This is a genomic window from Roseibium sp. RKSG952, from assembly GCF_009711355.1.
The window spans coordinates 1-57,671 of the sequence record NZ_SMMF01000940.1 but is presented as its reverse complement, the minus strand read 5'-3'; the positions used below and the strand labels follow the sequence as shown (position 1 = coordinate 57,671).

Genomic DNA, 57,671 nt, shown 5'->3' with positions numbered 1-57,671 from the left:
CCGGAAGAAGACATCTACTGGGGCTCGGAAACCGAGTGGCTGGCAACCAGCGACAAGGCCAACAGCCGCTACACCGGCGACCGTGATCTGGAAAACCCGCTCGCGGCAGTCCAGATGGGCCTCATCTATGTGAACCCGGAAGGCCCGGACGGAAATCCGGACCCGCTCGCCTCCGGCCGCGATGTGCGGGAAACCTTCGCCCGCATGGCAATGAACGACGAGGAAACCGTCGCTCTGGTTGCCGGTGGCCACACGTTCGGCAAGACCCACGGCGCCGGAGATCCGTCGCATGTTGGACCCGACCCGGAAGCGGCCCCCATGGAAGACATGGGGCTTGGCTGGATCAGCAGCTATGGCAGCGGCAAGGGGCGCGATGCCATCACCTCCGGCCTGGAAGGGGCCTGGACCCCGACTCCGACCACGTGGGACATGAGCTATTTCGATGTTCTGTTCGGATGTGAGTGGGAACTGGTCAAGAGCCCGGCCGGTGCATGGCAGTGGACACCGAAGAACCCGACCGAAGACCAGATGGCACCGGATCCGGAAGATCCGGCCAAAAAGGTGCCGATCATGATGACCACGGCCGACATGGCCATGCGGATGGACCCGGCCTACGAAAAGATCTCCCGCCGCTTCCATGCCAACCCGGAAGAGTTTGCCGACGCCTTCGCCCGCGCCTGGTTCAAGCTCACGCACCGCGACATGGGGCCGAAGGCGCTCTATCTCGGCCCCGAGGTTCCGGCTGAAGACCTGATCTGGCAAGACCCGGTACCGGCCGTCGACCATGAACTGGTGGACGGCAAGGACATTGCGGACCTGAAGGCCAAGCTGATGGCATCGGGACTGAGCCTGCCGGAACTGGTCACCACCGCCTGGGCCTCGGCGTCCTCGTTCCGCGGTTCCGACAAACGCGGCGGTGCCAATGGCGCCCGGATCCGTCTGGCGCCCCAGAAGGACTGGGAGGTCAACAACCCGGCCCAGCTTGCAAAGGTTCTTGCCAAACTCGAAAGCATCCAGAAGGACTTCAATGCGTCCGCTTCCGGCGGCAAAAAGATCTCGCTGGCGGATCTGATCGTTCTCGGCGGATCGGCTGCGGTCGAACAGGCGGCCAAGAATGGCGGCCATGCCATCACGGTTCCGTTCACGCCGGGCCGTACGGATGCAACGGAAGCGCAAACCGATGCCGACTCCTTTGCGCCTCTGGAGCCGGAAGCAGACGGCTTCCGCAACTATCGCCGGGCCGAATACACCACCACGGCAGAAGCCATGCTGGTCGACAAGGCGCAGCTTTTGGGCCTAACCGCACCGGAGATGACGGTTCTGGTCGGCGGCATGCGGATGCTCGGCACCAACCATGACGGCAGCAAGCACGGAGTGTTCACCAGCAAGACAGACACGCTGAGCAACGACTTCTTCGTCAACATTGTTGATATGGGAACGGCGTGGAAGCCCGTTTCCGACAAGGAGGACGTGTTCGAAGGCCGTGACCGCAAGACAGGTGCGGTCAAGTGGACAGGAACCCGGGTCGACCTGATCTTCGGTTCCAATTCCGAACTCCGCGCCCTGTCGGAAGTCTATGCCCAAAACGACAACAAGGAGAAGTTCGTCAAGGACTTCGTTGCCGCCTGGACCAAGGTCATGAATGCTGACCGGTTCGATCTGGCCTAAGCCAGACTCTTAGACGGCAACACAAAACGGCGCTCCTCGCTTCCCCGGAGCGCCGTTTTTTATGTTCCTGGCGCCCGACCCCAACAAGCCTGAATGGCGGACGGCGTAGCGATAAACGAGCCTTCAAGACAATCAGGCAAAATCGTTCAACAGCAGCGCGGCGCGGACGGCTGCTGAGGCGCGGTTTTCGACGCCGAGCTTCACATAGATCTGTTCCAGATGCTTGTTCACGGTTCTGGGGCTCAGTCCGAGAATCTCGCCGATATCCTTGTTGGCCTTGCCCTTGGCAATCCAGAGCAACACGTCCGCTTCCCGAACCGTCAACCCAAAACGCTCCGCCAAGATAGAAGGCGCGTCCGGGCGGGTCTGTGCCGTCAAGCGGAACAGAAACTCATCCGCCCCGACCGCCCCCAAGAAAGTCAATTGCACTTCGTGGCCCGGCGCAATCGTCATGGACAACGGACGGCCGGGCTGCGGGCTGCCCGAGACGGTGTCGGCCTTGACCGCCCGTGCAAGCGGCTTTGCCAATTCGGCAAACGCGGTCTCCGGATCTGTCACGGCGGCGAGAAGCTGGCGGGTTTGCGGCGTTGACCACAAGAACGCACCGGTTACCGAGACAGCGATCAGGTGCCGCCCCGCCGCATCCAGCGCCACTCTTGCGGCCTGCACCGAGCGGGCATTCGCGAGATGCACCCGGATGCGCGCCTGCAGCTCATCGACATCAATCGGTTTTGACAGGAAATCGACCCCGCCGCAGTCCAGCGCGTGAACCACATGTTCGGTTTCGCTCAAACCGGTCATGAACATGACCGGCACATGAGCGAGACCCGGCGTGTCCTTGATCCTCCGGCAGGTCTCAAAACCGTCGAGCCCCGGCATCACCGCATCCATCAACACCACATCCGGTGTGATCCGTCCGCAAATCCTCAGCGCCGCTTCGCCGCTGGTTGCCACCAGGACGCTGACCCCGGCCTGTTCGAGCGCCTGTGTGACGAACCCCAGTGTTTCCGGCGTGTCGTCAACCACCAGCACGACATCCTGAAGGATTTCAGTCATGGGGTTCCAGTTCCGTGAGGGTTTTCCTGTAGGCGTCGAAATCGAACTGACCGAGATGCGCTTTCAGGGTGCGGACAATCTCGCCATTTGCCGAATCCCCTCCCAGAACCTCCAGTTTCCGTTCAATTCCGCGGACATAGCCGATTTCGCCCAGATCCAGCAATTCGTCGATATGCGCACGCGACAAGGCTGCGGGTGCGGCGGCGCCGGACGGTCCGGCTATCGGATCTGCCGCCGCCAGATCGGTCTCGTCAAGCCAGGTGAGCTTGAGGTGCTTTTCCAGTTTGTCGCGCAGCTGCCCAAGGTCGAAGGGCTTGGCCAGGGTGTCATTGTGAAGATCCGGACCGGAGCCCCGCAGGGACAGGTCGCCAATATTGGCCGACAACATGATGATCGGCGCGGTTTCGCCCGACTGGCGGAGTTTTGCTGCCAGTTCCCAACCATTCAGGCCGGGCATCAGAATGTCGAGCAGATAAAGATCCGGCCGGGTCGTCTCGCGCATCCTCAGTGCCGCTTGCGCATCTTCGGCCATGACGACGGCAAACCCGAGCGGCTCGAGAATTTCGCAGACAAGTGCACGGTGGTCCGGGTTGTCCTCGACCACCATGAGGGTGCGCTGCGGACCTGCATAGCCGGCGATCTTGCGTTCCGGGCGGACCTGTACAGGCCGGTCGACCGCCGTCAACATCAACCGGACCTCAAAACAACTCCCCTTGCCCGGTTCCGACGACAGCGCGATGGCGCCGCCCAGTGTTTCGGTCAGCAACCGGGTGATGGTCAGCCCCAGCCCGAGCCCCGGTGTTCGTTGTGACCGGGCTTGCGCACTGCGGCCAAAGGGCTCGAAAATCTTGGCCTGCTCGTCAAGTGCAATCCCCGGACCGGTATCGCTCACGCTGAAACAGGCAACTTGGGACCGGTAGTCCACCTTGAGACAGACATCCCCGGTTTCCGTGAACTTGATTGCATTCGACAACAGGTTGACGAGGATCTGGCGCAGGCGTTTTTCATCCGCCTTGACGAAAACCGGCAAATGGGCGGCGGGCTCGAACCGGAAGGAAAGCCCCTTGGCCTCGGCCTGCATGCGCATCATGCCGACGATCTGGTCGAGAAACTCATGCAGGTTGATCTCGCCAATATGGACCTGAAGCCGCCCGGCCTCAATCCTCGACAGGTCAAGCAGGCCGTCGATCAGGCCGGACAGGTGATCGGCGCTGCGGCGGATCGTGGTCAGTGCCGGTTTGCGCTCCTCCGGCATCCGGGGATCGCGTTCCAGAAGCTGGGCGTAGCCAAGCACCGCATTGAGCGGTGTGCGCAACTCATGACCGAGGCCAATCACATACCGGCTCTTTGCCTGATTGGCGGCCTCGGCATCTTCCTTGGCCTTTTGCAAGGCCGCATCCGTCACCCGATGCGCATCGATTTCCTTTTGAAGCAATGCGTTTTGACGCGCCGATTCTTCTTCGGCGACAACACGCGTGTCATGCACCAGCACCAGAAACCAGACCGCAATGCCTGCAAAGATTGCAAACACGAAAAAGATCAGCGACACGGTCTGGCCGATCAGCCCGGCTTCTGCCGGAAACCGGAGGGCCGCCTGGGCATGGATGATCCAGAGAACCGCACCGATGGCTGAAATCGCGAGAACCGCAGTCAGAACATAGCGGCCGAGCCGGGTGTCGAAGCGTTTCAAGGCATGCGGCGGCAGGACAAGGTCGGCAAGTTCCGAAATCTGCGACCCGATCCGCGCCCTGGGCTTGCACAGATCGTGGCAGCGGGCATCAAGAGAGCAGCAGAGCGAGCAGATCGGCGCCTGATAGGCCGGGCAATAGGCCATGTCCTCCGGCTCGAACGGGTTTTCGCAAATCGAGCAGGTTATGCTGTCAGCCTCCAGCCAACCCTTGCGGGGTTTGCGGGCCAGATAGAAACGCCCCCTGGTCGCCACCGCGATGACAGGCGCTGCAACAAAGGCAATTCCCATGGCGAGAAAAGTTGCAAGTGCCGCCGCAACATCTCCGAACTGGCCGAAATGGGCGGCCAGTGCAACACCTGTTGCCAGCAACATGGCTCCCGTGCCGACCGGGTTGACATCATAAAGATGCGCCCGCTTGAATTCGATCCCCGGCGGCGACAGGCCGATCCGCTTGTTGATGAAGAGATCCGCCGAAATGGCGGACAGCCAGGCCATTGCGATGATCGAAAACACGCCAAGGGTTTCTTCCAGAAGCGTGTAGATGCCGAGTTCCATCAAGAGAAGCGCGATGCCGACATTGAACACCAACCAGACCACCCGGCCCGGATGGCTGTGTGTTAGCCGGGAAAAGAAATTCGACCAGGCGAGCGACCCGGCATAGGCATTCATCACATTGATCTTGAGTTGCGCGACGACCACGAAAGCCGCCATCAAAAGGAGCGCAAACACCTCGCCGGGCAGCATGTAACCGAAGGCAACCGTATACATGCGTGAGGGCTCGTCCGCATGTTCGGCCGGTACGCCATGAGACAAGACCAGCACCGCCAGAAACGATCCGGCCAGCAGCTTTGGCGCGCCGAGGATCACCCAGCCGGGACCAGCCAGAAACAGGGCAAAGCGATGCCGCTTCCGCATCAGGTCGTTTTCCGGCAGGAAGCGCAAGAAATCGACCTGTTCACCGATCTGCGCCATCAGCGCCAGAATGACCGACGCCCCGGCGGCGGCACTGATCAGATTGACCGACGCCCAACCTCCCGGCGCCTGCCCGCCGTCTGGCGCCGCCTGAAGCCCGCCAAATGACAGCCAGGTGCCAACCGCCTGCCAGTCGGTCAGGGCGATAAAGACAAAGGGCAGAATGTTGAGCACGATCCAGAAGGGCTGGGTGATCAACTGAAAGCGGCTGATCAGCGCGATGCCATGGGTAACCAGAGGGATCACCGCAACCGCGCTGATAATATAGCCGATCCAGAGCGGGATCCCGAACGCGAACTCCAGCGCGCTGGACATGATCGAGGCTTCGATCGCAAACAGCAGGAAGGTGAAACTCGCATAGATCAGCGAGGTGATGGTCGAGCCGATATAGCCAAATCCCGCCCCGCGGGTGAGCAGGTCAATATCGACCCCATGCCGCATCGCCGTTCTGGCAATCGGCATGCCCACCAGCAGCAACACAAGACACCCGGCGCCAATCGCCACAAAGGCATTGGCCGTGCCATGTGACAGCGTGATCGCCCCGCCAATCGCTTCCAGAGCCAGAAAGGAGATTGCGCCAATCGCTGTCTGTGAAATGGCGCGGGACGAGAACCGGCGGGCCTTCTTGGCCGTGAACCGGAGCGCGTAGTCTTCGAGGGTCTGGTTGTTGACCCACTGATTGTATTGCCGCCGCACCGGCAAAATGCGTTGACGGGCAGTCACCGGGCAAACCTTGAAGCCAAACAGGGAGCGATGGACCTGTCCTTACAGGACCACCCGTTCAGGTGACTAAAACTCTGGCACGCTGCACATTTCCTTTGCAATTTTTCCGCTTACCCCGCCCTTCGCCCGTGATTTCAACGTTTTTCTGATCGATCTCAACGGACCAAGCAAATGACGCGCCAACAAAGACGGCAGGAAAGAGCAAAACAAGATGACTACAACTAAGGATGTTTAACCACTCGAAATAACTCAATTGTAAATTGTATATTATGCATTAGTGTTCTTTTGATTGCATAATGTATGCAATCCACTTTTGGAGGAAACACAGTGTTTAAGGTTCTGATTGCAACTGCCGCACTGGCCGGTGCGGCCACATTTGCTCATGCCGATACCGTCAAGTTCGATTTTCAGGGAACATCGACCATTACCACCAGCACCAACGGCTTGAGCTGTAACCTCAAAGGCTCTGCAGCCGGTTCGGTGCCTACCGGATGCAACTATGAAATCAGTTTCGACCAGCAACAGGGCACATGGAGTGTCAATCTGACGTCCGGAAACGATGTCTGCACCCAATCGATCTCCTCAACGGACCCCAATGCCGGAGAGGTTTGCAACTTCAAGTAGTTTCTTTGAAAGGAGTTGGCCGGGCGCGCCGTTTGCGGCCGGCCGCTCATTCTGTCTGGTGTCTTCATTCCCCCCTTCCCCATGGTTTACGTCAATTGACGTATGTTGCAGTGCGGCAGTCCTGGCGCACGATCCCTCTTGGACGCGGCTCGTCTTGAAGCCGCCGATGCATCGGCGTGGGACCCGGTGCACCACTTCCAAGAGGGGAACGACAATGAAATCCACATTCAAGAAGCTGGCACTGGCGGGTCTGATGGCCTCCACCATGATCGGCGGCGCAGCTGCACAGGAAGACACGATCAAGGTCGGTATCCTGCACTCCCTGTCCGGCACCATGGCGATTTCGGAAACGACGTTGAAAGACGCCATGCTGATGCTGATCGAGGAGCAGAACAAGAAGGGTGGCATTCTCGGCAAGCAGATCGAGGCAGTCGTGGTCGACCCGGCCTCCGACTGGCCGCTGTTTGCCGAAAAGGCGCGCGAGCTGATCGAGGTGAACGGTGTCGACGCGGTCTTTGGCTGCTGGACGTCCGTGTCGCGCAAATCCGTTCTTCCCGTTTTCGAGGAACTGAACTCCCTGCTGTTTTATCCGGTGCAGTATGAGGGTGAAGAGTCCCAGCGCAACGTCTTTTACACCGGCGCCGCTCCGAACCAGCAGGCGATCCCGGCTGTCGACTACCTGATGAACGAGGAAGGCGTCGAGCGCTGGGTACTGGCCGGAACCGACTATATCTATCCGCGCACCACCAACAAGATCCTTGAGGCCTATCTCAAGGCCAAGGGTGTGGCGGCAGAAGACATCATGATCAACTACACGCCGTTCGGTCATTCCGACTGGCAGACGATTGTGTCCGACATCAAGACCTTCGGCTCGGCAGGCAAGAAGACCGCCGTCGTCTCGACCATCAACGGTGACGCCAATGTTCCCTTCTACAAGGAACTCGGCAATGCCGGTATCGAGGCCGAAGACATTCCGGTGGTCGCCTTCTCTGTCGGCGAAGAAGAACTGGCCGGTCTCGACACCGAACCGCTTGTGGGGCATCTCGCAGCCTGGAACTATTTCCAGTCCGCCGACACGGACGCCAATGCAGAATTCATCGAGACCTGGCACGCATTCACCGGCGATGAGGACCGGGTGACCAACGACCCGATGGAAGCCCATTACATCGGCTTCAACATGTGGGTCGAAGCGGTCGAAAAGGCCGGCACCACCGACCCGGATGCGGTGATCGACGCGATTGTCGGCGTTTCCGTGCCGAACCTGACCGGCGGCTATTCCACCATGATGCCGAACCACCACATCACCAAGCCGGTCCTGATCGGGGAAATCCAGGATGACGGCCAGTTCGAGACCGTCTGGGAAACCTCCGGACTGGTGGTGGGCGATGCCTGGTCGGACTATCTCGAAGGCTCCAAGGACCTGATCGCCGATTGGCGGGCGCCGATGTCCTGCGGCAACTTCAACACCGCCACCGGCAAATGCGGCGGCTCCGGCTCGTAAAAAAGTCCACAAACCATCCGGGGCGGGAAACGCGCCTGCCCCGGATGGAATGCACGGAACCTCTTTTCTGACTTGTGCCCGAGAGTGAGCGCCAACCCCGTGATCCGGTTTCAAGTCATCCCGGCCAAGCGTAGCGCCGAGCCGGGACAGGAGGCCAAATCTCCGAAAACGCAAACCATGTGGTGCAACTTGATCGCCGGTATTTGTAGATGACCCTGATCCGAAATCTCCTGCTTGTCCTTGCCTTGCTGATGCCCGGTGCCGGGATGGCACAGTCTCAGGATCCCGAGACCCTCCGCCCACTCGTCAACGATCTGGCAAAGGGCAAGTTCGCCGAGACTGAAAAACAGATCGGTGTTCTGGCGGCCACCGGCAACCCGGACGTTGTTCCGGCCCTTGAAGCCCTGAGCGGTGGCGACCTGTTTGTCCGCAAATCGGACGCTCAGGTGTTCATCGGAGACCGGGACGGCAAGATCTACCGCCTGATCGATCCGCTGACACTTCAATCCGCAGGCGAAGCGGGCCGCCGCGAAGTTTCGAAAATCAGGGTCAACAACAGCCTGCGCCGGGTGATCCGGTCGGCACTTGGCTCTCTCACCCTGATGGCGGCTGATCCGAAAGTGCGGCTGGACGCGGCCAATGCCATCTTCAAGGCGGAGGACCCGGACGCCATTCCCGCCCTTGATACGGCACTTCTGGCTGAAAGCGATGCCAGGGTGCGAAAAGCCATGGAGCGGGCACGCGCCGCAGCCGTCCTGAACTCGGATCTGCCCGAGCCGGAAATCCTGTCTGCAATTTCGACCCTTGAAAACATGGGCAACCGCGATGCCCTGTCGCTGCTGATCGGATTTCAGGCGAAAGCCAAAGGCGCAGCGCTTCAGGTCACAGAAACTGCCATCACCCGGATCGAGAAGACCCTTGCAGCCTGGGATGCGGCACAAAATGTCTGGTACGGCCTGTCGCTTGGATCTGTTCTCTTGCTGGCTGCCATCGGCCTCGCGATCACCTTCGGCGTCATGGGCGTAATCAACATGGCCCATGGCGAAATGGTGATGATTGGCGCCTATGTCACCTTCGTCGTTCAGGAGCTGATCCGCACGTCCGCCCCCGGATTGTTCGACTATTCGCTGTTCATCGCCCTGCCGCTCGCATTTCTGGCAAGCGGTCTGGTCGGGGTCGGGATCGAACGCGGCATCATTCGCTGGCTCTATGGCAGGCCGCTTGAAACCCTGCTCGCGACATGGGGTGTCTCGCTGATCCTGCAGCAGGCGGTGCGTTCCATCTTCGGCCCGACCAACCGCGAGGTCGGCAATCCGGACTGGATGTCGGGTGCCTTCGAATTGGGCCAGATGACCATCACCTACAACCGTATGTGGATCCTTCTGTTCGCGCTCCTGGTGTTCGCCGGTCTCATGCTGGTGCTCAAGAAAACGCCATTCGGGCTTTACACCCGCGCCGTCACCCAAAACCGGCGCATGGCCGCCTCCATGGGCATTCGCACCCCCTGGATCGACGCCCTCACCTTCGGGCTCGGTTCCGGAATTGCCGGGATCGCAGGTGTTGCGCTGTCCCAGATCGACAATGTCTCGCCCAATCTTGGCCAGAGTTACATCATCGACAGCTTCATGGTGGTCGTTTTCGGTGGCGTCGGCAATCTCTGGGGCACGCTGGTCGGTGCCATGACGCTCGGTGTGGTAAACAAGTTCCTCGAACCCTATGCCGGGGCGGTGCTCGCCAAGATCCTCCTGCTCGTCTTCATCATTCTCTTCATTCAAAAGCGTCCGCGGGGCCTGTTTGCCCTCAAGGGCCGGGCAGTCGACGCATGATGTCTTCCTTTTTGTTCCGCGCCATGGACCGGCGCGCCGGTGTGTTTCTGGCGCTTCTCGGGATGGTGATCATTGCCGTTCCCGCCCTCAATTTGGGCTTGCCGTCAAGCCATCCGCTGCATGTGCCGACCTATGCTGTCACGCTCATGGGCAAGTACCTGACCTATGCGCTGCTTGCCTTGGCGGTTGATCTGGTCTGGGGCTATTGCGGCATTCTTTCGCTTGGCCATGCCGCATTCTTCGCTCTCGGCGGCTATGCCATGGGCATGTATCTGATGCGCCAGATCGGGTCGCGTGGCGTTTACGGCAATCCGGAACTGCCCGATTTCATGGTCTTCCTGAATTGGGACCAGTTGCCATGGTACTGGCAGGGCTTCGACATGTTCTGGTTCGCCGCCCTGATGGTGCTTCTGGTGCCCGGCGCGCTCGCCTTCGTCTTCGGCTGGTTTGCGTTCCGCTCGCGTGTCACCGGTGTCTATCTCTCGATCATCACCCAGGCCCTCACCTATGCCTTGCTGCTGGCCTTTTTCCGCAATGACATGGGCTTTGGCGGCAACAACGGCCTGACCGATTTCAAGGATATACTGGGCTTCGACATTCAGGCCGACACGACCCGCGCCGCCCTGTTCGCTGCTTCCGGCATTGCGCTCGGTATCTGTTTCCTGATCTGCCGGGCGGTCACCCGGTCAAAACTCGGCAAGGTGCTGGTCGCCGTGCGCGATGCGGAAAGCCGGACGCGCTTCCTCGGCTACCGGGTCGAGCACTACAAGCTGTTCGTCTGGACCCTGTCCGCGATGATGGCCGGAATAGCCGGAGCGCTCTACGTGCCGCAGGTCGGCATCATCAATCCGGGTGAGTTCGCCCCCGCCAACTCCATCGAAGCGGTGATCTGGGTCGCGGTCGGCGGCCGGGGAACCCTGTTCGGTCCGGTCATCGGCGCGGTGCTGGTGAATTTCGCCAAGACCTGGTTCACCGGAGCTTTTCCCGAAATCTGGCTGTTTGCGCTCGGCGCCCTGTTTGTTGGTGTCACCCTGTTCCTGCCCAAGGGCATTGTCGGCACCCTCGGCAGCGGCTGGAACGCTCTTGCAAAACGCCGGCAATCGGCACTTGCGGAAAGCGGGGTCGATCCGGAACCCGCAGATGTTCCGCGCTCGCATGCAGCCGCGCGTGCGCCGGACCGGGCAGATCCTCCGCCCAGCCAAGCCCCCTCCCCCCAGCCAGCGGAGTAGCCCGACGATGTCACGTCAATCCAGCCTGCTTTATCTCGATGGCGTCTCCGTGTCCTTCGACGGTTTCAAGGCCCTCAATGCGCTGTCGATGGTCATCGCCCCCGGCGAAATGCGCGCAATCATCGGCCCGAACGGAGCCGGTAAAACCACGATGATGGATGTCATCACCGGCAAGACACGCCCGGACACCGGCGAAGTCTATTTCGACGGGGCAATCGACCTGACCGCCGAAGATGAAGCCGCCATTGCCGAACTCGGTGTCGGCCGGAAATTCCAGAAGCCGACGGTTTTTGAAAGCCACACGGTCTGGGACAATCTGGAGCTTGCGTTGAAAGCGCCGCGCGGACCGTTCAACACCCTGTTTCACCTGATCACCGGAGCCGAGAAGACCCGGATCGAGGCCCTGCTTGATCTGATAAGGCTGGGCGGCAAACGCGGCGAGCTTGCCGCCAATCTCAGCCATGGGCAGAAACAATGGCTTGAAATCGGCATGCTGCTTGCGCAGGACCCGAAGCTTCTGCTGGTTGATGAACCCGCCGCCGGCATGACCGATGCGGAAACGGAAGAAACGGCGGAGCTGCTCAAGGACATTGCTGAAACCCATTCGGTCGTGGTGGTGGAACACGACATGAGCTTCGTGCGCGCGCTCGGCGTCAAGGTAACGGTTCTGCACGAAGGATCCGTGCTCGCCGAAGGCTCGCTCGACCATGTTTCCGCAGACCCGCGCGTCATCGAAGTCTATCTCGGACGGTGAATTTCATGCTTCAAGTCGACAAAATCGATCTTCACTACGGGGCTGCCCAGGCACTCAAGGGCGTATCGCTCGCAGCCGAAACCGGCAAGGTGACCTGCCTCATGGGCCGGAACGGCGTCGGCAAGACCTCGACCTTGCGCGCCATCAGCGGCCAGCATCCGGTAAGCGGCGGCGCTGTTCTCTGGAACGGCGAAAACATCTCCGGTCTCAAGCCGCATGCCCGCGCCAAACGCGGCATCGCGGTTGTTCCGCAGGGGCGCGAGGTGTTTCCGCTTCTGAGTGTAAAGGAAAACCTCGAGACCGGGTTCGCGCCCTTGAAGCGGCGCGACCGGACGATCCCGGACACGATCTTCGATCTGTTTCCCGTGCTCAAGGACATGCTGTCGCGGCGGGGCGGCGATCTGTCGGGCGGCCAGCAGCAGCAGCTCGCCATCGCCCGCGCACTGGTCACCCGGCCGAAGCTGCTCATTCTGGACGAACCGACCGAGGGCATTCAGCCCTCGATCATCAAGGATATTGGCCGGGCCATTGCGTGGCTGCGCGATCAGGGCACCATGGCCATCGTTCTGGTCGAGCAGTATTTCGAATTTGCCCGCGACCTTGCCGACCGGTTTGCCGTGATGGATCGCGGCGAAATCGTCCTGGCCGGCGATGCGTCACAGCTGGACCCCGAAGAGGTCAAGCAACACCTGACAGTCTAATTTCCCATTCCTGACAAGTGAACTGCGCGCTGCCCGGCAACTGGAATGCCCCGATGCCGGGAGGAGCGCTGCTTTCGCTTTCGAGCAGAGAAAGACTGTTTCGCGCATCGGATAACGTTACCGTACTAATACCAAGGGGCTCCCCTCACAGCACCCTGCAATCTGTCCAAATACGCCCGTTTCCCTTGACGCCCGGACAGCGGTTTGCGATGAGATCCAAAAGTTGAAAGTAAGGCATAGGAAATTCTCGGTTTTCCTGATGCACCTTGCACACATGCGGGCTGACGACCCCCGTATCCGGACTGCATAGGTGCCAATGCCAATTCGAGGGAAACGCTCTGGCGAACGCAACAGACAGTTTCGCACGCCCCGTCATGAAAGACCGGCGCGCGAAAGCGGTGACGGCCAACAGGCCTTTGAAAATCGGGGCGCTTGCAGCCGCAGCACTTTGTCTGCTGCCAATGATTGCCGTTGCCATTGCAGCCGCCACCGGATCTCTGGACACGCTACGGCATCTCGCGGACACGGTTCTTCTGAGATACACGCTCACCACGCTCCAGCTGATGGTCCTGGTCGCGGTGATGACCGCGGTGATCGGCGTCAGCACCGCATGGCTCGTGACCATGACCCGGTTTCCGGGAGTTCGGATCTTCGAGATTGCTCTGGCCCTGCCCTTTGCCTTTCCGGCTTATGTCATGGGCTATGCCTATACGGATTTTCTCGACCATCCCGGTGCAGTGCAGACCGCCTTGCGGGCGGTGACCGGCTGGGGCCCGCGCGACTACTGGTTTCCCGAGGTCAGAAGTGTGGGCGGTGCCGCGATCATGCTGGCGCTGGTGCTCTATCCTTATGTCTATCTTCTGGCCCGCACTGCCTTCCTGCAAGAGTCTGCGACCGCCAACCTCGCTGCCCGTTCCATGGGCCGCAATGCCTGGGGGGCATTCTGGCGTGTGTCCCTGCCGATGGCCCGGCCTGCCATTGCCGGTGGCGTGCTGTTGGCCGTGATGGAAACCATCGCCGACTTCGGCACCGTCAGCTATTTCGGCATCCAGACCTTCGCCACAGGCATTTATACGAGCTGGTTCTCGCTGGCGGACCGGGGCGGCGCGGCGCAGCTCGCTCTCTGCCTGCTGATTTTCGCGCTGTTTCTGGCCATTCTGGAACGTATTCAGCGCGGACAAGCCAAAAACCACAACGCAGGCAAGCGGTTCGAACGCTGCCCGCCGATCCGGCTCACCGGATGGGGACGTCTGGGAGCCGTGGTCCTGTGTGGCGCGCCCGTTCTGTTCGGGTTTGTCTTGCCGTTGGTCCTTCTGTTGACGATGGGACTGGAATCCGAACAGAACCTGTTTTCGAACCGCTACCTGCACTTCCTCCAGAACTCGATCACGCTTGCAGGTGTCGGCGCGCTGGCGACCTTGATCGCGGCCATCTTCATCGCCTTCAACCAGCGCCTGAACCCAAGCCGCCTGTCGACCTCCTCCGCGCATCTTGCAAGGATCGGCTATTCCGTGCCGGGCGGCGTGATCGCGGTCGGTCTTCTCGTGCCCTTCGCCTTCTTCGACAATTGGGTCGATGCACAGGCCCGGGCGTGGTTCGGGGTCTCCACCGGGTTGATCTTTACCGGCACGATCACGGTTCTGGTCATGGCCTATATGGTCCGCTTCATGGCAGCTGCTCTCAACACACTGGAAGGGGGCCTGACCACCATCAAGCCGAGTGTCGACGGAGTGGCCCGCACGCTTGGCAAATCGCCGATACCGATGTTGTGGCGCGTGCACTTGCCGATCCTGCGGCCCAGCGTGTTCACCGCCATGCTGATTGTATTCGTGGATGTGATGAAGGAACTGCCCGCCACCTTGATCATGCGGCCGTTCAATTTCGACACGCTGGCGGTGCAGGCGCACCGGCTTGCGGCAGACGAACGGCTGGCCGGGGCGGCCGTCCCGTCGCTGGTCATCGTTGCGGTCGGCATTCTGCCAGTCATTCTGGTATGCCGCAGCCTTGCCCGGCAACGGCCGGGAACCCGGTCAAACCGCAGTCACGTTTGAGCCTCGCAAAATAAAAAACCCCTCCGCAGCGTACCTGCGAAGGGGTCTGGCATTCGTACCGGAAGGACGATTACTTCCAGCCGGCCTCGTTCAGGATCTTCTGGGCTGCCGGAATGTTGGCGGCAATCGCGGATGCATCGACATCATCCGGCTTGAAGAAGCCGAGCTGAGCCACCGACGGGCTGATACCGACGCCCGGAGCTGCCGGATATTCGTCATTGCCTGCAGAGAAGTATTTCTGGGCCTGGTCAGACGCAAGATACTCCAGGAACAGGACCGCATTGTCCTTGTTCGGCGCGTGAGCCGCAACACCGCCGCCGGACAGGTTCATGTGCGCGCCATAGGAATCCTGGTTCGGAAACACCCAGCCGATCATGTCGAGATCATCGGACACACCCTTCACCGGCTTGCGGATCGCACGGGCAAAGTAATAGGTGTTGGACATGGCAATATCGCATTCACCGGAAACGATGCCACGCAGCTGATCCGTGTCGCCGCCTTGCGGGTCACGGGCAAAGTTGCCGACCACTGCCGTCGCCCAGTCGCGGGCTTCTTCTTCACCAAGATGTTCGACCAATGCCGCCGTGATGGTCTGGGTGTAAACATTCGACGATGAACGAATGCAGATCTGGCCTGCATATTTCGGATCCGCGAGGTCTTCATAGCTCATCGGCGGCTCGGCCACATCGTTCTTGTCATAGAAGATGATCCGGGCGCGCTGGGAGAAGCCGTACCACTGATTGCTGTCGTCGCGGACATAGTCCGGCAGACGGGCAGCCAGAACATCCGATTCGATCGGCTGCAGCACACCGGCATCCTTTGCGCGCTCAAGACGGGAGGTATCGACGGTCAGAAGCACGTCGGCAGGGCTGTTCGCGCCTTCGGCCTGCATGCGGGCGATCAGCTCGTCGGCATTGCCCTCGATCCGGTTGATCTTGATCCCGGTTGCCTCTTCGAAGTCCGAATACAGGCGCTCATCAGTGTCATAGTGACGGGATGAGTAGAGATTGAGTTCGCCATTTGCAAGTGCGAGTGGCGAGGAAGCAAGCATCATCGCTGCAGCCAGACCGGCGCATGCGAGCGGAGTACGAAAAGACGGCATAAACACCTCCCGATTGAAACTGTCACGGTCAAACATGACCCGACAACTCAACTAAACGATCGTACAGGAAGGTCAAGGGAAATCGGAGGTTTTTGGTCAGGTTTATACGTAAGTGTACGTATTTCCTTTATCATTCGCTCTCGGAGCTTGCCGGTAGACGGTTTGGGAGACCTCCGCATATTGCTGGTCTGTGCAGCTGACGCGGCAATTCTGCTGTTTATCATCTGTAGGGGGATAGAGGTTAAGTGTTCACGGAACGCCTCTCAAGGCGGTCTCCGCCTTGAGAGGCTTCCTGACCAGTTTGTCATAAGGAATAGAGTGTCAAGGGTCTTTGACCGCGTAGCGCGCGTCCCGCGCCCTTGACACTCTATTCCTTATGGCGTCATCGCCACTGCTGTGGCGTGCGACCATATTATGCTTGTTGCCAATAGCTTCAATATGCAGAAGATGTTTTGGATATGCGTCGAGCGTGAAGACGTGGCAATGGGGGAAGACAAGATAAACGGTAATTCTACCGGTTGTGCCCCGGGCCGAATCGCGTTGCGGCCGTGAGGAACTAACACTGAATGAAAGTGCTGCTCCTCCCCCGGTCGATGGGGTACGTGGGGGAGGAGCAGCAGGGACGAGCCGCTTACCAGCCGATACCCGCATATTTGGGGCAGGATGGCGCGGATGCGAAGACACGGACGAGATCCACTATCGACGCTTCGGCCTGGTGAGTTTCGAGCAAGTCCCGGGTTGAGGAGTGTTTTTGGGCGACCACAATGGTGTCCGCACCGGTGGCAGCCATTTCCGGCGTTGCCTTGAGGATCTCGGGCAGCTTGTTGACAAGATGCTCGAGATGCGGAGCCGCATGGCGGATGTAGTTGAACTGTTCCGCCAATTGCGGGCCAGGTACAATGGCCGGATCCCACGCGACCACTTCGACGCCGTCACGGATCAGCTGGTCCATCACCTCAAGGATCGGGCTTTCGCGCAGATCGTCGGTCCCCGGCTTAAAGGCCACGCCCATGACGGCAACCTTTTTCGGCTCGGTCTTGCGGACCATGTCGATGGCCTGATCGATATGCTCCTCGTTCGAGGGGATCAGCGCATTCATCAGGGGCAGATCGATCTCGAGCTTTTCCGCCAGATGTGTGACCGCGCGCACTTCCTTGGGCAGGCAGGAGCCGCCGAAGGCGAAACCGGGCTTCAGGTAGTAGGGTGACAGGTTCAACTTGGTGTCCTGAACGAAGATGTCCATGACCGCATGGCTGTCGATGCCCATCGGCTTGCACAGGCGCCCGACTTCATTGGCGAAAGTGACCTTTGCCGCGTGCCAGACGTTGTCGACATACTTGACGAGTTCGGCAACTTCGATGGTCGTGGTGATGATGTTCTGATCAACCGGCTCATAGATCTTGGAGATGATCCGGGCGGTTTTCAGGTCACTGGTGCCGATGACGGTCTTGGGCGGTGCGTGGAAATCCTTGACGGCCGTGCCTTCGCGCAGGAATTCCGGATTGAAGCACAGACCGAAATCGCGGCCGGCTTTCTTGCCGGAGATGGCTTCGATTTCCGGCCCCATCAGACCCAGGGTCGTGCCGGGAGGCACGGAGCAGCGCAGAACGACGACATGAAAACCATCCTTTTCCGCAATCGCTTCACCAATGGTGCGCGCGACTGCCGTAATGGCGCGGGTGTCGCAGCCGCCATCTTCATTTGTCGGCGTGCCGACGGACACGAAGGTGACGTCCGTGTCCAGTACCGCCTGCTTAACGTCGGTGGTGGTCGTCAGGAGATTGTAGGCAACGCCGTCGGTCAGCAGTTCGCCAAGCTGATCTTCCACGATCGGGCTCTGGCCCATCCCGATATTGTCTACCTTGCGCTGGTCAATGTCGGCACCGACAACCCGGTGGCCGAGCTGGCTCAGGCATGCCAGCGATACTGCACCGACATACCCCATGCCGATGACGCTGACGGAGGATTTCTGCAGGGCGGAGAGTTCCAGCCACTCGGAGAAATCTGCTTCTTTCAGAAGTGTTCCAACATGTACATTCATTGTCCTGCTCCCAAACTCGAGGTTCTGCAGGGAGAAGAACAAGTCGCGTGCCAAAACCGGCGCGCAATAATTAATTGTTAAAATTCAATCTCTTAGTATTTTTTAAGAAACCCGGGTCTTTTCCGGTCATTCAGATTCGCAAAAAGAACTTTCCGAAATTCGGAACCATGCCGACAACGCAAAGACGCCGGGAACCGGTCCTCTGCGAGAGTGAGCTATATTTATATGAGTGTGCTCTTTCAGAAAGAGACCTCGGCCCATAGCTGATCTGTGCGCCTGACTTCACTGAGCTCAGATGCCGCCGAAATTGCGCAAATTCTTCGCGAAACGGGAAGGCATTTTCCAAAATTCGATTGAGCTGCAGCATTCCAATGGAACACCGAAAAGGCATCGAACGAATAATATTCATATAAGTCATATGCTTAGTACAACAAAACAGCTTTCTCCCCGATTTGGCAAGGAGGTTGCGTTTCCAAGGTCAGCTTTTTGGTGCAGACACACGAAAGGAAGTTGTCATGCAAGCGCCGTTCATGAACTCTTCGACCCTGGACGTTCTGGGACCCGTTCCGCCTTCAAGCAACGGCAGCGCCGGCGACATCTATCTGTTCGACCTGGATGTCCTGTCCACGTCGCGCCGCGCCAGAATGGATGATGGTTTCGCGCAGGTCCTAACAGCCTGGGCCCGCAAACATCCCTGCTATCTGGTGACCAGCCACAATTACCAAACGGTACTTTCTGTTGTTCCCCAGCCCTTGCGGCACGCCATGCGCGAGAACCACGCCTCCTCCGGGACCGAGGTCTGGCAGAACGACGCTTCGGTCCGCCATCACGACCATCCTTTCCGGGACAGCATTTACGAGTTCTTGGCCCAGGTCGTCCGGCGCAGCTCCTATGAGGAAAAACGCGCGCCTCTGCTCGACTCCGGCCCGGCCTGCCTGCGGATCGACATTGCCGGCCACAAGGCAACTGCCGCCCAACGCAAGGCCTATCTGGAATGGGAGACGGGAACCCGCGAACGGGCTGAAATCATCAGCGAATTTGCGATCCGCTATCCCGACTACCAGATCTGCCAAAATGGCGAGACCGGCATTCTCATCACGCACAAGGACTATTCGCCAAACACTGTCGTTCAGGCCCTGAGCGCCAATCACCCGGACGGCCGTATCCTCGGCTACTTCTCGCCGATGTCGGCCTGCGGCTACGCGGCGGCAATGGCCGATTCTCTGGAAAAGCCGAACATGTTTGCGGAAATCGCCGGGCCTTCGGACCTCGCGCAGCTGCTGAAATACGAGGAACGCCGGCAACAAAAGTCAGAAATCAAGGTGCCGGCACCGTTCCTGGAAGATGTGGGAGCCTGAAATGAACGACATGCGCGATCACGGATCCGCAGACGAGCGCTGGAACCTTCTGCGAAGCACAAAGGTCTTTGATGCCGGGGACCGGTTGAAGGTATCCCAGCAATCGGTCCAGCTCCCCTGCGACCGGGTGGTTGAAGACTATTACCGGGTGGACCTACCCTCGTTTTCGGCAATTTACGCCGTTACGGAGGACGATCACGTCCTGCTGATGCGGCAATACAAGCACGGCGTCGGCAGGGTCTGTTTCACGCTTCCAGGCGGCCAGATTGAGGCTGGCGAGATCCCCGAGTTTGCCGCACGCCGGGAACTTCTTGAAGAAACCGGCTATGGCGGCGGTCTCTGGTTGCCGGAAACCAGGCTTGTCGTTCACGGCAACCAGGGCGTGGCTTCGGCATTTGTTCATGTGGCAACCAATGTGATGCAGGTGTGCGAACCGAATTCACAGGACCTTGAAACCTCCACAGTTGTGACGGTGCCAAGGGACAGTTTCCGTCAGCTGGTGCTGGACGGTCAGGTCCCGATCGTGTCCCATGTGGCCGCCTTTGGCCTGGCGGAAAGCCTGTTGGCGGGCAGATAGCGCTCTCGGGTGAAACTCAGGAGGCCGCCTGCGTTTCTTCCGGCTCGCTCGTTTCCTGCGCGGCCCAGATTTCCTTTTTCCGGTAAAGCGTCGACGGGCTGACCTGCAGCGTTCTTGCAGTCTTGGGCAGACTGCCGCCGCATGCATCAATGGTCGCCTCGATGATTTGCCGTTCCAGCACCTCGAAAGGCTGTCCGAGAGACAGCGTCAGCCTTGGCCAATCGCCATTTCCGGTCTCGGCCGGGCGGATGATCGATTCAGAAGGCAGGGACGTCAAGGACGACAGCTGTCCGGCAGCCGGCCGGCGCATCTGCACCATTCCCAGCATGTCCGCCTCGATCACCGGGCCGTCATTCAAGACAACCAGATTCCGGATAGCATTTTGCATCTCGCGGACATTGCCCGGCCAGGAATGGGCAAGCAGGATTTCCTCCGCCTCGACCGAAAATCCGTCAAAAGACTTGCCTTCCTCGGCTGCAAACCGGCTCAGGAAGTGACGTGCCAGCTCAAGGATATCGGCACCGCGCGCGCGCAGAGGCGGCAAGGCGATCGGCAGAACATGCAGGCGGTAATACAGATCCTCCCGGAACCTGCCCGCCTCGACCTCTTCCAGGGGATTGCGGTTGGTTGCGCAGACGATCCGCACGTCGACCTTCTTCAGGCTGTCGCTGCCGACTTTCTGAACCGTACTGCTTTGCAAAAAGCGCAAGAGCTTGGCTTGCAGGCCAAGCTCAAGCTCACAAATCTCGTCCAGAAAAAGCGTTCCGCTGTCCGCTCGTGCCGCTGCGCCGTCACGGTCCGAGGTCGCACCGGTAAACGCTCCTTTCACATGCCCGAAAATCTCGGATTCGATCAGGTCCTTCGGGATGGCCGCACAATTGAGCGGCACAAACGGGCGTTTGGCCCGCGAGCTCGACTTGTGGATCGCCTCGGCGCAGACTTCCTTGCCGGTACCGCTTTCACCGGTGACAAAGACGGCCGCATTCGAGCGCGCGACGCTCTCGATCATCCGGTAGACCGCGGTCATCGCCAGTGACGACCCGACAAAACCATGATGGGCCTTGCTGCTGCTGGTGCTCTTTTGCACTTCCGCTGCAACTTCTGCCAGGGTTTCGCGCTCGACCGCGTTCTTGACCGTGGTGACCAAGCGCTCCTCGGCGACGGGCTTGACGAGAAAATCATAGGCGCCGCCCTGCATGGCTTCGACGGCAGTCTTGATCGATCCGGAACTGGTCACGACCACGACAGAGACCGGCAATTGCTCTTCCCGGATCGTCTCCATCACTTTCAGACCATTCATGTCGGGAAGCTGCAAGTCGAGCAGGACCACGCTGTAGCCGCCCTTTCTCAATTTGCCGAGCGCCTCCTTGCCGGTTTCAACATGGTCCGAGACCATGCCGGCTTTTGAAATATGATGGCCGTACACGGTGGCCAGTGGCAGGGCGTCTTCGACAATCAGAACCTTCAAGGCAACGTTCCTTGTAACACAAGCGTTTACTGCAAATTCGGCGTCTCCAGCTTCAACCCCATACTAGCGGCTAATGCCCCCACTTCGGCAAGTGTTCTGTTGCTGGTTTCAAGAAGCTCGTCGATACACCCCATGGCCTGACCGTGTTTTTCGTCACGGGCCAACTGGTTGACGCGCGCTGACACTTCCGCCAGATCCTTTGCGCCAAACGTCCCGGCAACACTTTTCATCGCATGCGTGGCGCGTTCCAGCGTCTCCAGATCGTTCTGGTTGTGGGCATCGCGCACCGCTTCACAGCGTTTCAGGATATCGCTTTCAAACTGAAACAGCAGTTTGCCCTGGATTTCTTCCGGCATGCTTGCAAGGATTTCCCTTGCCGCGTTGAGGTCCGCACCGTTTACTGCAGGCTCTTCCGGCTTGCTTCCGCCCTGAACCGTCTCGCCTTCGCTGACATGATGCAGGATCATCGCGATCAGGTCGTCTTTTTCAACCGGCTTGGACAGGAAATCGTCCATTCCGGCCTTGAGGAACGTCTCCCGGTCGCCCTGCAGGGAATAAGCCGTGAGCGCAATAATCGGGACCCGCTGGTTGCGCTCGGCCTCGCGAATATGCCGGGTCGCCTCCAGACCGTCCATTTCCGGCATGGAAATATCCATCAGGATGCAATCATAGTTGCGCATCTCGGAATATCGGACGGCTTCCTTGCCGTTGTTCGCGATATCGACATCGCATCCGGCCTTCTCAAGCGCATGGCTAACCACGATCTGGTTGGTCGCATTGTCCTCGGCCAGAAGAATGCGCAAGCCGGGCGGCAGGATTCCGACTTGCCGTTCTTCGGTGCCAGAAGGTGTGTCCTCCATTTTCGCGAGCGTCAACGGGACCGAGAACAAGAAAGTGCTTCCCGCTCCGGGCATGCTCTCGACACGGACCGTACCGCCCATCAGCTCGGCAAGCTGCTTGCAAATGGCAAGTCCCAGGCCGGTACCGCCCTGCTTGCGGGCATAGCGCGTATCGACCGTGGTGAATTCCCCGAAGAGTGTTTCATGCTTGTCTTTCGGGATACCGATGCCTGAATCGGTCACCGAAATCAGAAAGGTCGGTTTGACCGGGTCTTCCCGTTCAATGGAAACGCTGACAATGACCGACCCCATTTCGGTGAATTTCAACGCATTCGACACAAGGTTCAGGACAACCTGACGGATCCGGCCCGCATCCGCGCTGACAGCTGTGGGAACACTGCGCGGATATTCGAGCTTGAGCGCCAGTTTCTTTTCGCGGGCAATCGGGGCAAACAGATCGACGATCCCGTAAAGCACCTTGTGGAGGCGGAACCGAGACACATCCAGTTCCATCCGCCTTGCCTCAAGCTTGGTAAAGTCAAGGATGTCGTTGATCAGCTCCAGAAGCGCCCGGCCCGAATCCCGGGCGGTGCGAACATACATTTTCTGTTCCTGGGTGAGGCCGGTGTCGCTGAGCAGGCTGAGGATCCCCAAAACCCCGTTGAGCGGTGTGCGGATCTCGTGGCTCATCATGGCCAGGAACTTCGCCTTGGCTTCATTGGCGACTTCCGCGCGTTCCTTCTCCTGACGCAAGTCCTCTTCGCGGTGCTTCAGTTCGGTGATGTCAACCCTGAAACCGACAAGCCCGCCCTCGCTGGTGCGGGATTCGATCACCCTGAGCCAGCGCCCGTCATCCAGATGCTGCTCCATCGCCTCTCCGGGATTGCGATGAAGTGCCAGACGCATTTCGACCCATTCATCAACATTCTGGATGTCCGGCACATATTGCCCGCGCGCCGCGCCATTGCGGATGATGTCCTCGAAGCGCTCGCCTTCCTTTATGAATTCCGCGCTGCTTGCATAGAACTCGCGATACTTGCTGTTGCACAGCACCAGCCGGTCATCCGCGTCATACAGCACGAATCCGTCGGGAAGGGATTCAATCGCATCGACGAGCCGGGTTTCGGCCCGCCTCAATTTTTCGGCCGCCGCTTTCTGCTCTGTCAGGTCATGGAATATCGCCGTGAAGACATGCAGTCCTTCAGCTTCAAGCTCCGAAATGGCAACTTCAACCGGTGTTTCGCGCCCGTCAACGCGCCTCAACACCATTTCCTGACGTTCGCCGTAGCCCTTCAGGGGGCTGCCGCTGACCGGCTGTTCGCAACAGCTGAAGGGCGTGTCCCGGCCTTCCGTCTCTGGCAGGAAATCACAGATCGACCGGCCGGTCACCTCCTCCGAAGACCGGGCCCCGAACATGGAAACGGCGGCCCGGTTCGCCGTATCAATGATGCCGTCCGGCGATATCGTCACCAGCCCGTCGAGCATGGTATCGATAATCGCGCCGACCTGCGCTTCACCGGCTTCAGCACGTGCGATCACCTGTTGCAGCGAGACATTACGCGACCGCTCCCGGCTGACAAGGTCCTCGACCTTCTCAAGCGCGCGGCGCCTTTGGCGGGCGAGCAATACCGTCAAACCAATGGCTGCCGCGAAAGCAATCCCGAGCGCAATCAGCAGATTGGTGAAAACGATATCGTGCTGATGATCCTCTGCGGGCAGGCCGAGTTCCCGGCTCAGCACATAGACCGCGGAGCCGGATGCAACCACAAACACCAGAACCAGCCAAAACGTGGCATCCGACAGGATATCGCGTATCCAGCGTATGAAAATCATGCGCCGTTCCCTTGAGGCAAAAAACGGTTTACGGACCATGATACTCACAACTCTTGAGGGTTGTACGAAAAATTATCTATCCCTTGCAGCGTACAATTACATCCTATCCTGATTTTTTACCATTTGTGCCCGCTTTTCGGAATGCTGGATCGAAAAGAACGGATTTTCATCCAGAAAAGCTGCCGCGCTGTCAAAATTCATGGCTCTGACTTCTTCGCAACTCTGCTGGCACACGAAAACTCTCAAGTTCAGGTCGAACTCTTCCTCGGGATCAAACAGGCTCGCATAGGTGTAAATTGAATCGGCCGACATGTTGCCGGGAACCGCCCGGGCATAAGCCTTTTCAAAACTGCCGCTTGCATAGCTGGACCATCCCCCTGCCGGGAACCAACGGGGGCCCTTCGGGCCGGAGCCGTCCAGATCACGGGCCGGTTCAGCGCCCTCAGCCACAATCGTGTCCAGACGTTTGGCAACGCCCTCGCGCTGCGCGCGGGTCTGGACCGTGGCAAAGTCCTTCAGGCTCTGCAACGTAATCCCGGCATGGCCGGTGTCTTCATAGCGTTGCTTTTTGATCTGGGCGTCCGATTTGCCGTTTTCCCGGAAATATCCGTTTGGCCAGTACCGCCACAACGCCCCGTCCGGGGCCGGCTGCCATTCGGACAGGAACAACTCCACGATCCGGTTTGCGCGGGCGTGGTCGCCGGCTTCCGCGTCAACCGCACCGGCGATCAGGGCAGCGAAGGATATCTGCCAGTTCCAGGGTGCAAGTTCGCCGGCAAACCGGAAACCGCTTTCCGGCGAAATCCGGTAAAGACCGGCCTTGTGATCGAAATCCGGTTCGAAAGCCGCAGCCAGGCATTGGCGAACCGTACTGATTTCATCTTGAAGCTCTGCCGGGCAGTGCCCCCCGATGCCGTCACAACCGCGATGAAGGGCATTGCCGATCATGGCCTGATTGATCATCAGGGACAAACGTTCTCCGGGCACACTCGAATAAACCAGTGAACTCCAGCCGCAATCGGGGTTTTGCGGGGAGCTGCGCCCGTTGGGACCGTCTTGCGCCCCGAGCGTGTTGCGGATCGATTTGACCGCGAGATCGGCAAAGATCTTCTGTCCCGTTTTCCGGTAGAGATCCGACAGGGCCTCAAGCCGGTAACTCTGGTTCCAGCTTTGCAGGCCTTCCGCGTCCGAGGCGCAGGATTTGGGTTCCCCGGTCTGCCCCAAAAGAGCGCCGGTGACGGCATAGAAAAAATGCAATCCGGCGTCGGAGCCATCTGCTGACACTGCCACGACACCTTCACGCAACCGGCCAGTGCGGGGCACCGGATCGAAACGCACATCACCGGATACATTGAGCGCGGCCTCAAGGGTTTGTTTTTCCACGTCCAGATAGAACAGGTCCGCTGTCTCCGTTTCGCACGGGATCTGCACCAGATACCCCGCGCCCGATTTCCGGATACTGCCAGGAGAGCATGTGGCAAATTCAAAGAGTGCCTCGCCTTCCGGTAAAATTCCGCCGTCCGGCCCGCGATCATAACGAACCAGCCGCGCCGTTTCGTTTTTCTGCCGAACCAGCAGAACAAGTTTTGAAAGGTCAAACTGCACAACCCGGACCGAGGTTGCGACGGGCCAGGTGAGCATGACCGCGTTGTCCTGAACCAGTTCCACCTGGCGCGCGCCCGACTTCCACGTTCTCACGTGAACCAGAGAACCATCCCGGGCAAGGCGCATGGAACCGATACGCGCGAGCCCGTTTTCATCCGGGCCTATGTCGCGGAGGGAGCCATCGACATAAACTTGCGCCTGATCCGCGCCGACCGTCCGGGTGACAACCAGCTCATGCGCCCCCGACCGGCTGACCGTCTCGACACACGGGTCCTGGATGTCCTTGTTGGTGATGACACCGCTTGGAAACACAACGCTTGTGTTGCGCCCGGGAACCGTCAAAACGCTCGAGACGGGATCCGCGGCGGTTGCCGTTTGCACTCCGGCGCCGGTGAGCAAGACACCGGCGCCGAGAACAAGATGACCTAAGAACTGATGCATGATCCGGCCCCAAATCAAAAGTTGAAGTAGATGAATTCGGTCATTTCCGCGAGGCGGTAGACCTGCACCATCGAGACCACGCCGATCGCCGACAAGCCGGCGGCCCAGCCGTAGGACGGACGCCACCGCAAGGGCAGGAACCCTTGGGTCTTGCGCTGTGCAACGAATTTCTTCACGCCGAGGATCGGGTTGTAGCGCTCGGTGAACTCGATCGAGTTCGGCAGCAGGAAGACAATCCCCGCCAGAAGCGCCAGACCTGCCCAGATCGGAGCCGTGCCAAGGGTGACAGTTTCCCAGAGCTTCGGCTCATAGACCGTGGAGAGCCCGGTCATGCCGTAGATGATGGCGTTGGCCCCGTCGAAGGATTCTGCGCGGAAATAAACCCAGGCAACGATCACCGCCAGCAGCGTCAGGCCGCGTGCAGAGAACTCGGCCACCGGCTTCGGCAGGATGTTCGGGACGTAGCCCTTGGCAACCAGCGCCGACCAGCTGTGATTGATCACCAGATACGCCCCGTGCAGGCCGCCCCAGAAGACGAAGTTCCAGCTGGCGCCATGCCACAGCCCCCCCAGCAGCATGGTGACCATCAGGTTGGCTTTCTGCCGGCTCACGCCGCTGCGGTTGCCGCCAAGCGGAATGTAGAGGTAATCCCGCAGGAAGTGCGACAGCGTGATGTGCCAGCGGCGCCAGAAGTCGGAAATGCTGGTCGCCTTGTAGGGCGAGTTGAAGTTGACCGGCAGGCGGATGCCGAACATGCGCGCCAAGCCGAGTGCCATATCGCAATAACCTGAGAAGTCGAAATAGAGCTGGAACGTGTAGGCCAGAGCCCCGATCCAGGCCGCTTCGAACGGCACGCCATTGGCGGTTTCGGCAAGTCCGAACACCGTGTTGGCATAAGGTGCGATGCCGTCGGCGAGAACGATCTTCTTGAACAGACCGATGGCGAACAGGGTCGCGCCGACGGCGAGGTTCAGCATCAGCCGGCTGCGGAAGATCGCGAGCCGGAACTGCGGAATTGTCTCCTTCTGCATCACGATCGGCCCGGCAATCAACTGCGGGAAGAACACCACGAACAGCATGTAGCGCGGGAAATCGCACTCCGTGACCTGCCCCTTGTAAGTGTCGATCAGAAACGAGATCTGCTGGAAGGTGAAGAACGAGATCGCCAGCGGCAAGGCCAAATGCAGGAGCGGCACATCCGCACCCGCCAGAGCATTGACATTGCCGATGAAGAAGTCGGCGTATTTGAAGACCGCTATCAAGGCGAGATTGAAGACGATACCGAAGATCAGGATGAACCGGTCCTGCGTCTTCAGCAGAACCCGGTGGATCGCGTAGTTCACCACAACCGAACCCAGCAGCAGCGGCAGGTAAATCGGCTTCCACCAGCCATAAAATACGAGAGAGGCCAGGGTCAGCCACCAGATGATCCCGTTTTCCATCTTGAAGTGGCGCAGGATCAGGTAGCCGATGAGGACCGGCGGCATGAACAGATAGATGAATTCAAGTGAACTGAAAACCATGACTCAGCCCTCCTTCTTCGTGCTGGCAGGAATTTGCGTTGCCGCCGTTTCAGAGGCGAGCGTGGGATGCTTTTCATTGAGTTCATTGAGGAAGCGGACACTGCCCTGATGGCCGCGATCCGCGCCTTTTTGCGCAAGTTCATGCGCCTTCTTGAGGCTTTTCTCGACCAGGTCGCCTTTGGCATATAGCTTTGCAAGTTCTTCCATCGCGCCCGGGTGGCCGACCTCTATCGCTTCGGTCAAAAGCGTGACCGCACCATCGCGGGTCAGGCCATATTGCTCCTTCAAATGCATCCGGGCCAGATTGGTCAGAGCGCCGCCATGGCGGGCCTTGGCTGCCAGATCGAACCACTCCAGAGCCGTTTCGATTTCTTCACCGGAGGGGTCTCCCGCGAGGATCATATGCCCCAGGTCATGCATTGCACCCGCGTCGCCGAGTTCGGCGGAGCGGAGAAACCAATCCTCCGCCGTCGACGTGTTCTTGTCGACAAATTCACCGTCACGATAAATCCGGCCCAGGGTCTTGGCGGCGCTTGCGGAGCCGTCACGCGCTTTTTTCTCCAGCCCTTCCATGGCGCGGCTCGCCCAGAACAAGGCCTGAGCCGTGTCCGGCACGGTGTTATACCGTCCGGTCAGCAGGATGCGGGCATAGTTGATGGTCGATGAAGGGTACCCGGCAATCGCCGCCTGTTCGTAATGATCAAAGGCCTGCACCATATTGCGCTCGGTGCCAATCCCGCGCTCATAGTGCTTGGCAAGCTGGACATGTGCCTTCGGATAGTCCCAGGCGAGCGCCTTGTTGAACCACTGCAACGCGATGCTGACGCAGTGTTCACCGGCAGATCTTTGAAACAGACGGCCCAGCTCGTATGCGGTTTCGCCTCGGTAGGCGAAGGAGTACCGGACCGCCTCCATGAACAAGAGACGCGCCTGATTAAGGTCGGCGTCGACCCCCCAGCCATTCTTGTAGGCCCGCCCCAAATGAAACAGGGCGACCGGATGACCATCGCTTGCAAGCTGGGTCAGAATGTCGGCTGCATCGTCCCAGCGGCCAACCTTCTGGAGACCCCGGGCCTGCTTGATCCGCTCCTCGATGGTCGGATCGATGCGCTCGCTCTTGGCCGAGGGTTGCAGGGCCGGACCGGACACGGCCACAAAGCCCGCCGTTCCGAGTGCAACACCGACCACCGCCAGCTTCCAGAGTTTTATGCCTGATGATTTCCTGGACATGTCATGAGCGCCTTTCATCGCAAGCGGTCAGAGGTTCATTCGCTCCACACCGAACGGGTCCAATGCGGTTGCCAGCCATCCTTGCAACAGGGCTGAGACGGGCGGTGTGACTTGACGAGGCTACGGAAGAGCCCGACTGGAAATCAGGTGCGGGCCGAAACGGGTCACTCTGGAACCGCTCTTTGGAAAAGGTACCGGGCAAGCTCAACAGAGCCAGAGCAACACCGGCACCGATCACGTACCCCCAAAACACCCGGATCAGATCGGAGGAGGACAATCTGGACTTAGCCATTTTTCTGCCTCCAGACCCTGCAGGACTCGCCTTCGATCAGTTCAAGCGTTCCTTCCGAATGCTGCTCGGTCATGTCCTGCGGACGCACCGGACAAATCAGATCACCACGCCGCTTATGCGCAAGCTCCGTTCTCTCCGGGTCCTTGTCGATCAGTTGAAGAAGCTCTCCGACAATCTTGCGGGCCGGGGTGGAACCGAAGTGATAAGCATCGGTGAAGTTTGACAGCTCCTGAGAAAACGGACTGTCGTAGTCGAGATCGATCACCGGAGCCATTGTCGTCAGGCGCTCACGGAAGCGATGATTGGCGCTGGCCAGCCCGAAGTCCGAAATCCGGCGCTGCATTTCCGAGATGGTTGGCGGAATGAAAAAAATCAGTTCGACATCGTTTTCGTCACACCACGCGGCCATTTCCTCGACCATGGCCCAAAGCTCATCCGACTGCTTGAACCGGCGCCAGTCGGCGGCCCCGTTGGTCCCGACCTGCTGGGCAAACAGACGCGGCAGGTCGCGCTCGATGGTGATTTCCGGCCAGTAGCGGCCCCAGTATCCAAGCCCGAGGCCGCGATGGTAGAAGGCCGCTGGCAAGACAAGCGCCGTGTTCGGTGTCGTCAGGATGCAGTCGTCACACAGGTCCGGATCAAGCAGTTGCTCGACACTCAGGTGCTCCAGGGCTGCAAACTCGGCCGCCCCGGCTTCAGAGACGGGACTGATCGATAAGCCTTCAAACGCCTCGAACACGTCCGGATAACGGTCTTGCAACAAGCGCCAGCCGATCTTTGCGACAAACCAGTTACTGTAGTATCCGAAGGGATCATTGGCGAGAGCGATCGCTTCCGGAACCCGGTTCATGCCCCCTTTGAACCGCTCATCCATGCTGCGCAGGGGCAGGCTGACAATCAGGGTCTCAAGCTCCGCGTTCTCGCGCAGATAGTTGAAGGTGTCGTACATTTCGTAGACGGTCGCGCCGCCATAGGCGAAATTGTAGACATCGTCCCGGCCCAGTTCCTGCCAGTACTTGTCCTGAAGGGCGCGTGCGCGGCTGTCACCGAGGATCACGGTCGGAGCTTTCACCCGCGGATATTCGATCATCTTGTAAAGCGGATAATGTGCCTTGACGCTGATCTCGGACTTGTCGAGGTCAAGGTCGACCATCCGGTTGTGATCATAGGCGTCAACCACGACATTGAATGTGATCGGCGCGAGCGCGACAGCTGCAACCACTGTCATTGCGGTAACAAAGAATGTCGGCTTCCGGGTCATTGTCAGGTCCTTCCTCTCTCAAGGTTTGCCATCCCCAATCAAGACCCGGGCCAACTGGAAACCTCAAATATTATCCAGCAATTTCAATCCATTATTCTGAGTTCCGAAATTGCAAAACCGCTCACCACGCGATTTTGGAGAAATGGCATTTGCAAAATGAAAAGCCGTTTCAGGCATGCAAATGCCAGATCCGTGACTTCAAAAGCCAATTGAAGAGCCCGCTACTTGCGGTTCCCGGGATACATTCGAGGCTAGGCTTTTCGGCAATCAAGGAAGCATGAAAGACACTTGTAAATGCGATACCCAATCAGGCCGGAAGCAACATCAGCGACCAAGTCTCGTGGCCATATTTGCACCACTGCATGAAATTCACGGCTGACAAGCTACTGATTTCATTGGATCCCCGATCCGGGATATAACCTTTCGGTTTTTCCGGCATGACGGTCGAGACGCAGAATGAAAATGCCCAAACTGATCGCTGGTCTCCTCTAGAACCCCAGCACGCTGGAGATCATCCCGGTGCTCGGGGCTTCGATCAATCCGGCCATCAGGCTGACGCCCAGGAACAGCATGGTGACATAAAGCAGCGTCAGATAGCTCGCCATCCAGTTCTGCAGGGTCGCAATCAGCCCGGCGCCTTCGCCGGCCCTTTGGTCACCGCGATTGGACCAGCGCTGCTTGGAGAGCCGGAAGATACAGTAGACCTTCACCGACGCGTTGATCAGCTGGTTGAAATACAGGATGAACGGGTAGCTGAGATCCACCTTGCGGGCATATTGGTAGAGGAACAGCGACAGGAGCATCCGGGTGATCATGATGAAGACCACGTAGCCAAGGAGATAGGCCGGGCTGATCAGGACAGCTGTGCACACGGCCAGTACCGGGCTCACCAGCATCGTCCACATGGACATGCGCTGGTCCAGCAGGCACCACCAGATGAAAAACGGCATGCGGTGCGGCCCAAGGGCCAGAGCCCGCGACCCGTTGCGCAGCATGTTGCCAGACCAGCGGCGGAAATTCTGCACCATCCGGTCCATGCCCGAGCCTTCGATCACCTCGACCGTGTAGCCCATGGCGTCGGGCACATAGAGCATCCGGCAACCGGATTGCAGCATGTAATACCAAGTGCTCTTGTCGTCGCCCGACAGGAACCGGAACTTGCCCCAGAGCCAGTGCTCCAGATGATCGGCTTCCAGCAGTCGGATGAATTGCAGTTTCAGCAAGTGGTTGGCCCGGAACACGGACATCCGCCCTGTCAGGGTGAGGACCCGGCCCGATAACGAGTGCGACTGCATCGCCAGGCGTCTTTGCGCAAAGCGCATGGTCAGCCAGTTCGACACCCAGCGCGGCCCGATACACAACACTTCCTCGTCGGTGGTGCAGGCCTGCAGGTCCGGATACAACTTGAACAGCGGCAGACAGGCGCCAACGGCGTTCTTCGCCAGAATGAAATCGCCATCCATGAAGATGATCAAGTCATCGTCCTGCACTTCGCTCCGGCTCATGGCGCGCAACACAAGACCGATCGCAAGGCGTTTTCCGGGCTGATTCTGGCGGATGATCCGCAATGTCACGTCGAGATCCCGCATTTCCCGGCGCAGCAAATTGGAAATCAGGTCCTCGTCATACTGGTCGCCCGAGCCCAGCCAGATCGTTCCCGGCACGCCCGCATCGCGGATTTCCCGGCAGATCGAGCGGATCACCTTCTCCGTGATATCCCGGTGTTCCTTGTAGGTGGTCATCATGAAATGCAGGTGTCGCGGCCGCCAGCCCTGATCCCAAACCTCCTGACCTTCCCGGCGCATCTTCGGATAGACGTACCGGCCATAAATGTGCGCCCGGACAGCGTGGGTGAACCACCAGCCATACCGCCAGATGCCCAGCGCCCCGATAACAAAGGTGATCTCGGACGTCGCCGGGCTGAAAAAAACATTTTCAACCGAGGTCAGGCCAATGAAACAAACGCCGAAGTAGAGCGTGATCTGCAGCAGGACAAAAGGCGTCCACTTGGCCCAGCCCTTCGGCTGATAGGTGATCTCGTCGACATTGTAGACCGGCTTATTACGCTGTCTCATGACTGCCCCCCAAGGAAGCCGGAGACAGTCCGGAAAACGGTGTTCGCCCGGTGACGCTCGAAATAGACCGTGACAGGCGTTCCTGCTTCCGGCAACGCATCTTCGGCACTGGTCAGGACCACCTTGGCCGACCGGGAGTCCGGCGCCCGGAACCGGTGCATCTGTGTGACTTCGTCAATGAAACCGTCGGTCCGGCTGACCTTTTCGACCGTCGCGCTCATCCATTTGTTGGCGCTCGGCACATAGAGTTTCGCTGCCGAGCCAACCCGGATGTCGTCGATTTCGTCCTGGGTCAGGAAGGCGGTGACTTTCCGGCCGTCGCTTTCTTCCAGCGTCAGGATCGGCTCACCGGCCTTGACCATTGCCCCGCCATTCAGCAGAACCTGTGCCACCCGGCCATTGAAAGGGCTTGCGACCTGAACAACATCCTTGCGGGTTTGAAGCTGGGCAAGGTGGCTTTTACGAGCAGCGACCTCTTCCTCAAGACGCTTCACATCGGCTTCCATTTCGGGAAGACGGCCTGCAAAACCGGAACCGTTATAGAGCTGTGTGGTCTCGCCGCTTTGCATGAGAACCTTCAACTCGGCGATGTGGATCTGCTTGCGCTCGAGTTCGGAGGCAGCTTCCGCATGTTCCAGCTCGGCCATGTCGAGGTCTTCCTGAATGACCAGGCCCTTGCCGAACAGGGTCTGGAAGCGCTCTTTCTTCAGGTCAGCGGCATCAACCGCCAGCTTCAAACCGTGAAGCTGGCTTTCAGCCTGGCGGATGTTGTTTTCAGCCACCATCCGGTAGCCTTCTGTCCGCAGCTTTTCTTCTGCCAGAAGCTTCTGGCTTGCAACAAGCTCGGCCTGGGCTGTCTTCAGGTCGATCCGGGCGCGGCTGACATCCCTCATTTGCTCTTCATTTCGAATGCGCAGCAGGGGGCCGCCGGACACGACCGTCGCGTCGGGTTGTGGCGTCGCACCAAGGATCTGACCGGAAACCGGCGCGGTCACCTGCATCCTCTCGGCGCTGACGACAGCAGACGGCACTTCCATGCGGAACAGGGTTGCGAAGATATAGACGCCCACATATCCGAACACGACAGCCCCAAGCACAAAATAGAACAGTGTCATGACGATCTGCTTGATCGGCCACCTGCGGACCGGCATCTGCCCAACCGGGTTCGGATCAGGCTTTGTCGGAACCGGGGTGACGGGCGTATCGATGCGCAGGATTGTGTCCTCCACATCGGTCATGGAGCCACGGACAAGATCCTCGATAAAATGCTGCATCAGAGCCGATTCACGGTCTCCGAGCTCCATAAACCGGAACGCCGCTTCATCGTTCCCGTCATCGGCCCGTATGACCTTGGCCCGTGTTTCGAAGGTGATGTCAAAGTTCTGGAACGGGATGGTGCAAAAGACTTTCTTTTCCGCACCGGTCTCAAGAGTACCGCACCCGGAACCGGCAAGCCTGAAACCCCCAAGGCTCCAGTCGAAAGCATCAAACGACGTGCCGTCCATGGTGACGCGGAACGGCGCTGTCACCCGGTGGTGCAATCGTTGGCTTGGCCTTTCGCGCTTGATGTACACGGTGCTTGATCTCTGCGGTTGCGGACGACCAAGTTTACGCAAGGACGGGGCCAAACCGAATTCACTTTCTCCAAAACGCCAAATCACCTCATAATATACTGATTTTAATGAATAAATTTTTCCATTTAGGACACCAGACAGTGATTTTCGCAAAATGAGAAGATGAAAACACGCCGGTTGTGGCACCCGTGTTTGTCAAAATGCGAAACACAAGGCCAACACCCCGGTCTTTTCATGTTTGCCAAAATGCAAAACCGGGCCGCTGATGCGGCCCGGTTTTCTCGCCATATGAAACGCTCACGCGTAAATGAACGTATCTTAAAACAGGAAGCAGCCATTATCGAAGAGCGATGTGACCGTTTCTCCCTGAACGTTCTGAAACGTGCAAACATCAGTGTAGTTTCCGTCATCGGCAAGATCGACGGAAATCTCGAGACCGGACACAGTCTGACTTGCCTGCAGCTGATCGAGAAAGGTTTCGTTGCCGGCGCTGCCTGCGAGGTGCCGGAGGTCGAGCACGTCTTCCCCAACCGAAAAGTCGGTGATGAGATCCGCTTCGTTGAGGTCGTACGACCGGTAGACGTAGGTGTCCGACCCCGCACCGCCAGTAAAGGTGTCCGCGCCTTGCAAACCACGGATCGTATCGTCACCACCACCGGCCACGATGACGTTGGCGTCCCGGCTGCCCTGCAGATAGTCGTCGCCGGATCCACTGTTGATGTTGTCGATGTATTTCAGCGTGTCACGGCCGATCTCGAGGCCGTGAGCCTTCTTGTTGTGCAGCCAGATCTTCAGATCAACGTCAAAGGCGGTGTAATCGACCGTGTCGTTGCCCAGTCCGCCATTGATGACATCGTTGCCGGCATCGCCGAAGAACGTGTCGTCGCCGGTGCTGCCATAGAGGTTATCATTGCCATTGCCACCGTAGAGCAGGTCATTGTCACGCCCGCCATTGAGCGTGTCATTGCCATAGCCGCCATTCATGATGTCGACGCCGTCGCCGCCAAACAGCTTGTCCTTGTCGTGATCGCCGTTCAGCGTGTCATTGCCGGTACCGCCTTTCAGTGTGTCATTGCCGTAGCCGCCGTTGAGCACGTCAATGCCGCTGCCACCAATCAGGCTGTCGGTATCATTGCCTCCAAACAATGTGTCGTTTCCGCTGCCACCGATCAGGCTGTCATTGCCGCGATCCCCGTGGAGCGTGTCATTGCCGTTGTTGCCGTTCAGCTCGTCACTATGGTTACCGCCGTAGAGGATATCGTCGCCGGAGTTGCCATAGAGCTTGTCGCTTGCGGCGCCGCCATACAGATCATCGTTGCCGCTGCCGCCATGCAGATGGTCATGGCCGTTGTTGCCATAAAGCTCATCATCGCCCGACCGGCCATGAAGTTCATCCGAGCCGTCACCCCCAAACAGGATATCATTGTCGGACCGCAGGATTTCGACCGGCTGGTTGCCTTCACCTTCTGGATCCGGATCGGTCCCGCCATGTTGCTGCTGAAAATGCGCGTTGAGAACCAGCGCATTGGCTACGCCGATATCGACCGTGAAAACGCTGTCGTCAAAGTCGCGGTCACCGCCGTTGTAAAGATCTTCAAAGCCGAGCGTGATGGTGCCGGCATCGGCCTTCAAGACACCGGTCGTGTGCAGGATTCCATCCGGATTGAGCCCGACGGTGTCACCATACGCAGACGTATGGTACGGGTCGGTCTGAATCATCGTCCTGGTACCATTTTCGGCAATATGGTAGAGGCGCGGGCCATTGCTGTTCAGGGTTGCGACTGTGCCGTCCGAGTTCTGAAACTCCAGCCGACCGCTGTCGAGATCGATCCCGTTGTAGCCACCATTCCGGCTGTAGCCGTTCGAGATAATGAAGAAGGCGATCTTGTCACCGGCCTGAACGTTCAAAAACTCTCGAGACTGCCCCTGGACCAGGTTTCCGCCACTGCCCTGCAGTGAAGCATTCGGCCAGATGATTTCGACATCCTTGATCGTACCGTCATCTTCGACCTTGTAATATCCGAAGGTGTTTCGGTAGCCAGCGGTTTCGCCTTCAAACACTACCGATACGGGATAGTCGTTCGTAACTGCGACAGACGTGATCTGGACAAGAGTTGGTCCGCCTGACCCGTAGATCTTGTCATTGCCGGAATTGCCGTAAAGTACGTCGTCGCCGGTACCACCCCAGACGTCGTCACTGCCATTGTGGCCGTACAATGTGTCGTCGCCGAAACGGCCCGACATCACATCAGAATGAATTGTGCCTTGAAGCACATCATCCTGATTTGTCCCGATCATGGGACGTGTCGCGGGCAAGCTTGCCATCTTTTTCTCCTCTTGATGCCGGCGGCAAAAAAGACCGCCAAGCTTTTCCGTGTCAGGAAATGCCAGCCACAAGAGTGCAAGCGCCGGGCCACGCCAGTTTCAGCTCCGGAAATAAAACTCCTATTTATTTCAATTGCTTAATTTTATTTAGCCTCTGAAAAACCAAACCCTTTTGCGTTTCCGGAAGGCTTTTTTCGATTTCGCAATCTGAATAGTCCCATTCTCAAGCGCATTCCGGCCTTAAAAGTCAGCAGAAGTCAGAGGTGACTTTTGAGACCTTGATCATGTCCGGGTACAACTCAGACTTCGGCCCCGGGTTCTTCTGTCTCGGGACTGAGTTCCTGATCCGCGTCCTCGGTCGGCTGTGTGGTAAACCCCTTGAGACCGGCAAATTCTCGCGCGTCTCGCTGGATCGCCACCGGGCTCATGGCGTAACCGGTGCAAAGCTCGGACAGCGACCGCAAGGCATGCATATGGATGCGTTCGTAGCCATGACTGGCGTCGACCCCGAAAGTGATCAGGGCGGTGCGCACATCCGCCCCTGCCTCTATTGCAGAGGCCGCATCGGAGCGGTAGTAGCGAAAGATATCCTTCTGGAACTTGATGTTGTTGTCCCGGCAAAGCTGGGCCATCTTGCGGGTAAGGTGATAGTCGAACGGTCCGGTCTGGTCCGCCATGGCGATGGTCACCCCGAACTCGTCGGAGTTCTGGCCGGGCGCCGACGTACCGTTGTCGATCGCGACCAGTGAGGCGATTTCCGGTGTCAGGATAGACGTTGCCCCGTGGCCGGTTTCCTCGGCAATGGTGAACAGCCAGAAAACATCCACGGTCGGCTTTTTGCCCGAATCAATCATCGCCTTCAGGGCAGTCAGCATGACAGCGACACCGGCCTTGTTGTCCAGATGGCGCGAAACAATAAACCCGTTGTCCAGAAATTCCGGCATCGGATCGATCGCAACAATGTCGCCTATATCAATGCCGAGCCGTTCGACGTCTTCCTGCGACTTCGAGTAGGCGTCGACCCTGAGTTCCACGTGATCCCATCCGACCGGAAGCCGGTCGATTTCTTCATTGAAGGTGTGCCCGGACGCTTTCACCGGCAGGATCGTGCCGGTATAGGCACCTTTTTCGGAAAAGATCGTTGTGCGGGCCCCTTCAGCGAACCGGGCCGACCAGTGGCCAATCGGGACCAGTTCCAGGCGGCCATTGTCCTTGAGTGCCTTGACCTGTGCGCCAAGCGTATCGAGGTGGGAAACAAACGCCCGAGCAGGCTTGTCCTTCTTGCCATCCAGCCGTGCTCGAATGGCACCACGCCGGGTTACCTCATAAAAGACACCCAGCCGTTCCAGCTCTTTCGAAACAAACCGCGCCAGTTCGTCCGTATAACCGGTCGGACTGGGAATCGCCAAAAGATCCTTCAGGATTTCGGCCAGATAATCGATGTCGATCGCAAGAAGGGTCATGAATACTCCCGGTTCAGCGTGTCCCGGACCGCTTTTGGCATGGACAATGGAAACAGGAAATCAACAAACCGTTCCGCAGTCGGTTGCGGTTCGTGATTGGCAAGCCCCGGACGCTCATTGGCTTCAATGAAACGATACTCGGGCTGTCGCGGATCCTTGACCATCAAATCAATCCCGGTGACCGGGATCTGGATCGCCTTGGCCGCCCGGATGGCGGCTTCGATCAGGGTGTGATGGGTTTCGCCCGTGACATCGTGAATGGTCCCGCCCGTATGGAGGTTCGCGGTCCGGCGCACGGCAAGCCTTTGCCCCTCGGGCAAGAGGTCGCTGAGCGTGAAACCGGCAGCGGCAAGACACCGCTCGGCCTCCTCGTCGACAACGATCCTCGATTCACCACCTGTGGCCGCCGCCCGCCGCCTTGATTGCGATGCGATCAGGTTTTCGATACTGCTGCGGCCATCGCCAATGATTTCGGCTGGGCGGCGGATGGCAGCTGCGACCACACGATAGTCGATCACCACAAGCCGCAGGTCCTGGCCTTCCACGCATTCCTCGACCAGGACATCGTTGGAATAGGTTCTGGCGGCCTTGATGGCGGCCTCCACATCCTCGATTTCCGTCAGGCCGATGGATATCCCCTTTCCCTGTTCGCCCCGGGCCGGTTTCACAACCACCGATCGATGCCTGGCGAGGAAAGCCTCCCTGTCACCATGATCAGCGCTGATCTGGTCCGGAACGGATACACCAGCTGCATTGACAATCCGCCGGGTGGTTGCCTTGTCGTCGCAAATCGACATCGCGACGGCACTTGTAAATTCACTCAGTGACTCGCGGCAGCGGACCGACCTGCCACCATGCGACAGACGAAAAAAGCCGCCTTCCGCATCGATGATTTCGGTCCGGATTCCGCGCCGGCGGGCTTCATTGACGATCAGGGTTGCGTAAGGGTTAAGTTTTTCCTCTGTCGCAGGCCCGGCAAACAAGGCTTCATTGATCGGGTTCTTCATCTTCACCGTGAAGACCGGCACCCGTTCAAAGCCCAGCTTTTCATAAAGCGCGATGGCCTGCTCATTGTCATGCATGACAGACAGGTCCATATGCGGGTTTCCACGCGCCTGGAACACTTCGGCCAATCGCCGGACCAAGGCTTCGCCAATCCCGGGAAACCGGGCTTGCGGTGAAACGACAAGACACCAAAGCGATGATCCCAGATCCGCCCCGTCCGTCGCCCGCTGGTGATCGACACCCATGGCACTGCCGACAATCTGGCCGGTTTCTTCCTCCTCGGCCACAAGCACGGTGACCTCGCGCGGGTTCAGGTCCGACCAGAAATAGTCCTCTGACACCGGAACCATGCCACGGCTGGCATAAAGCGCATTGATCTGTTCCGCATCCATGCGCGACGACAACCGGCGTACGGTAAACCCCTTGCGCTGATCCTTGGCCGCCCGGTAGGTCGACAGGTTCAATCGGTAGGTGTGCGAGGGGTCGAGAAAAAGCTCCTGCGGGGCCAATCCGACCACAACATGCGGATCGCGCACATAAAATGCGATATCGCGTCTGTCCGGGCGCTCGTCGCGCAGGGCATCGACGAGGTCCTGGGGTTCTTCGAAGGTGTTGCCGAAAAGCAGCCGGCCCCAGCCGCAATCAACAATCTGGTTTACCGGCAAGTCCGTTTCCTCCACCCGGTATTCCGGTTTCATGCCGTGGGAGCGCATCCGCTTCAAACGGTGTTCCATGGCTCCCTTGGTCCGGGAAGACACTTTTTCCGACATCCTGGTCACGCCTCCTGCGCCTGCAACCAAAGCTCCAGCAAGGCCACTTGCCACAACTCGGATCCACGCAGCTTGGTAATATATTGTGTCGGTTCCTTGAACAGCTTCTCAAGGTATGACGCGTTGAACAGGCCCCGGCTGCGTGCCGCCTCGTTGGTCAGCGTGTCGCGCACCATGTCGAGATAGGACCCCTGGATGTATTTGAGTGCCGGAACGGGGAAATACCCCTTCGGACGGTCGATCACTGCAGAGGGAACGACGAGACGGGCTGCTTCCTTCAACACACCCTTGCCGCCCTGAGCCAGTTGGTGCTCTGCCGGGATGCGGCCCGCCAGCTCGACCAGCTCATGATCAAGAAACGGAACCCGCGCCTCCAGCCCCCACGCCATGGAGTGGTTGTCGACCCGCTTGACCGGATCGTCCACCAGCATGACGTTTGTATCGATTCTGAGCGCCTTGTCGACAGGATCTGCCGCGCCCGGCTGCGCAAAATGCCGTTCCAAGAATGCAAGGCTCTCGTCGCGCGAACAGCGATATTCAGGTGCAACCGCCTCGCTCATCTGCGCTTCTGTCCGGTCGAAAAAGGCATTCGCATAGTCCTGGACCGGCGCATTGGACCCGGTCAGTTTCGGGTACCAGTGATACCCGCCAAAGACCTCGTCGGCGCCCTGCCCCGACTGAACCACCTTGATGTGCTTGGAAACCTCACGCGACAAAAGATAGAAGCCGATATTGTCGTAAGACACCATCGGCTCGGACATGGCAGAAATCGCGCCGGGCAGGTTGTCCTGAAGCTCCGAAGACGGAATGAAGATCTTGTGGTGGTTGGTGCCATAGTGTTCGGCAATCAGATCCGAATACTGAAACTCGTCGCCCTTTTCGCCATTCGCCTCTTCAAAGCCGATCGAGAATGTGGCGAGGTCCTTTTGTCCCTCTTCGGCCAGAAGCCCGACAATCAGGCTGGAGTCGACCCCGCCCGACAAGAGCACACCAACCGGCACATCGGCCACCATGCGGCGCCGGACGGCAGTGCGCAGGCCTTCCAGAACCATATCGCGCCACTCATCTGCGGAGCGCGCGACATCTTCCGCGCTCTTTTCGAACTCCGCTGACCAGTAGGTCACATCCCGGGAAGTTCCATCGGTTTCATATGTGCGAACGGTGGCTGGGGGGAGCTTGCGAACCCCGTTCAGGATCGTGCGCGGGGCCGGCACAACCGCATGCCAGCTCATGTAATGATGGAGCGCGACCCGATCAATCGATTTGTCGATGTCGCCGCCTTTCAGAAGCGCCGGCAAGGAAGACGCAAAGGCAAGACGGCCATTGGCCTCGCTTAGGTAAAGCGGCTTGATGCCAAAGCGGTCACGGGCAAGATGCAGACGCCCGCTGTCATGCTCGTGAATGGCAATCGCAAACATGCCGTGGAAGCGGGAAAAACAAGCGCGCCCCCATTCCTTCCAGGCTTTCAGGATCACTTCCGTGTCGCTGGTGGAGAAGAACCGGTACCCTTTTGCGGCCAGTTCCGAGCGCAAGTCCTGATAATTGTAGATGCAACCATTAAAAACCAGCGACAGGCCAAGTTCGGGATCGACCATCGGCTGCGCACCCTGATCGCTCAAATCAATGATTCTGAGCCGCCGGTGGCCTAAAGCGACCCGCCCGCGCATGGTCACCCCCATTGCGTCCGGGCCCCGGGCTGCCATGGCTTGGGCCATACGATCAACCCGCGCCGTGTCCGCCTGGTCGGTTCCAAAAACAACTTCGCCGCAAATGCCGCACATAGTTCCAAAAAATCCTCTTTTATGGTCAAAGGCCCACGGTATATAGACCTATAATAATTAGAGTTCAAACGATCAGAGTTAGAACAATGTCGCAGTGCGAAACATCTCAGATATTCAAATCGATCCGCCGCATCGTCCGCGCAATCGATTTGCGGTCGCGCGAAGTGTCGCGCGCATCCGGCCTCACCATCCCGCAAATCGTCGTCTTGCAAGGCGTTCACGACCTTGGCGAAGTCACCACCAAGGCCCTGTCGGCCCATGCCGATCTCAGCTCGGCCACAGTGGTCACGATTCTCGACAAGCTCGAGGACAAGGGACTGATCGAACGCTACCGGTCTGCCGCAGACCGGCGGATCGTGCATGCCCGGCTGACAGATGCGGGCAATACGGCCATTGCCTCCCTGCCCAGCCTGTTGCATGAGGAATTCGAGGCCAAGTTCTCGAAACTTCCAGAGGAGGAAAGAACACAACTGGTCCGGGCCCTTGGTGAAGTCGCCGAAATGATGAACGCGCACAAGATCGACGCCGCCGCGATCCTGACCACCAGCTCGGTCCCCCAATGATTCGGGCGGTTGGTACAAGGGGTACCGGCGGCAAACGAACCAAGTACCCGTTCCGGACCGGGCTGCTTGCGGACCAAGGACTATTGCGGCCGGCCAGCCATTGCAGCCCCCGGCGGATGCGCGATTGGGAAACTCCGACACTCTTCCCGCATCCTTCGATTTGAAAACACCTCGCCAATGGCGATCAAAACAGGTTCGTCTGACGGTAAAGAGCCCACTCCGTCCTCCAGTTCCGAAAGGACCCCGGACCAGGTGCGGGACATGTCCCGTGAAACACTGGTCGTGACGCGAACCGGAGTATCCGGTTTGCGCCCCTGCGCAATCAGACGCGCGCTGATCCGGCCGGCCATGCGTCCGCCCATGTAAAAGACCGTGGTGGTCACCGGGTCGGCAAGGCCCCGCCAGTCGACGGTTTCCGGCAGATCCCCCTTGCGGGAATGCCCGGTGACAAACCGGACCGATTGGGCATGATCGCGATGGGTCAGGGAAATTCCAAGTTCCGCCGCCATCGCTGATGCCGCCGTGATGCCCGGAACCACTGAGGCCGCGATGCCTTCGCGCTCCAGTCTCTCAAGCTCTTCCCCGGCGCGCCCGAAAATCATCGGATCGCCGGATTTCAGGCGCACGACATGTTTGCCTTGCCGCGCGAGCGTCACCATCATGTCATTGATGTCTTCCTGACGGCAGCTTTCCCGGCCGCCGCGTTTGCCGACCAGCAAGCGCTTGGCTTCCCGGCGTGCAAGCTCCAGAACGGAATCGTCGACAAGATCGTCAAACAGGATCACATCCGCGCTTTGCAGCGCACGCATGGCTTTCAATGTCAGGTGTTCCGCATCCCCCGGCCCGGCTCCGACCAGCGTCACGCGCCCGGCCTGCGGTGTGCCACACTTGTCAAACAACGCTTCAAGCTCCGTTGGAGCTGCTTGAACCGGCTTTGAAGAAAAGGCGAGATCGCAAAACCGCTCCCAGAACCGGCGCCGTTCCGCACCTGCTTCAAGCGTTGACAGCACCCGTGCCCGGAGGCGGCCAGCAAGGGCTGCCCAATCCTGCAAGGCATTGGGCAACAGGGTCTCGATCTTGCGGCGGATGGCCTGCCCGAGTATCGGGGCAACACCATTGGTCGAGATCCCGATTACCACTGGCGACCGGTTGACAATCGACCCGAACTGAAACCCGCAAAATTTTGGATTGTCGATAATGTTGACCGGAATCCCGGCTGTTTTGGCCGCGCAGTAAAACGCCTGCGCTTCGCCTTCCGTATTGGCATCCGCGACTGCCAGCACCGCTCCGGCAAGACATTCCGGGCTCCAGAGCCGCTGATGATGCACGAACGCTCCCTTGACGCTTCCTCTTGCAAACAAAGCCTCAAAAACCTCATCGAGCCGATCCGCATAGACATGGACCTCGGCTCCGGCGGCCGCCAGCAATTCGGCCTTCCATGCGGCTGCCTCGGTCCCCCCGGCGAGCACCACCTTGCGGCCCTCCAACGGAAAGAACAACGGCAGCGCCGCAAGCGCTTCGACCCGCGCCGGACGCCGTTTGGAGCTGATTTCAACCGGCTTGCGCGATTCTGGCTTCATCTGCCGTTTCCCCATTGATGGTATCGAGTAGGGTCTGGATTTCGGACCGGCAAGACCCGCAATTGGTGCCGGCCTTGAGTTCTTGTCCGATTGCCTGAACCGTGCCGGCTCCATTCCGCGCTGCTGCGGCGATCTGGTTGCAACCGATCTGAAAACAGGAACAGACGATCGCGCCGGGATCCGGCAAGTCGGCCGGTGCACGCCCTGCCAGAACCCTGAAACGCTCGTTCGGGGAACAATCAACGGCTGTCAACAATCCGCAAGCCCATTGCCGCGAGACCGCTACCGGCCTGGGTGCAAAGAAGACCGCCCCCATAAGCTGGCCGCCCGCCCATCCTGCCGCCCGAAATGTGCCGGTGTCCGGGTCTTCCAGATGCAAAACCGCGTCGTGCGCGTTTAATAACCGCTCCGACAAAGCCCGAAGGTCCGCCTTTTCCCGGCCCGCCATCTCGAGCCGCCAACCGCCATCGGCGGGCGCAATCGCCCAGTAGTCGGTACCGGGCCCCTCCGGACAGGTCCGCAGGATCGCAAAGCCATACCAGGAAAATTCCTGCTTCCGTATGGCAACAGGGGTGAACTTCGAACCGGGTTGCCCTGAAACAGGATCCGTTTCGGGAGCCACCACCGCGTCAATCCGGCCGTTTGAGGCCATTTGATCGGTCCAGTGCATCGGCACGAACACCGTCCCCTTTTGCGCCCGGCCGCTGACCAGCGCGCGGACAGTCACCGCCCCATAAGGACTTTTGACCTCAACCAGATCGGCCGGCTTGATGTTCAAGCTTTCAGCGTCTTCCGGGTGCAGTTCGGCAAAGGGTTCGGCAATATGCGACAACAGCCGGGGCGTCTTGGCCGTCCGCGTCATGGTGTGCCACTGATCACGAATACGGCCGGTATTGAGCACAAACGGAAACCGCCGGCCGGTCTTCAGCAGCTTGTTTCGGACCACCGGCACAAAAGCGGCCTTGCGGTCAGATGTATAGAATCGGCCTTCGGCAAAAAAACGCGTTTCACTCTCGCACATGGCCGAACCGGACTGCGGCCATTGTACAGGATCCAGCGCATCAAACCCGGACGACTCCAGGTCTGCAAAGGCGCTGATGTCGAAATCCCGCACACCATTGTTGCCGTGCCCCGACAGGGCCGCATGCTCCCGGAAGATCGCGTCCGGCCCGCGATAGTCGAACGCCTCCGCAAACCCCATGCGGCGGGCCACCTCACAAAACTGCCACCAGTCGGGTTTCGCCTGCCCCGGCAGATCCAGAAAGGCTCTCTGGCGCGAAATCCGGCGCTCGGAGTTCGTGACAGTGCCGTCCTTTTCACCCCAGGCAGCCGAAGGCAGAAGAACATCCGCATAGGCCACCGTATCGGCAGCACGGGTCACGTCCGAGACGACGACAAACGGGCAGGTTTTCAGAGCCTCGGCAACGCTATCGGCATCCGGCAGGCTGTCGACCGGATTGGTCGCCATGATCCACAGTGCCTTGATCCGGCCCTCGCCTGCGGCCCGAAACAGATCGACTGCCTTAAGGCCTTGCCGGCCGGCGATCACCGGGCTGTTCCAGAACGACTGAACCAGTGCCCGGTGATCCGGGTTTTCAAGGGCCATATGGGCCGCCAGCATGTTGGCCAGTCCGCCGACCTCGCGCCCGCCCATGGCATTGGGCTGGCCGGTCACGGAGAACGGTCCCATGCCTGGCTTGCCGATCCGCCCGGTTGCCAGATGCGTGTTGATGATCGCGTTGACCTTGTCGGTCCCGGTGACGGACTGATTGACGCCCTGACTGTAAACCGTGACGGTTTTTTCCGTGCGTGCCACCATCGCGTAAAAAGTTGCAATGGCCTGCGGCGCGAGCCCGGTTTCTCCGGCGATCCGGTTGATTTCGCATGGTCCGGCTAACGCCAATGCGTCGTCGAAGCCATGCGTATGCCGGGTGATGTAGCCGCGATCCAGCGCGCCGGTTTCCGACAGAAAGGCCAAAAGACCGTTGAACAGCGCCACATCGCTGTCCGGCTTCAAGGCAAGGTGCAGATCCGCGATGGCGCAGGTTGCGGTCTCGCGCGGATCGATCACCACCACCCGCATGTTCCGGTTTTGAGCTTTCGCGGCCTCGACACGCTGAAACAGGACCGGATGACACCAAGCGAGGTTGGACCCGACCAGCACCAGAAGGTCACAAGCCTCCAGATCACGATAGGTCCCGGGCACCGTATCACTGCCGAAGGCCCGCCGGTGGCCCGCAACGGACGAGGCCATGCACAGGCGGGAATTGGTATCAATGTTGGCCGACCCGATGAAGCCCTTCATCAGTTTGTTGGCCACGTAGTAGTCTTCGGTGAGGATCTGGCCGGAGACATAAAACGCCACACTGTCCGGTCCATGCCTGGCAATCGCTTGTGAGAACTTTTGCGCGACCAGGTCAAGGGCGGTGTCCCAGTCCGCCCGGGCACCGTTGATCTCCGGACAAAGCAGCCGGTCGTCCGGCGACAGGGTTTCGCCCAGCGCCGACCCCTTGGAACACAGACGCCCGAAATTGGCCGGATGATCCCGATCCCCTTCGATTGCGACCTTGCCATCGGTGTGCCGCGTCGCGACGATGCCGCAACCAACCCCGCAATAGGGGCAGGTCGTGCGGACACTATTTGGCCCGTTGGTCATGCTCCGCACCCGCGTTTGTTGTTACCAGGCATTGTAGGCGAGATATTTTCCGGACATTTCGACCTTCACCCGGTCTCCTTTCGGGTGCGGCACCTTTTCGACCGACATGTCGAAGTCGATCGCGGACATGATGCCGTCGCCGAACTTCTCGTGAATCAGTGCCTTGATAGTCGGCCCGTAAACGCCAACGATCTCGTACAGCCGGTAAATGCATGGGTCTGTCGGGACGGTTTGCTCCCAGATCTTGGTCGGGCTTTCCTGAAGAACGAGAGCCGCTTCCTGTGGCAGCCCCAACGCCTCCGTTAGCGCCTGGGCCTTGCCGGCCGGCATTGCGTTCATCCCCATACAGGCGGAATGGGTCCAGACCGGCGACATGGAAATCATTCCGGCAATGCTTTCCCAGGTCAGTCCGGCCTGGCGCTTGGATGCCAGGATCATCCCGGTCACATCTTCACGGTTCAATACAGTCATGCCTGTCTCCTTGGTACCTCCCCAGACACCGGCACCGCCGGTTTCAAGATACCGTCTTGCTTGTTTGAGTAGCCGAAGAAGCCTTTGCCCCTTCAAACGCCCTGCCGGGTTAACGGCAGTGCCTGACGCATTATTCCGCCGGCGTTGCCGCGATCGGGACATGCCCGGGTTCGACGGGACGGGACGGAGAGGTTCTGTAGTGGGTGGCGTAGATCATCGCGCCGACAAAGGTCAGGCCGCCGACCAGATTGCCAATGATCACAGGGATTTCGTTGTAGGCGAGATAGTCGAACCAGGTGAACTGACCGCCAAGCATGATCCCGGACGGGAACAGGAACATGTTCACGATGGAATGCTCGAAGCCGAGATAGAAGAACACCAGGATCGGCATCCACATGGCAATCACCTTGCCGGACACGGAACTGGACATCATCGCCGCGACGACACCGGTCGACACCATCCAGTTGCACATCACGGCGCGGATAAACACGGTCAGCATTCCGGCCGCCCCGGCTTCGGCATATCCCACGGTCCGGGCTTCGCCGATGACACCGAGTTTCTGACCGACAGCATTGGGTTCTTGACTGAAGCCCATCGTGAAAATCACCGCCATGAAAACGGCCGTGGTCATGGCGCCTGCAAAATTGCCGATAAAGACGAGGCCCCAGTTCCGCAGGACACCGCCCCAGGTGACCCCGGGCCGTTTTGCCAGAAGAGCGAGCGGCGCAAGGGTGAAGACCCCGGTCAGCAGGTCGAAGCCGAGCAGGTAGAGCATGCAAAACCCGACCGGAAACAGCAGCGATGCCACGAGGAAATTGCCGGTATTGACCGCAATGGTCACGGCAAAGGCAGCGGCAAGCGCCAGGATCGCTCCGGCCATGTAGGCGCGGATCAAGGTGTCCTTGGTCGACATGAGCACCTTCGCCTCGCCGGCCTCGATCATTTTCGAGGCAAATTCCTTTGGAGTAACATACGACATTCAAATTCCTTTCACGGCTTCAAGTCCGTCAGACAACGGCATGGGAGAAAGACAGGTCGATGAAGATCCGGCCCTGATCGAGCCTCACCGGAAAGGCCTGGGTCTGCCCCTCGTCGGCACCCTGGGCGGCACCGGTCTTGAGAGAAATCACCCAGTTGTGCAGCGGGCAGGTCACGCAGCCCCCGTGCACGATCCCCTGGCTGAGCGGCCCGTTCTTGTGCGGGCATTTGTCTTCCAGCGCGAAGACGTCATCGTCAGCCGTCCGGAACACAGCGATGGTCATGTCCCCCTTCCGGACGCAACGCGCGCCTTCGCGGGGGATTTCTTGAAGCATCCCGACTTCAATCCAGTTGCGGATATCGGCGGTCATTCGGCAGCCTCCATGGAAACAACGGCCAAGGGCTTGAACTCGTGCTTGTCCTTGCCGGAGACACGCTCCGACCAGGGATCGACTTGCGCGAATTTCTGGGAGAAGACGAACCGGTCGTAATAGGCCTTGCGCCGGGCCGGATCGCCGGCGATCTGGCGCTTGATCTCGTCAAGGCCGATCCGCTTGGCCCATTTGTAGATCCGCTCCAGATAACGGCCCTGCTCCCGGTACATCTGGGTGAGCGCGGCCACATGTTCGATGACCTCGTCTTCGGTTGCAACCTGACAGAGCACTTCGGTGCCCTTGATCTCCAGACCGGCAGCACCGGCATAGTGGATCTCGTAACCGCTATCGACGCAGATGATGCCGATGTCCTTGCAGGTCGCCTCGGCGCAATTGCGCGGACAGCCGGATACCGCCAGTTTCAGTTTCGCAGGCGTCCAGGAACCCCACATGAACTTTTCCAGCTTGATGCCCAGTCCGGTCGAATCCTGTGTCCCGAACCGGCACCAGTCGGACCCGACACAGGTTTTGACCGTGCGCAGGCCCTTGGCATAGGCCTGGCCGGAAACGAACCCGGCCTTGCCAAGGTCCGCCCAAACGGCGGGCAGGTCTTCCTTGCTGATGCCCAGCATGTCGATGCGCTGGCCGCCGGTGCATTTCACCGCCGGGATATTGAACTTGTCGACCACATCGGCAATCGCCCGCAGTTCCGTCGATGAGGTCATACCGCCCCACATGCGCGGAACCACCGAATAGGTGCCATCCTTCTGGATGTTGGCATGCACACGCTCGTTGATGAAACGGGACTGGTAGTCGTCGGCATATTCGTCCGGCCAGTCGGACACGAGATAGTAGTTCAGGGCCGGACGGCACTTGGCGCAACCGCCCGAAGAGGTCCATTCGAGTTCCTGCATCACGGCTGGAATGGTCTTGAGCTGTTTCGACTTGATCAGCCGCCGGACATCATCGTGCCCCAAATGCGTGCAACCGCACATGGGCGTCACCGCTGCCGGATTGTAGGCATCGCCCAAGGTGACCTGCATCAGCTGTTCGACCAGCCCCGTACAGGTTCCGCAAGATGCGGAGGCCTTGGTGTGGGCCCGGACATCGTCCAGCGTGGTTAGCCCCCTGTCCCTGATCGCCGTGACAATCGTTCCCTTGCATACGCCGTTGCAGCCGCAGATTTCCGCATCATCCGGCAAGGCTGCAACGGCCGCCGTAGGGTCCAGGGGGGCGCCCCCCTGATAGGCCTGACCGAAGATCAGTGTCTCCCGCATGCCCGAGACATCCGTCCCCTTCTTCAGGAGATCGAAGAACCACGGACCGTCGGAGGTCTCGCCGTAAAGCACCGCCCCGATGATCCGGTCGTCCTTGATCACAAGCCGCTTGTAGACGCCCGCCGATGCATCGCGCAGCACGATTTCCGAACGATCCGGGCCTTCGGCAAAGTCTCCCGCGGAATAAAGATCGACCCCGGTCACCTTGAGCTTGGTCGCCGTCACCGAGCCGGTATAGTTCAAAGCGCCACCCAGAAGGTTGTCTGCCAGAACCTGCGCCATGTCATAGAGAGGAGCGACAAGACCATAACACTGGCCCCGGTGCTCGACGCATTCGCCCAGCGCAAAGATATCCGGGTCGCTGGTGCGCATGTCGTCAGCCACCAGCACCCCGCGCCCGGTCTCAAGCCCTGCAGCCTTGGCCAGATCTGCCGAGGGGCGGATGCCAACGGCCATCACCACGATGCTGGCCGCGATTTCCGTGCCATCATCAAGGCGGATGGCCGTCACCTTGCCGGTTCCGTCATCGACGATTTCGTGGCTGTTGGCTTTGGTTCGCACCTCGATGCCGCGGCGTTTGAATTCCTCCTCCAGCAGGAACCCGGCCGCCGGATCCAGTTGCCGCTCCATCAGGGTCGGCATCAGGTGCAGGACCGTCACGTCCATCCCCCGCATCTTCAGTCCGGCGGCGGCCTCCAGTCCCAGAAGGCCACCGCCGATAACGACAGCACGCCCGCCCCGCTCTGCCGCTGTCAGCATTTTTTCGACATCCTCCAGATCCCGGTAGGCCAGAACCCCCTCAAGATCCTTGCCCGGTAGCGGGATGATGAAGGGGCTGGAGCCTGTCGCAACCACCAGCTTGTCATAGCCGGCCGTGATGCCGGTATCCGACGAAACAGTCTTTGCGGTCCGGTCGATCTGCGTGATCCTGGCCGCCTTGTGCAGCGTGACGGAATGCTCCGCGTACCAGTTCTCGTCATGGGTGATGATGTCTTCGTAGGTCTTTTCGCCCGACAGGACCGGCGACAGCATCAGCCGGTTGTAGTTCACCCGCGGCTCGGCATTGAAAATCGTTACGTCATAGGCGTCCCTGTCCTTCTCGAACAGGTGTTCCAGCATCCGGCCCGGCGCCATGCCATTGCCAATGATGACCAGTTTCGGTTTGCCCATCGCCCTACTCCGCCGCTTCAAGTTTGGGATAGGCGGCTTCGATCATGACGCCGGCAATTGTCGCGTAGGCCTCTTCCCATGCACTTTTGGTTTCCGGATCAAAGGCTTCGCCAAGACCTTTTTCGAGAGTCCAAAGCAAAGCCGCCCCGACAGGCGCGTAATGCTCCCTGCGAACGCCGTAATCGATGTGGCGGACGGCCAGGTTTCTCGCCGCCGGCAGGATCGTCTCCGGATCCGACAGACCGTTGACGACCACACCGAGTGTCGCCATCAGCTTGCGCCCCTGATCCCGCAGATCTGTCTTGAAGAACGGCTTGACCTCGGGCGCGATTTCGAACAGGCGGCCGTAAAACAGGCTCGCCGCGTCATCGGCAATCGGCTTGACCTTGGCGAAGGAAGACTGGACAAGCTGGATCTGGTCTGGCGTCATTTTCTGCTCCTTTTTTCCGTCTCTGGACAAGATCATTCGGCGGCCTCTGACACGGCCTTCTGACGGGCCATGCGGGCTGCTCTTTTTGTCTGAATGGATTGAAGCTGGTCGGCACTCGGATCTGCTCCGCCTTCATAGGCTTCGAGGAAATCGAGCAGCTCTTCGCGGTAGGCGTAGTAGTCGGGATGGGCGAGCAACGCCTTGCGGGAACGCGGGCGCGGCAGATCCACCTCCATGATATTGCCGATCCGGGCATTCGGGCCGTTCGACATCATCACCACCCGGTCGGCCAGCAGGATCGCCTCGTCGACGTCATGTGTGACACAGATCGCAGTCACCTCGGTGCGCTTCCAGACATCCATCAGAACGTCCTGAAGCTCCCATCGGGTCAGGCTGTCGAGCATGCCGAACGGCTCGTCGAGCAGGAGCAGTTTCGGCGACAAGGCAAAGGCCCGCGCGATCCCGACCCGCTGTTTCATCCCATTCGAAAGATCGGCCGCCGCCTTGTCCATGGCGTCTACGAGCCCGACCTTTGCGAGGTAATACTCGATCACATCGCGTTTTTCGGCCCGTGACGCATCCGGGTAGACCTTGTCGACGCCCAGCGCGACATTTTCATAGGCTGTCAGCCACGGCATCAGGCTCGGCGATTGAAACACCACGGCCCGGTCCGGTCCGGCCCGCGTCACGTGCGTACCGTCAAGAATGATGGCGCCTTCGGTGATCGGGTTGAGCCCTGCGACCATGTTCAGAACCGTCGACTTGCCACAGCCGGAATGCCCGATCAGGGTAGTGAATTCACCCTTCTGCATTTTCAACTCGAACCCGTCGACCACCGTGAGCGGCCCCTTGGGTGTCGGGTAAACTTTCTTCAGCTGCGAAAACTCCAGATAACGGTCTTCCGTTACGGCCCCGGCTGCGCGTTCATAGGCTGCGGGCAGCCTTTCGGTAGGTTTGCCCCTTTGGGTAATCGGCACAATGTCCGGCAGTCGGATATCGCGTTCCAGATCCGCGCCACGTTCGGCCCCCACCGCCATCAGATACTCGGTGATGCCGGCGCGCAACCTGATGAAATCCTCATCATGATTGAGCTCGCCGCGGTCACGCGGGCGCTTGAACGATACCTTGAACTCCGGCCCCAATGTCGCGGGGGTGCCCGGCTTCAGGGGGATGATCCGGTCGGCGAGCAGGATTGCCTCGTCGACATCATTGGTGATCAGGACAATGGTCTTCTTCTCCTGCTCGCAAATCGCAGCGAACTCGTCCTGAAGCTTGGCCCGCGTCAGCGCATCAAGGGCGGAAAGCGGTTCGTCCAGAAGCAGCAGGTCCGGCTGCATCGCAAGCGCCCGCGCCACTGCCACCCGCTGGCGCATGCCGCCGGAAAGCTCCGCCGGTTTGCGATCCCGGGCATGGGCGAGACCGACCATGTCGATATACCTGTCACAGATCGCCTTGCGCTCGCGGGCCGGCTTTTTCCTGAAGACGCTGTCGACAGCCAGTGCCACATTCCCCGTGACCGATAACCAGGGCATCAGGGAATAGGACTGAAACACCACGCCCCGGTCCGGACCCGGTCCGTCGATTTCCTTGCCCTTGAAAACGATCCCGCCGGTATCAGGTTCGATCAGACCCGCAAGCAGGGAGATCAGTGTGGTCTTTCCTGTCCCGGAAAAACCGACAATCGCGATGAATTCACCGTCCTCGACCTTCAGGTTGATGTTGCCGAGAACGTCCGTGCGTCCGGGTCCTTCGCCATAGGACTTTGACAGATTGGAAATTTCCAGAAAGGACATGTCCGGCTCCCTAGCGATTGGCGCTGAAAGTAAAGGCGCGCTGCAGGGCAAACATCAGCCGGTCGAGCATGAAGCCGATCAGGCCAATGGTCAGAACCGCGACCATGATCTTGGCAAGCGACTGTGAAGACCCGTTCTGGAATTCGTCCCAGACGAACTTGCCGAGACCCGGGTTCTGAGCGAGCATTTCGGCAGCAATCAGCACCATCCAGCCCACGCCCAGGGACAGACGCAGACCGGTGAAGATCAACGGCAGGGACGAGGGCAGAACGAGTTTTGTGATCGTCTTCCACGTCGGCAGCTGCAGCACCCGCCCGACATTCATCAGGTCCTTGTCGACCGAAGCCACTCCGAGGGCCGTGTTGATCAGGGTCGGCCACATGGAGCAAAGCGTGACGGTGACCGCCGAAATCAGCAGGGACTTGGACAGCCAGTCGTAAGGGTTTGCATAGGCGGCCGACACGATCATCGTGACGATCGGAAGCCAGGCAAGCGGCGATACCGGCTTGAAGATCTGGATCAGCGGATTGATCGCCCCGTTGATTGACCGCGACAGGCCCGAGGCAATGCCGAGCGGCACGGCGATGATCGTTGCAATCAGAAACCCGAGCCCGACCGTCTTCAGCGACGTTCCGATCTGGTCGATATAAGTCGGCGCACCGGTGTAGCTGCGCCACTTGATCCGGTCGGTCTTGCCGGCGGCTTCCAGCTTGGCGTTGCGGTCTTCCTGTCGCTGGTAGAAGGCGGCTGCCTTTTCGCGCTGCCGCACGTGATCATCCCACAGGTTTCCGGCCTGCTCCCAGACGTGAACCGGCCCGGGCACGGCGCCGAGCGAGGTCTGGACCTGAGGCGCAAGAACCGCCCAGAGCATCACGAAGGAGGCAATACCCAGAAGCGGGATCAGCAACACCCGTTTCAGTTCGCCCAACTGCTCTTTCGGATTGTCGCCCGCTGCCATCTTGAGCAACGGCACAAGCCACGAAAACCCGAGCGCATCCAGCCAGCCACCGGCCTTGTTGATGAAGGTGAAGAGTTTTTCCTTTCGCGCGGTCGCGGCAAGATCGGCGGACCTGGCGGTGTCGGCGTTGGCCATCGTGGCATCCCTGTTGTCTTTGTGGGTCTGGTCGGTTGGCAGCTTCGGTGTTCATTCAGTCTCCCCTCGGCGTCATCCCGGCCAAGCGAAGCCGGGAGCCGGGATGACGTCGGCCGGGGACGGAAGGATCAGCCGCCGATCACATCCGAGCCTTCGACGGTCTGCATGCTCTTCAGACCAATGGAGAGGCTGTCGATATAGGCGTTCGGCTGCTTGCCGTCGTAAGGAACGCCGTCGATGATGTCGGATGCCTGTGTCGGCGCACGGTACCCGTCGCTCTCCCAAGGGAAATCGGCCTCCGCCACATGCCCTTCCTCGACCAGCATGCGCGCCGCGGTCAGATAGATTTCCGGCTGATAGACAGACTTGGCGACCTCGTCATACCAGCTGTCCGGCTTGTGCTCCGGGATCTGGCCCCAACGGCGCATCTGGGTCAGGTACCAGACCGCATCGGAGTAATAGGGATAGGTCGCGTAGTACCGGTAGAAGACGTTGAAGTCGGGAACGTCACGCTTGTCGCCCTTCTCATATTCGAAAGTGCCGGTCATGGAGTTGGCGATCACTTCCGCGTCCGCACCGACATATTCCGGCCGGGACAGGATCTCGACTGCGTCCATGCGGTTGGCATTGCCGTTCTCATCGAGCCACTTTGCGGCCCGGATCAGGGCCTTGGTGATGGCCAGCGTCGTGTTCGGGTAGTCTTGCGTGAATTCCTTGGTAAGGCCGAACACCTTTTCCGGGTTGTTCTTCCAGATCTCGTAATCGGTGATAACCGGAACGCCGATCCCCTTGAAAACCGCCTGCTGATTCCATGGCTCGCCGACGCAATAACCGTAGATGGTACCGGCCTCGAGCGTCGCTGGCATTTGCGGCGGCGGTGTTACAGACAAAAGCGCATCCGCCTGGATCTGTCCGGAAATATCGGTTTCGGAGTAAAACCCCGGATGAATGTCACCGGAGGCAAGCCAGTACCGCAGCTCGTAATTATGCGTCGACACCGGGAACACCATGCCCATGGTGAAGGGCTTGCCTTCATCAATGAACTGATCAACGATCGGTTTCAGCGCATCCGCCTTGATCGGATGCATGGGCTTGCCGTCTTCCTGCATCTCGAGATGCGGCTTCATCATCTCCCAGATCTCGTTGGAGACGGTGATGCCGTTGCCGTTGAGGTCCATGGAAAACGGCGTCACGATATGCGCCTTGGTACCGAAACCGATGGTCGCTGCAAGCGGTTGGCCCGCCAGCATATGGGCGCCGTCCAGTTCGCCGGTGATCACCCGGTCAAGCAAAACCTTCCAGTTGGCCTGCGGCTCCAATGTAACAAACAGGCCTTCATCCTCGAAATAGCCCATTTCGTAGGCAATCGCGAGCGGCGCCATGTCCGTGAGCTTGATGAAGCCGAAGGTCAACTCGTCCTTTTCGACGTCGAGCATATCCGCAAAGGCTGCAGAGGCCGGAACCATCACAGTGGCAACCATCAAGGCGGCACATGCGGCCCCTCGGGTCATCTTGAAAGTATAATCCAGTGTCACGTCCTGTTCCCCTCGTCCCGCCCGCGCCGGAACGATCCGCGCAGGCCCAAAAACAAAAAAAGCCGCCGTCACAATCCGCGCACTTTGGGAGGAAGCGCAGATCGGAACGGCGGCTTTGCCTGGGCACCCGGCTGTGGGCGCAATATCGGTATGGCCAGCGTTGGCCTTACGAATTAGAAAGCACAACACGTGCCAACTCAGGTAATTATAAATTCTTATTTAAAATCAATTGCGTGAAGTTTTTCTGAAAAATCACCCTCATAAGCTTTGCACGAATTCTTGGCCCAGAAGCAGAGCAATTGGCGTCATTTTGTGCAGCGCAGTAAACAGGCCCTGAACACACAAGCACAGACTTTTTGGCTCATTCGACCACCGGCATGTCGAACAGACGCGCCATACGGCGCTCTTTGACCCCGTCAAGTTGCAGAGCCGAACGGTAGAGGGCCGGCGAGAAGATTTCGGACACTTCATCGCGGTGCCCGGCCGCCGCCTTGGCTTGCCCCCACCGGAGCATCTGGTCATAGAACCACAGCCCCTGCGCCGGAGAGGGAGCCGCCTTCGCCCCACCGGAAAGGGTCAGGAAATCCGGAATGAACTTCTCCGTTCTCTGGCCGAAACGCATCTCGCCCTGAAGGGCTGGAAGGCATATCTCTTCGGGACACGCAAGATAGTCCGGACGCGCCAGAAGCCGGGCAAGATCGCGTACATTCTTCTGTTCTGCACACCAGTCTGCTGCAGCCGACATGGCGCGCAGGAGAGCCGACAGTGTAACCGGATGGGCTTCTGCCCAATTGCGGGTAACACCAAGTACCTTTTCCGGGCTGTCCGGCCAGATTGCCTGCTTGTAGGTGGCGATCCGCCCCGTTCCCGCCTTGACTGCGGCCGTGTTCCACGGTTCACCGACGCAATATCCATCCAGTTGACCGGAGGCGAGCGCATCGGGCATCAGCTGCGGCGCAAGAACCGAAATCTCGACATCCGCATCCGGATCCAGCCCGGCCGCTGCAAGCCAGTAGCGCAATTCGTAAGCATGCCCGGAAAAGGGATGTACGACGGCAAAGCGCAGGCGGCCTTGCCCCTTTGCCTTGCGCGTTTCAATCAGCCTGGCAAGTGCCCGGCCCGTCGAAGCCGGGTCCCCTTCCCGGTCCGCATCATGCAGGGTCATGGCCTGCCAAAGATCCGCCGCAACGGTGATGGCGTTTCCGCCGAGGCCCAACACCATCGGCGCCAGCATGGGGACAGCCAGACTGGTCAGGTGGAGGCTTGCGGCAATCGGCATGGGCGCAAGCATATGCGCGACATCAAATTGCCCGACGGCAATCCGGTCCCGAATATTGGCCCATGAAGTCTCACGGAAAAGCTTCAATTCGATGCCTTCACGCGCTGCAAACCCCTTTTCCCGCGCGGCGATCAGGACGGCGCTATCCAGCAGCGGAATAAAACCGGCGATGACAGGTGTCAGATACGTCTCCATTTTCCTCCGCTCCCCTGTCTGCCAGCTCTTCCCCGGCCGGGTTTCAAGGTCAACAACACTCACTCCACCAGCAGGCCACTGGCGATCACAAGGCCTTGCGCCACTTCGATGATCTTCCGGTTCTGGTTCATGGCCGTCCGTCGCAGAAGCGTATAGGCATCCTGCTCCGACAAACCCTTTGAGGACATCAGGATGCCCTTGGCCCGATCGATGGTCTTGCGGTCGGCCAGTTCGGTGCGGGCGTCCTCAAGATCTTTCGCCAGTTTCGAGAACGCGCGGAACCGGCTGATCGCCATGTCGAGAATGGGCTTTACGCGCTCGCGCTTGAGCCCGTCGACCACATAAGCCGACACGCCGGCATCAACCGCTGCCTCGATCGACCGGCTGTCCGCCCTGTCGACAAACATCGCGATCGGCCGGCGCACCGCCCGCGAGACCTGGAACATGTGTTCCAGCTGGTCCCGGTTAGGGTTTTCCAGATCTATGACAATGACATCCGGATTGATCTCCGCAATCTGCCGCACCAGCCCGTCTACGTGGCTAACGACAATGACCCGGTCATGCCCGGCATCGCGCAATCCCTCTTCAATGATGGATGCCCGGATCTTGTTGTCATCTATGACCAGAATCGATAGCCCGCCGCTCATGCCCGCATTATGCGCAGGGTCATTTTTTATGCAATATATTTGCTGCAACGCGAAAAACAGATCTTGCGAGGTTTCCGAAACCGGGACACCGGGAACAGCGCAGAAATAAAAGTGATCATTGGCGCGAACAACGGAAGTATATTTTTTGCATGCGGGAAACAAAAAATCTGAAACGTAAGAAAAAGTATTTTCACATGGTTAATATTGCCCAGATCCTCAAAGCGTTGGCAGCGGGATATTGTCGGCGTCATCGGGATTGAACGGGAATTTCA

General features: G+C 59.3%; 40 protein-coding genes (1 of these 40 running past the window's edge). 11 read left to right on the top strand and 29 right to left on the bottom strand.

What is annotated here, in order from left to right; translation table 11 throughout:
* Positions 1 to 1,668, top strand: partial view of a catalase/peroxidase HPI gene (gene katG / locus E1297_RS28090; protein WP_155144089.1) — the 3' portion only. 555 nt of this gene lie to the left of the window's left edge; 1,668 of the gene's 2,223 nt are visible here — the last part of the coding sequence; its start codon lies beyond the left edge, outside the window; its stop codon occupies positions 1,666 to 1,668.
* 132 nt (positions 1,669 to 1,800) lie between these two features.
* On the opposite strand, the gene E1297_RS28085 is transcribed toward katG, so the two are convergent.
* Together E1297_RS28085 and E1297_RS28080 are read right to left on the bottom strand one after the other, a co-directional pair.
* A complete protein-coding gene (locus E1297_RS28085; RefSeq protein ID WP_155144087.1) occupies positions 1,801 to 2,724 on the bottom strand; it encodes a DNA-binding response regulator in 924 nt (307 codons plus the stop codon).
* Positions 2,717 to 6,109, bottom strand: a complete 3,393-nt coding sequence (locus E1297_RS28080; protein ID WP_368669708.1) for an ATP-binding protein — start codon at positions 6,107 to 6,109, stop codon at positions 2,717 to 2,719. Before E1297_RS28080 ends, E1297_RS28085 begins: the two co-directional genes overlap by 8 nt.
* 327 nt (positions 6,110 to 6,436) lie before the next feature.
* Here E1297_RS28080 and E1297_RS28075 point away from each other — a divergent pair, with 327 nt between their 5' ends.
* From E1297_RS28075 to E1297_RS28045, 7 genes are all read left to right on the top strand, one after another.
* Positions 6,437 to 6,733, top strand: coding sequence for a hypothetical protein (locus E1297_RS28075; protein WP_155144083.1), 297 nt, complete (start codon positions 6,437 to 6,439; stop codon positions 6,731 to 6,733).
* A gap of 214 nt (positions 6,734 to 6,947) precedes the next feature.
* Complete coding sequence (urtA, locus tag E1297_RS28070; RefSeq protein ID WP_155144081.1) at positions 6,948 to 8,234, top strand: urea ABC transporter substrate-binding protein; 1,287 nt, start codon at positions 6,948 to 6,950, stop codon at positions 8,232 to 8,234.
* 209 nt (positions 8,235 to 8,443) lie between these two features.
* Positions 8,444 to 10,060, top strand: a complete 1,617-nt coding sequence (gene urtB / locus E1297_RS28065; protein WP_155144080.1) for an urea ABC transporter permease subunit UrtB — start codon at positions 8,444 to 8,446, stop codon at positions 10,058 to 10,060.
* On the top strand, positions 10,057 to 11,289 hold the full coding sequence (urtC, locus tag E1297_RS28060; RefSeq protein WP_155144078.1) for an urea ABC transporter permease subunit UrtC: 1,233 nt from the start codon (positions 10,057 to 10,059) through the stop codon (positions 11,287 to 11,289). The genes urtB and urtC overlap by 4 nt, the downstream gene beginning before the upstream one ends.
* A 7-nt stretch (positions 11,290 to 11,296) precedes the next feature.
* The gene (urtD, locus tag E1297_RS28055; RefSeq protein WP_155144076.1) at positions 11,297 to 12,043 is read left to right on the top strand and encodes an urea ABC transporter ATP-binding protein UrtD; all 747 of its coding nucleotides are present in this window, start codon (positions 11,297 to 11,299) and stop codon (positions 12,041 to 12,043) included.
* A 5-nt stretch (positions 12,044 to 12,048) separates the two neighbouring features.
* Positions 12,049 to 12,744, top strand: coding sequence for an urea ABC transporter ATP-binding subunit UrtE (gene urtE / locus E1297_RS28050; RefSeq protein ID WP_155144074.1), 696 nt, complete (start codon positions 12,049 to 12,051; stop codon positions 12,742 to 12,744).
* Between the two features lie 374 nt (positions 12,745 to 13,118).
* Positions 13,119 to 14,795 carry an iron ABC transporter permease gene (locus tag E1297_RS28045; protein ID WP_155144072.1) on the top strand — a complete coding sequence of 559 codons (1,677 nt, stop codon included), beginning with the start codon at positions 13,119 to 13,121 and terminating at the stop codon, positions 14,793 to 14,795.
* A 70-nt stretch (positions 14,796 to 14,865) separates the two neighbouring features.
* Here the strand turns inward: E1297_RS28045 and E1297_RS28040 are convergent, their stop codons facing one another.
* Together E1297_RS28040 and E1297_RS28035 are read right to left on the bottom strand one after the other, a co-directional pair.
* A complete protein-coding gene (locus E1297_RS28040; protein WP_155144070.1) occupies positions 14,866 to 15,897 on the bottom strand; it encodes an extracellular solute-binding protein in 1,032 nt (343 codons plus the stop codon).
* A 631-nt stretch (positions 15,898 to 16,528) separates the two neighbouring features.
* Positions 16,529 to 17,938, bottom strand: a complete 1,410-nt coding sequence (locus E1297_RS28035) for a nucleotide sugar dehydrogenase (protein ID WP_155144068.1) — start codon at positions 17,936 to 17,938, stop codon at positions 16,529 to 16,531.
* A 515-nt stretch (positions 17,939 to 18,453) separates the two neighbouring features.
* Here E1297_RS28035 and E1297_RS28030 point away from each other — a divergent pair.
* A complete protein-coding gene (locus tag E1297_RS28030) occupies positions 18,454 to 19,296 on the top strand; it encodes a hypothetical protein (RefSeq protein WP_155144066.1) in 843 nt (280 codons plus the stop codon).
* Between the two features lies 1 nt (position 19,297).
* Positions 19,298 to 19,873, top strand: a complete 576-nt coding sequence (locus tag E1297_RS28025; RefSeq protein WP_209016033.1) for an NUDIX hydrolase — start codon at positions 19,298 to 19,300, stop codon at positions 19,871 to 19,873.
* A gap of 16 nt (positions 19,874 to 19,889) precedes the next feature.
* On the opposite strand, the gene E1297_RS28020 is transcribed toward E1297_RS28025, so the two are convergent.
* The 13 genes from E1297_RS28020 to E1297_RS27960 form a co-directional block, all read right to left on the bottom strand.
* A complete protein-coding gene (locus E1297_RS28020) occupies positions 19,890 to 21,341 on the bottom strand; it encodes a sigma-54 dependent transcriptional regulator (RefSeq protein WP_155144065.1) in 1,452 nt (483 codons plus the stop codon).
* A 26-nt stretch (positions 21,342 to 21,367) separates the two neighbouring features.
* Complete coding sequence (locus E1297_RS28015) at positions 21,368 to 24,013, bottom strand: ATP-binding protein (protein WP_209016032.1); 2,646 nt, start codon at positions 24,011 to 24,013, stop codon at positions 21,368 to 21,370.
* A 96-nt stretch (positions 24,014 to 24,109) separates the two neighbouring features.
* On the bottom strand, positions 24,110 to 26,059 hold the full coding sequence (locus E1297_RS28010; protein WP_155144060.1) for a hypothetical protein: 1,950 nt from the start codon (positions 26,057 to 26,059) through the stop codon (positions 24,110 to 24,112).
* 14 nt (positions 26,060 to 26,073) lie between these two features.
* Positions 26,074 to 27,546, bottom strand: coding sequence for an MBOAT family protein (locus tag E1297_RS28005; protein ID WP_209016031.1), 1,473 nt, complete (start codon positions 27,544 to 27,546; stop codon positions 26,074 to 26,076).
* Between the two features lie 39 nt (positions 27,547 to 27,585).
* A complete protein-coding gene (locus tag E1297_RS28000; RefSeq protein ID WP_196223423.1) occupies positions 27,586 to 28,812 on the bottom strand; it encodes a tetratricopeptide repeat protein in 1,227 nt (408 codons plus the stop codon).
* 1 nt (position 28,813) lies between these two features.
* A complete protein-coding gene (locus E1297_RS27995) occupies positions 28,814 to 29,104 on the bottom strand; it encodes a hypothetical protein (protein WP_155144054.1) in 291 nt (96 codons plus the stop codon).
* A complete protein-coding gene (locus E1297_RS27990) occupies positions 29,097 to 30,365 on the bottom strand; it encodes a hypothetical protein (protein WP_155144052.1) in 1,269 nt (422 codons plus the stop codon). The genes E1297_RS27995 and E1297_RS27990 overlap by 8 nt, the downstream gene beginning before the upstream one ends.
* A gap of 488 nt (positions 30,366 to 30,853) precedes the next feature.
* Positions 30,854 to 32,440, bottom strand: coding sequence for a glycosyltransferase (locus E1297_RS27985; RefSeq protein ID WP_155144050.1), 1,587 nt, complete (start codon positions 32,438 to 32,440; stop codon positions 30,854 to 30,856).
* Complete coding sequence (locus E1297_RS51345) at positions 32,437 to 34,014, bottom strand: HlyD family efflux transporter periplasmic adaptor subunit (RefSeq protein WP_155144048.1); 1,578 nt, start codon at positions 34,012 to 34,014, stop codon at positions 32,437 to 32,439. Before E1297_RS51345 ends, E1297_RS27985 begins: the two co-directional genes overlap by 4 nt.
* 318 nt (positions 34,015 to 34,332) lie before the next feature.
* Complete coding sequence (locus tag E1297_RS27975) at positions 34,333 to 36,339, bottom strand: DUF4114 domain-containing protein (protein WP_209016030.1); 2,007 nt, start codon at positions 36,337 to 36,339, stop codon at positions 34,333 to 34,335.
* A gap of 299 nt (positions 36,340 to 36,638) precedes the next feature.
* Entirely contained in the window at positions 36,639 to 37,802 is a 1,164-nt protein-coding gene (locus E1297_RS27970; protein WP_155144046.1) for an osmoprotectant NAGGN system M42 family peptidase, read from the bottom strand.
* A complete protein-coding gene (ngg, locus tag E1297_RS27965) occupies positions 37,799 to 39,577 on the bottom strand; it encodes an N-acetylglutaminylglutamine synthetase (RefSeq protein WP_155144045.1) in 1,779 nt (592 codons plus the stop codon). Before ngg ends, E1297_RS27970 begins: the two co-directional genes overlap by 4 nt.
* A gap of 5 nt (positions 39,578 to 39,582) precedes the next feature.
* Positions 39,583 to 41,358, bottom strand: coding sequence for an N-acetylglutaminylglutamine amidotransferase (locus E1297_RS27960; protein ID WP_155144044.1), 1,776 nt, complete (start codon positions 41,356 to 41,358; stop codon positions 39,583 to 39,585).
* An 86-nt stretch (positions 41,359 to 41,444) separates the two neighbouring features.
* Here E1297_RS27960 and E1297_RS27955 point away from each other — a divergent pair, with 86 nt between their 5' ends.
* The gene (locus tag E1297_RS27955; RefSeq protein ID WP_155144042.1) at positions 41,445 to 41,921 is read left to right on the top strand and encodes a MarR family winged helix-turn-helix transcriptional regulator; all 477 of its coding nucleotides are present in this window, start codon (positions 41,445 to 41,447) and stop codon (positions 41,919 to 41,921) included.
* Between the two features lie 80 nt (positions 41,922 to 42,001).
* Here the strand turns inward: E1297_RS27955 and cysG are convergent, their stop codons facing one another.
* From cysG to E1297_RS27895, 12 genes are all read right to left on the bottom strand, one after another.
* Complete coding sequence (gene cysG, locus E1297_RS27950; RefSeq protein ID WP_155144041.1) at positions 42,002 to 43,501, bottom strand: siroheme synthase CysG; 1,500 nt, start codon at positions 43,499 to 43,501, stop codon at positions 42,002 to 42,004.
* Positions 43,473 to 46,157: a nitrate reductase gene (locus E1297_RS27945; RefSeq protein WP_155144038.1), complete on the bottom strand. Its 2,685-nt coding sequence runs from the start codon at positions 46,155 to 46,157 to the stop codon at positions 43,473 to 43,475. The genes cysG and E1297_RS27945 overlap by 29 nt, the downstream gene beginning before the upstream one ends.
* Positions 46,158 to 46,178: 21 nt before the next feature.
* Positions 46,179 to 46,628, bottom strand: coding sequence for a cyanase (gene cynS, locus E1297_RS27940; RefSeq protein ID WP_155144036.1), 450 nt, complete (start codon positions 46,626 to 46,628; stop codon positions 46,179 to 46,181).
* A 130-nt stretch (positions 46,629 to 46,758) separates the two neighbouring features.
* On the bottom strand, positions 46,759 to 47,607 hold the full coding sequence (locus tag E1297_RS27935) for a formate/nitrite transporter family protein (protein ID WP_155144035.1): 849 nt from the start codon (positions 47,605 to 47,607) through the stop codon (positions 46,759 to 46,761).
* Positions 47,608 to 47,635: 28 nt separating this feature from the next.
* Positions 47,636 to 47,977: a nitrite reductase small subunit NirD gene (gene nirD, locus E1297_RS27930; protein ID WP_155144033.1), complete on the bottom strand. Its 342-nt coding sequence runs from the start codon at positions 47,975 to 47,977 to the stop codon at positions 47,636 to 47,638.
* The gene (gene nirB, locus E1297_RS27925; protein WP_155144031.1) at positions 47,974 to 50,427 is read right to left on the bottom strand and encodes a nitrite reductase large subunit NirB; all 2,454 of its coding nucleotides are present in this window, start codon (positions 50,425 to 50,427) and stop codon (positions 47,974 to 47,976) included. The genes nirD and nirB overlap by 4 nt, the downstream gene beginning before the upstream one ends.
* Positions 50,428 to 50,431: 4 nt before the next feature.
* Positions 50,432 to 50,857 carry a globin family protein gene (locus E1297_RS27920; protein ID WP_155144029.1) on the bottom strand — a complete coding sequence of 142 codons (426 nt, stop codon included), beginning with the start codon at positions 50,855 to 50,857 and terminating at the stop codon, positions 50,432 to 50,434.
* A 32-nt stretch (positions 50,858 to 50,889) separates the two neighbouring features.
* Positions 50,890 to 52,650 carry an ABC transporter ATP-binding protein gene (locus E1297_RS27915; RefSeq protein WP_155144027.1) on the bottom strand — a complete coding sequence of 587 codons (1,761 nt, stop codon included), beginning with the start codon at positions 52,648 to 52,650 and terminating at the stop codon, positions 50,890 to 50,892.
* 10 nt (positions 52,651 to 52,660) lie between these two features.
* Positions 52,661 to 53,743 carry an ABC transporter permease gene (locus E1297_RS27910; RefSeq protein ID WP_155144025.1) on the bottom strand — a complete coding sequence of 361 codons (1,083 nt, stop codon included), beginning with the start codon at positions 53,741 to 53,743 and terminating at the stop codon, positions 52,661 to 52,663.
* A gap of 128 nt (positions 53,744 to 53,871) precedes the next feature.
* On the bottom strand, positions 53,872 to 55,254 hold the full coding sequence (locus E1297_RS27905) for a CmpA/NrtA family ABC transporter substrate-binding protein (protein WP_155144132.1): 1,383 nt from the start codon (positions 55,252 to 55,254) through the stop codon (positions 53,872 to 53,874).
* A gap of 385 nt (positions 55,255 to 55,639) precedes the next feature.
* A complete protein-coding gene (locus E1297_RS27900; RefSeq protein ID WP_155144023.1) occupies positions 55,640 to 56,752 on the bottom strand; it encodes a CmpA/NrtA family ABC transporter substrate-binding protein in 1,113 nt (370 codons plus the stop codon).
* A 59-nt stretch (positions 56,753 to 56,811) separates the two neighbouring features.
* Positions 56,812 to 57,399 (bottom strand): ANTAR domain-containing response regulator, encoded by a 588-nt coding sequence (locus E1297_RS27895; protein ID WP_155144021.1) that lies wholly within the window; start codon positions 57,397 to 57,399, stop codon positions 56,812 to 56,814.
* Between the last annotated feature and the right edge of the window lie 272 nt (positions 57,400 to 57,671).

Coding starts and splice junctions, on each gene's coding strand:
- E1297_RS28085 (WP_155144087.1), bottom strand. CDS start 2,724: ATGACTGAAATCCTTCAGGATGTCGTGCTGGTGGTTGACGACACGCCG.
- urtA (WP_155144081.1), top strand. CDS start 6,948: ATGAAATCCACATTCAAGAAGCTGGCACTGGCGGGTCTGATGGCCTCC.
- urtB (WP_155144080.1), top strand. CDS start 8,444: ATGACCCTGATCCGAAATCTCCTGCTTGTCCTTGCCTTGCTGATGCCC.
- urtC (WP_155144078.1), top strand. CDS start 10,057: ATGATGTCTTCCTTTTTGTTCCGCGCCATGGACCGGCGCGCCGGTGTG.
- urtD (WP_155144076.1), top strand. CDS start 11,297: ATGTCACGTCAATCCAGCCTGCTTTATCTCGATGGCGTCTCCGTGTCC.
- urtE (WP_155144074.1), top strand. CDS start 12,049: ATGCTTCAAGTCGACAAAATCGATCTTCACTACGGGGCTGCCCAGGCA.
- E1297_RS28045 (WP_155144072.1), top strand. CDS start 13,119: ATGAAAGACCGGCGCGCGAAAGCGGTGACGGCCAACAGGCCTTTGAAA.
- E1297_RS28040 (WP_155144070.1), bottom strand. CDS start 15,897: ATGCCGTCTTTTCGTACTCCGCTCGCATGCGCCGGTCTGGCTGCAGCG.
- E1297_RS28035 (WP_155144068.1), bottom strand. CDS start 17,938: ATGAATGTACATGTTGGAACACTTCTGAAAGAAGCAGATTTCTCCGAG.
- E1297_RS28030 (WP_155144066.1), top strand. CDS start 18,454: ATGCAAGCGCCGTTCATGAACTCTTCGACCCTGGACGTTCTGGGACCC.
- E1297_RS28025 (WP_209016033.1), top strand. CDS start 19,298: ATGAACGACATGCGCGATCACGGATCCGCAGACGAGCGCTGGAACCTT.
- E1297_RS28015 (WP_209016032.1), bottom strand. CDS start 24,013: ATGATTTTCATACGCTGGATACGCGATATCCTGTCGGATGCCACGTTT.
- E1297_RS28010 (WP_155144060.1), bottom strand. CDS start 26,059: ATGCATCAGTTCTTAGGTCATCTTGTTCTCGGCGCCGGTGTCTTGCTC.
- E1297_RS28005 (WP_209016031.1), bottom strand. CDS start 27,546: ATGCCGCCGGTCCTCATCGGCTACCTGATCCTGCGCCACTTCAAGATG.
- E1297_RS28000 (WP_196223423.1), bottom strand. CDS start 28,812: ATGTCCAGGAAATCATCAGGCATAAAACTCTGGAAGCTGGCGGTGGTC.
- E1297_RS27995 (WP_155144054.1), bottom strand. CDS start 29,104: ATGGCTAAGTCCAGATTGTCCTCCTCCGATCTGATCCGGGTGTTTTGG.
- E1297_RS27990 (WP_155144052.1), bottom strand. CDS start 30,365: ATGACCCGGAAGCCGACATTCTTTGTTACCGCAATGACAGTGGTTGCA.
- E1297_RS27985 (WP_155144050.1), bottom strand. CDS start 32,440: ATGAGACAGCGTAATAAGCCGGTCTACAATGTCGACGAGATCACCTAT.
- E1297_RS27975 (WP_209016030.1), bottom strand. CDS start 36,339: ATGGCAAGCTTGCCCGCGACACGTCCCATGATCGGGACAAATCAGGAT.
- E1297_RS27970 (WP_155144046.1), bottom strand. CDS start 37,802: ATGACCCTTCTTGCGATCGACATCGATTATCTGGCCGAAATCCTGAAG.
- ngg (WP_155144045.1), bottom strand. CDS start 39,577: ATGTCGGAAAAAGTGTCTTCCCGGACCAAGGGAGCCATGGAACACCGT.
- E1297_RS27960 (WP_155144044.1), bottom strand. CDS start 41,358: ATGTGCGGCATTTGCGGCGAAGTTGTTTTTGGAACCGACCAGGCGGAC.
- E1297_RS27955 (WP_155144042.1), top strand. CDS start 41,445: ATGTCGCAGTGCGAAACATCTCAGATATTCAAATCGATCCGCCGCATC.
- cysG (WP_155144041.1), bottom strand. CDS start 43,501: ATGAAGCCAGAATCGCGCAAGCCGGTTGAAATCAGCTCCAAACGGCGT.
- E1297_RS27945 (WP_155144038.1), bottom strand. CDS start 46,157: ATGACCAACGGGCCAAATAGTGTCCGCACGACCTGCCCCTATTGCGGG.
- cynS (WP_155144036.1), bottom strand. CDS start 46,628: ATGACTGTATTGAACCGTGAAGATGTGACCGGGATGATCCTGGCATCC.
- E1297_RS27935 (WP_155144035.1), bottom strand. CDS start 47,607: ATGTCGTATGTTACTCCAAAGGAATTTGCCTCGAAAATGATCGAGGCC.
- nirD (WP_155144033.1), bottom strand. CDS start 47,977: ATGACCGCCGATATCCGCAACTGGATTGAAGTCGGGATGCTTCAAGAA.
- nirB (WP_155144031.1), bottom strand. CDS start 50,427: ATGGGCAAACCGAAACTGGTCATCATTGGCAATGGCATGGCGCCGGGC.
- E1297_RS27920 (WP_155144029.1), bottom strand. CDS start 50,857: ATGACGCCAGACCAGATCCAGCTTGTCCAGTCTTCCTTCGCCAAGGTC.
- E1297_RS27915 (WP_155144027.1), bottom strand. CDS start 52,650: ATGTCCTTTCTGGAAATTTCCAATCTGTCAAAGTCCTATGGCGAAGGA.
- E1297_RS27910 (WP_155144025.1), bottom strand. CDS start 53,743: ATGGCCAACGCCGACACCGCCAGGTCCGCCGATCTTGCCGCGACCGCG.
- E1297_RS27905 (WP_155144132.1), bottom strand. CDS start 55,254: ATGACCCGAGGGGCCGCATGTGCCGCCTTGATGGTTGCCACTGTGATG.
- E1297_RS27900 (WP_155144023.1), bottom strand. CDS start 56,752: ATGGAGACGTATCTGACACCTGTCATCGCCGGTTTTATTCCGCTGCTG.
- E1297_RS27895 (WP_155144021.1), bottom strand. CDS start 57,399: ATGAGCGGCGGGCTATCGATTCTGGTCATAGATGACAACAAGATCCGG.